The organism is Burkholderia sp. BCC1985, from assembly GCF_905339915.1.
In the GTDB taxonomy this organism is placed as follows: Bacteria; Pseudomonadota; Gammaproteobacteria; order Burkholderiales; family Burkholderiaceae; genus Burkholderia.
Map to the genome: position 1 here is coordinate 1 of NZ_CAJPGY010000008.1, position 57671 is coordinate 57671.

General features: G+C 60.9%; 49 protein-coding genes and 3 pseudogenes. 17 read left to right on the forward strand and 35 right to left on the reverse strand.

The features are described from left to right. The 4 genes and pseudogenes from U4Z31_RS09905 to U4Z31_RS09920 all read right to left on the reverse strand — a co-directional run. A pseudogene (locus U4Z31_RS09905) lies at positions 1-120 on the reverse strand (histidine ABC transporter permease); the annotation flags it as partial. Positions 121-189: 69 nt separating this feature from the next. Next, the gene (locus U4Z31_RS09910; RefSeq protein WP_321810145.1) at positions 190-963 is read right to left on the reverse strand and encodes an ABC transporter substrate-binding protein; all 774 of its coding nucleotides are present in this window, start codon (positions 961-963) and stop codon (positions 190-192) included. Between the two features lie 253 nt (positions 964-1216). Then, positions 1217-2164, reverse strand: coding sequence for an agmatinase (speB, locus tag U4Z31_RS09915; protein ID WP_321810146.1), 948 nt, complete (start codon positions 2162-2164; stop codon positions 1217-1219). Then, the gene (locus U4Z31_RS09920) at positions 2151-2318 is read right to left on the reverse strand and encodes a hypothetical protein (RefSeq protein ID WP_321810362.1); all 168 of its coding nucleotides are present in this window, start codon (positions 2316-2318) and stop codon (positions 2151-2153) included. The genes speB and U4Z31_RS09920 overlap by 14 nt, the downstream gene beginning before the upstream one ends. Here U4Z31_RS09920 and U4Z31_RS09925 point away from each other — a divergent pair. Beyond that, positions 2296-3213 carry a LysR family transcriptional regulator gene (locus tag U4Z31_RS09925; RefSeq protein ID WP_321810147.1) on the forward strand — a complete coding sequence of 306 codons (918 nt, stop codon included), beginning with the start codon at positions 2296-2298 and terminating at the stop codon, positions 3211-3213. The two genes, U4Z31_RS09920 and U4Z31_RS09925, sit on opposite strands and share 23 nt — an antisense overlap. Before the next feature lie 111 nt (positions 3214-3324). Here the strand turns inward: U4Z31_RS09925 and U4Z31_RS09930 are convergent, their stop codons facing one another. The 6 genes from U4Z31_RS09930 to U4Z31_RS09955 form a co-directional block, all read right to left on the reverse strand. Continuing rightward, entirely contained in the window at positions 3325-3726 is a 402-nt protein-coding gene (locus tag U4Z31_RS09930) for an MFS transporter (protein WP_321810148.1), read from the reverse strand. Positions 3727-3871: 145 nt separating this feature from the next. Continuing rightward, entirely contained in the window at positions 3872-5113 is a 1242-nt protein-coding gene (locus tag U4Z31_RS09935; protein WP_321810149.1) for an MFS transporter, read from the reverse strand. Positions 5114-5248: 135 nt separating this feature from the next. Then, a complete protein-coding gene (locus tag U4Z31_RS09940; protein WP_321810150.1) occupies positions 5249-5608 on the reverse strand; it encodes a Rieske (2Fe-2S) protein in 360 nt (119 codons plus the stop codon). 6 nt (positions 5609-5614) lie between these two features. Then, on the reverse strand, positions 5615-6565 hold the full coding sequence (locus U4Z31_RS09945) for a VOC family protein (RefSeq protein WP_321810151.1): 951 nt from the start codon (positions 6563-6565) through the stop codon (positions 5615-5617). 205 nt (positions 6566-6770) lie between these two features. Further along, positions 6771-7880, reverse strand: a complete 1110-nt coding sequence (locus U4Z31_RS09950; protein ID WP_321810152.1) for an FAD-dependent oxidoreductase — start codon at positions 7878-7880, stop codon at positions 6771-6773. 142 nt (positions 7881-8022) lie between these two features. After that, positions 8023-9021 carry a fumarylacetoacetate hydrolase family protein gene (locus tag U4Z31_RS09955; RefSeq protein WP_321810153.1) on the reverse strand — a complete coding sequence of 333 codons (999 nt, stop codon included), beginning with the start codon at positions 9019-9021 and terminating at the stop codon, positions 8023-8025. A 300-nt stretch (positions 9022-9321) separates the two neighbouring features. Here U4Z31_RS09955 and U4Z31_RS09960 point away from each other — a divergent pair, with 300 nt between their 5' ends. Continuing rightward, positions 9322-9525 carry a hypothetical protein gene (locus U4Z31_RS09960; protein ID WP_321810154.1) on the forward strand — a complete coding sequence of 68 codons (204 nt, stop codon included), beginning with the start codon at positions 9322-9324 and terminating at the stop codon, positions 9523-9525. 102 nt (positions 9526-9627) lie between these two features. Here U4Z31_RS09960 and U4Z31_RS09965 read toward each other — a convergent pair whose 3' ends face one another. From U4Z31_RS09965 to U4Z31_RS09975, 3 genes are read right to left on the reverse strand one after another with little or no spacing between them, the layout of a single operon-like run. Beyond that, the gene (locus U4Z31_RS09965; RefSeq protein WP_321810155.1) at positions 9628-10110 is read right to left on the reverse strand and encodes a PaaI family thioesterase; all 483 of its coding nucleotides are present in this window, start codon (positions 10108-10110) and stop codon (positions 9628-9630) included. Further along, entirely contained in the window at positions 10103-11098 is a 996-nt protein-coding gene (locus tag U4Z31_RS09970; RefSeq protein WP_321810156.1) for a fumarylacetoacetate hydrolase family protein, read from the reverse strand. Before U4Z31_RS09970 ends, U4Z31_RS09965 begins: the two co-directional genes overlap by 8 nt. Beyond that, positions 11095-11958 (reverse strand): ABC transporter substrate-binding protein, encoded by an 864-nt coding sequence (locus U4Z31_RS09975; RefSeq protein WP_321810157.1) that lies wholly within the window; start codon positions 11956-11958, stop codon positions 11095-11097. Before U4Z31_RS09975 ends, U4Z31_RS09970 begins: the two co-directional genes overlap by 4 nt. Positions 11959-12121: 163 nt before the next feature. Between U4Z31_RS09975 and U4Z31_RS09980 the strand changes: the two genes are divergently transcribed. Together U4Z31_RS09980 and U4Z31_RS09985 are read left to right on the forward strand one after the other, a co-directional pair. Further along, positions 12122-12688, forward strand: a complete 567-nt coding sequence (locus U4Z31_RS09980; RefSeq protein ID WP_321810158.1) for a cupin domain-containing protein — start codon at positions 12122-12124, stop codon at positions 12686-12688. Beyond that, positions 12685-13614 carry a 3-keto-5-aminohexanoate cleavage protein gene (locus U4Z31_RS09985; RefSeq protein WP_321810159.1) on the forward strand — a complete coding sequence of 310 codons (930 nt, stop codon included), beginning with the start codon at positions 12685-12687 and terminating at the stop codon, positions 13612-13614. Before U4Z31_RS09980 ends, U4Z31_RS09985 begins: the two co-directional genes overlap by 4 nt. Before the next feature lie 54 nt (positions 13615-13668). Here U4Z31_RS09985 and U4Z31_RS09990 read toward each other — a convergent pair whose 3' ends face one another. Beyond that, complete coding sequence (locus U4Z31_RS09990; RefSeq protein ID WP_321810160.1) at positions 13669-14352, reverse strand: TetR/AcrR family transcriptional regulator; 684 nt, start codon at positions 14350-14352, stop codon at positions 13669-13671. 332 nt (positions 14353-14684) lie between these two features. Here U4Z31_RS09990 and U4Z31_RS09995 point away from each other — a divergent pair, with 332 nt between their 5' ends. Together U4Z31_RS09995 and U4Z31_RS10000 are read left to right on the forward strand one after the other, a co-directional pair. After that, on the forward strand, positions 14685-15857 hold the full coding sequence (locus U4Z31_RS09995) for an MFS transporter (protein WP_321810161.1): 1173 nt from the start codon (positions 14685-14687) through the stop codon (positions 15855-15857). A 126-nt stretch (positions 15858-15983) separates the two neighbouring features. Then, the gene (locus U4Z31_RS10000) at positions 15984-17105 is read left to right on the forward strand and encodes an aromatic ring-hydroxylating dioxygenase subunit alpha (RefSeq protein WP_321810162.1); all 1122 of its coding nucleotides are present in this window, start codon (positions 15984-15986) and stop codon (positions 17103-17105) included. 144 nt (positions 17106-17249) lie between these two features. On the opposite strand, the gene U4Z31_RS10005 is transcribed toward U4Z31_RS10000, so the two are convergent. The 5 genes from U4Z31_RS10005 to U4Z31_RS10025 form a co-directional block, all read right to left on the reverse strand. After that, positions 17250-17945 carry a TetR/AcrR family transcriptional regulator gene (locus U4Z31_RS10005; protein ID WP_321810163.1) on the reverse strand — a complete coding sequence of 232 codons (696 nt, stop codon included), beginning with the start codon at positions 17943-17945 and terminating at the stop codon, positions 17250-17252. A gap of 202 nt (positions 17946-18147) precedes the next feature. After that, positions 18148-19617 carry an NAD-dependent succinate-semialdehyde dehydrogenase gene (locus U4Z31_RS10010; RefSeq protein WP_321810355.1) on the reverse strand — a complete coding sequence of 490 codons (1470 nt, stop codon included), beginning with the start codon at positions 19615-19617 and terminating at the stop codon, positions 18148-18150. 10 nt (positions 19618-19627) lie between these two features. Continuing rightward, positions 19628-20638, reverse strand: coding sequence for a dihydrodipicolinate synthase family protein (locus U4Z31_RS10015; RefSeq protein ID WP_321810164.1), 1011 nt, complete (start codon positions 20636-20638; stop codon positions 19628-19630). A gap of 54 nt (positions 20639-20692) precedes the next feature. Continuing rightward, complete coding sequence (locus tag U4Z31_RS10020; RefSeq protein ID WP_321810165.1) at positions 20693-21697, reverse strand: ornithine cyclodeaminase family protein; 1005 nt, start codon at positions 21695-21697, stop codon at positions 20693-20695. Between the two features lie 138 nt (positions 21698-21835). Next, positions 21836-22411 (reverse strand): YceI family protein, encoded by a 576-nt coding sequence (locus U4Z31_RS10025; RefSeq protein ID WP_321810166.1) that lies wholly within the window; start codon positions 22409-22411, stop codon positions 21836-21838. Between the two features lie 320 nt (positions 22412-22731). Between U4Z31_RS10025 and U4Z31_RS10030 the strand changes: the two genes are divergently transcribed. After that, on the forward strand, positions 22732-23412 hold the full coding sequence (locus U4Z31_RS10030; protein ID WP_321810167.1) for a FadR/GntR family transcriptional regulator: 681 nt from the start codon (positions 22732-22734) through the stop codon (positions 23410-23412). Positions 23413-23587: 175 nt separating this feature from the next. Here U4Z31_RS10030 and U4Z31_RS10035 read toward each other — a convergent pair whose 3' ends face one another. Next, on the reverse strand, positions 23588-24640 hold the full coding sequence (locus U4Z31_RS10035; protein WP_321810168.1) for an aromatic ring-hydroxylating dioxygenase subunit alpha: 1053 nt from the start codon (positions 24638-24640) through the stop codon (positions 23588-23590). Positions 24641-24740: 100 nt separating this feature from the next. On the opposite strand from U4Z31_RS10035, the gene U4Z31_RS10040 reads away from it, so the two are divergent. Continuing rightward, positions 24741-25679 carry a LysR family transcriptional regulator gene (locus U4Z31_RS10040; RefSeq protein WP_321810169.1) on the forward strand — a complete coding sequence of 313 codons (939 nt, stop codon included), beginning with the start codon at positions 24741-24743 and terminating at the stop codon, positions 25677-25679. A gap of 79 nt (positions 25680-25758) precedes the next feature. On the opposite strand, the gene U4Z31_RS10045 is transcribed toward U4Z31_RS10040, so the two are convergent. From U4Z31_RS10045 to U4Z31_RS10055, 3 genes are all read right to left on the reverse strand, one after another. Next, positions 25759-26808, reverse strand: a complete 1050-nt coding sequence (locus U4Z31_RS10045) for a porin (protein ID WP_321810170.1) — start codon at positions 26806-26808, stop codon at positions 25759-25761. 195 nt (positions 26809-27003) lie between these two features. Beyond that, positions 27004-27852: an S-formylglutathione hydrolase gene (gene fghA, locus U4Z31_RS10050; RefSeq protein ID WP_321810171.1), complete on the reverse strand. Its 849-nt coding sequence runs from the start codon at positions 27850-27852 to the stop codon at positions 27004-27006. A 48-nt stretch (positions 27853-27900) separates the two neighbouring features. Beyond that, entirely contained in the window at positions 27901-28968 is a 1068-nt protein-coding gene (locus U4Z31_RS10055; RefSeq protein ID WP_321810172.1) for an aromatic ring-hydroxylating dioxygenase subunit alpha, read from the reverse strand. 540 nt (positions 28969-29508) lie between these two features. Between U4Z31_RS10055 and U4Z31_RS10060 the strand changes: the two genes are divergently transcribed. Then, positions 29509-30471 (forward strand): PDR/VanB family oxidoreductase, encoded by a 963-nt coding sequence (locus tag U4Z31_RS10060; protein ID WP_321810173.1) that lies wholly within the window; start codon positions 29509-29511, stop codon positions 30469-30471. A gap of 181 nt (positions 30472-30652) precedes the next feature. On the opposite strand, the pseudogene U4Z31_RS10065 reads toward U4Z31_RS10060, so the two are convergent. The 4 genes and pseudogenes from U4Z31_RS10065 to U4Z31_RS10080 all read right to left on the reverse strand — a co-directional run. Next, positions 30653-32410 (reverse strand): annotated as a pseudogene (locus tag U4Z31_RS10065) (hydantoinase/oxoprolinase family protein); the annotation flags it as partial. A 433-nt stretch (positions 32411-32843) separates the two neighbouring features. Next, positions 32844-33014, reverse strand: a pseudogene (locus U4Z31_RS10070) (contractile injection system protein, VgrG/Pvc8 family); the annotation flags it as partial. Positions 33015-33105: 91 nt separating this feature from the next. Further along, positions 33106-34401 (reverse strand): MFS transporter, encoded by a 1296-nt coding sequence (locus U4Z31_RS10075; RefSeq protein WP_321810174.1) that lies wholly within the window; start codon positions 34399-34401, stop codon positions 33106-33108. An 866-nt stretch (positions 34402-35267) separates the two neighbouring features. Then, complete coding sequence (locus U4Z31_RS10080; RefSeq protein WP_321810175.1) at positions 35268-36242, reverse strand: sugar-binding transcriptional regulator; 975 nt, start codon at positions 36240-36242, stop codon at positions 35268-35270. A gap of 184 nt (positions 36243-36426) precedes the next feature. Between U4Z31_RS10080 and U4Z31_RS10085 the strand changes: the two genes are divergently transcribed. Genes U4Z31_RS10085 through U4Z31_RS10110 form a run of 6 tightly spaced genes read left to right on the forward strand, consistent with a single transcriptional unit; the run spans position 36427 to position 43753 of the window. After that, positions 36427-37761, forward strand: a complete 1335-nt coding sequence (locus tag U4Z31_RS10085) for an alkaline phosphatase family protein (protein ID WP_321810176.1) — start codon at positions 36427-36429, stop codon at positions 37759-37761. A gap of 15 nt (positions 37762-37776) precedes the next feature. Continuing rightward, positions 37777-38976: an ABC transporter substrate-binding protein gene (locus U4Z31_RS10090; protein WP_321810177.1), complete on the forward strand. Its 1200-nt coding sequence runs from the start codon at positions 37777-37779 to the stop codon at positions 38974-38976. A gap of 15 nt (positions 38977-38991) precedes the next feature. Further along, a complete protein-coding gene (locus tag U4Z31_RS10095; protein ID WP_321810178.1) occupies positions 38992-39786 on the forward strand; it encodes an ABC transporter ATP-binding protein in 795 nt (264 codons plus the stop codon). Next, the gene (locus U4Z31_RS10100) at positions 39783-40514 is read left to right on the forward strand and encodes an ABC transporter ATP-binding protein (RefSeq protein WP_321810179.1); all 732 of its coding nucleotides are present in this window, start codon (positions 39783-39785) and stop codon (positions 40512-40514) included. The genes U4Z31_RS10095 and U4Z31_RS10100 overlap by 4 nt, the downstream gene beginning before the upstream one ends. Before the next feature lie 9 nt (positions 40515-40523). Further along, complete coding sequence (locus U4Z31_RS10105) at positions 40524-42425, forward strand: ABC transporter permease (RefSeq protein ID WP_321810180.1); 1902 nt, start codon at positions 40524-40526, stop codon at positions 42423-42425. Positions 42426-42457: 32 nt separating this feature from the next. Next, positions 42458-43753, forward strand: a complete 1296-nt coding sequence (locus U4Z31_RS10110; RefSeq protein WP_321810181.1) for an amidase — start codon at positions 42458-42460, stop codon at positions 43751-43753. A gap of 679 nt (positions 43754-44432) precedes the next feature. Here U4Z31_RS10110 and U4Z31_RS10115 read toward each other — a convergent pair. Both U4Z31_RS10115 and U4Z31_RS10120 read right to left on the reverse strand, forming a co-directional pair. Continuing rightward, positions 44433-44717, reverse strand: coding sequence for an HU family DNA-binding protein (locus tag U4Z31_RS10115; protein ID WP_321810182.1), 285 nt, complete (start codon positions 44715-44717; stop codon positions 44433-44435). 745 nt (positions 44718-45462) lie between these two features. After that, a complete protein-coding gene (locus tag U4Z31_RS10120; protein ID WP_321810183.1) occupies positions 45463-46929 on the reverse strand; it encodes a PHB depolymerase family esterase in 1467 nt (488 codons plus the stop codon). A gap of 469 nt (positions 46930-47398) precedes the next feature. Between U4Z31_RS10120 and U4Z31_RS10125 the strand changes: the two genes are divergently transcribed. Continuing rightward, on the forward strand, positions 47399-48850 hold the full coding sequence (locus U4Z31_RS10125; RefSeq protein WP_321810184.1) for a sigma-54 interaction domain-containing protein: 1452 nt from the start codon (positions 47399-47401) through the stop codon (positions 48848-48850). A 297-nt stretch (positions 48851-49147) separates the two neighbouring features. Next, positions 49148-51274: a D-(-)-3-hydroxybutyrate oligomer hydrolase gene (locus U4Z31_RS10130; protein WP_321810185.1), complete on the forward strand. Its 2127-nt coding sequence runs from the start codon at positions 49148-49150 to the stop codon at positions 51272-51274. 569 nt (positions 51275-51843) lie between these two features. Here the strand turns inward: U4Z31_RS10130 and U4Z31_RS10135 are convergent. The 6 genes from U4Z31_RS10135 to U4Z31_RS10160 all read right to left on the reverse strand — a co-directional run bounded on the left by U4Z31_RS10135 (position 51844) and on the right by U4Z31_RS10160 (position 57644). Next, positions 51844-52047 (reverse strand): hypothetical protein, encoded by a 204-nt coding sequence (locus U4Z31_RS10135; RefSeq protein ID WP_321810186.1) that lies wholly within the window; start codon positions 52045-52047, stop codon positions 51844-51846. A 175-nt stretch (positions 52048-52222) separates the two neighbouring features. Next, on the reverse strand, positions 52223-53290 hold the full coding sequence (locus U4Z31_RS10140) for a porin (protein ID WP_321810187.1): 1068 nt from the start codon (positions 53288-53290) through the stop codon (positions 52223-52225). A gap of 417 nt (positions 53291-53707) precedes the next feature. Further along, on the reverse strand, positions 53708-54736 hold the full coding sequence (gene iolG / locus U4Z31_RS10145; protein ID WP_321810188.1) for an inositol 2-dehydrogenase: 1029 nt from the start codon (positions 54734-54736) through the stop codon (positions 53708-53710). Positions 54737-54748: 12 nt separating this feature from the next. Continuing rightward, positions 54749-55615 carry an SMP-30/gluconolactonase/LRE family protein gene (locus U4Z31_RS10150; RefSeq protein WP_321810189.1) on the reverse strand — a complete coding sequence of 289 codons (867 nt, stop codon included), beginning with the start codon at positions 55613-55615 and terminating at the stop codon, positions 54749-54751. Further along, positions 55612-56535: a TIM barrel protein gene (locus U4Z31_RS10155; RefSeq protein WP_321810190.1), complete on the reverse strand. Its 924-nt coding sequence runs from the start codon at positions 56533-56535 to the stop codon at positions 55612-55614. The genes U4Z31_RS10150 and U4Z31_RS10155 overlap by 4 nt, the downstream gene beginning before the upstream one ends. Beyond that, positions 56532-57644 (reverse strand): Gfo/Idh/MocA family oxidoreductase, encoded by a 1113-nt coding sequence (locus tag U4Z31_RS10160; RefSeq protein ID WP_321810191.1) that lies wholly within the window; start codon positions 57642-57644, stop codon positions 56532-56534. Before U4Z31_RS10160 ends, U4Z31_RS10155 begins: the two co-directional genes overlap by 4 nt. Positions 57645-57671 lie beyond the last annotated feature (27 nt).

A 57671-nucleotide genomic window follows, 5' to 3' on the forward strand; every position in this document is an offset into this window, starting at 1 on the left:
CAGTTTCGCTGCCGCGCCCGCGAGGCCCAGTATGAGCGACGCGGCGAGCGACAGCACCGCGAGCTTCACGGTCTCGAGCGTGCTGACCCACAACAGCGGGCCAAATCCTTGGAAGATCATGTGAGCGTTTCCGGAAACCAGAATGGCATGCCGCGCAGCGCGGGATGAACCGCGTGCGCCGCGAAAACCTCAGCCGCCGTAGATGTCGAATGCGAAGTACTTTTTCTCGATCTTCTTGTACGTGCCGTCTTTGATCATGTCGCCGATGGCCGCATCGATCTTCGCCTTCAGATCGGTGTCTTCCTTGCGCATACCGATGCCCACACCACTACCGAGGGTCTTCGGATCGCTGATGTCGCCACCGACGAAATGAAAGTTCGAACCGCGCGGCGTCTTCAGGAAACCGAGATCGGCCTGCACTGCGTCCTGCAGTGCCGCGTCGAGGCGACCGGCGATCAGGTCCTGGTACACGCCGTCCTGGTTCTGATACGGCACGACTTGAACGCCCTTCGGGGCCCAATAGGTCTTCGCGTAGGTCTCCTGGATCGTGCCCTGCTCGACGCCGACCATCTTGCCCTTCAGGGACTCCACCGTCGGCTGCAGGTTCAAGCCCTTCTTCGTCAGAAGACGTGTCGGTGCGTTGTAAATCTTGTCGGAAAACGCGATCCGCTCGGCTCTCTGTGCCGTGATCGACATCGACGACAGCACGCCGTCGAATTTCTTGGCCTTCAATGCAGGGATCATGCCGTCGAAATCGTTCTCGACCCACACACACTTCGTCTTCAGCCTCGCGCAAATCTCGTTACCGAGGTCGATATCAAAACCGGCAAGCTTGCCATCCGCGGTTTTCGACTCGAACGGAGCAAAGCCAGGCGCAACGCCAAAACGAACCGTTGTCCAGTCCTTCGCGTAGGATCCTGCTGCGATCGATGCAAGGGCAACGCAAACAAGCAGCTTCTTCAAAATCGTCTCCTTAATACTTATTGAATCGACAACAAAAAAATCTTCTCTTATATTTCGCATTACGAATTGATACTCATTCGATGATCCAGTATTGTTTCCGTAAACTGAGGTGACTTGTGTACGCTCCCCGGATCGAACGAGAGATTCGACACGCATTAGCGCGTCGCATCTCCCCAAAGCTACCGCCCGCCACCGTTCTTGGGCATCTTGCGCAGCGCCGATCGAACGATCAGCGCTACCCGCTCGCCATTCGTTATCGGTTTTGCTTCCGCCACGCGTAAAGGCAAATCATTTCCAGAGCGATCATCGCGCCTGCAAGAGACGTGATCTCAGCATGGTCATAGGGCGGTGACACTTCGACGACGTCCATTCCGACCAGATTGATGCCTCGCAAGTGATGGAGGATTTCGAATGCCTGGTAACTGGACAGCCCACCGGAGACCGGTGTACCGGTTCCCGGAGCAAAGGCCGGATCGAGACAGTCGATATCGAACGTCAGATATACGGGATGGTCGCCGACCCGTTCCCGAATGCGTGCCGCAATCGCCTCCGGCGTTGAACGGTGCACCTGCCGCGCGTCTGCAATTTCAAAACCCATCGGGTCGTCATTGGTCGTGCGGATGCCCACCTGGATCGACCGCTCCGGTACGACCAAACCCTCTTTCGCCGCGTGAAAGAACATCGTCCCGTGATCGATCCGCTTCGCGTCATGATCCGGCCATGTATCGGTGTGCGCGTCGAAGTGGACGAGAGAAAGGGGGCCGTGGACTTTCGCGTGAGCCTTCAAAAGAGGATACGTGATGAAGTGATCCCCGCCGAGCGTGAGCATTGCGCAATTTCGCTGCAGGATTTCATCCGCGTGCCGCTCGATCGCATTAGGGACCGATTCAGGTTGCCCCAGATCAAATGCGCAGTCGCCATAGTCGACCGCGGCAAGTACGTCGAACGGATCGAATTCCCACGGCCACGGGCGCTCCCACGCGATCCCTGTCGACGCAATACGCAGCCCCCGCGGCCCGAAGCGGGTGCCCGGCCGATGTGAGGCCGCAGCATCGTACGGCACGCCGGTGATGGCAAGATCGACGCCGTCGAGATCACGACTGAAGCGTCGACGCATGAAGCTCGTCGCACCTGCAAAACTGGGTTCCGCGACCGTGCCGTACAGGCTGTCACGCGTGAAGGCGAGATCATTCTTTTTCAACTTTCGTGTTCCTTTCTATGCGAAGTGGTGGTACGCCACCGACCGACATCACGACCAATGATGCCGCCCTCGCAATACGGAACAAATATGAAATATCATAAGCTAACTTCACGCCGACGCGATGTATCAGCATGCTCAAAACGATCAGGGACATGGACCTGCAACTGCTGCGCCTCTTCATTACGATCGTGGAGAGCGGCGGGTTCAGCGCCGCGCAAGGTAAGCTCGGAATGGCCCCCTCGACGATCAGCACGCAGATGGCCAAACTCGAGGCCCGGCTTGGCTTCCGACTCTGCGACCGGGGAAAAAGCGGCTTCCGGCTAACGCCGAAGGGAGAGCGAGTACTGCAGTCCACACGGCGGCTCTTGCAGGCACTTGACGTCTTCACGCGCGATACCCAACACGTGTCGGGTACGCTGCTTGGCGATCTAAGGATAGGACTGTCGGAACGCCTTGCGCCCGACGTGATTGAATCGATTGCGGCTGCAGTCGGTCGATTCCGCGAGCATGGGCCGGATGTGATGATCGAGATTCTCGCGTGCTCGCCTGACGAGCTCGAACGGAAGCTTCTGAAGGGCGAACTGCATCTCGCTGTCGGGTACTTTTCAGGACATCAGGTGGGATTGAATTACGTGCCCTTGTTCGTCGAAACCCAGTCGCTCTACTGCGGAACCGCGCATCCGTTGTACGCGAAGAGGACGCTCTCGATCGATGACGTGAAGCGGGTGAGCAATGTCGCCCGACTGTACAAATCGAACACCGTCGAATCTACGTTGCGCAATGAACGACCAACTGCGTTCTCCGAGAACACGGAAGCTGATGCGATCTTCATCTTGTCAGGCGCGCACATCGGCTTCCTGCCGGATCATATTGCGGCGCCGTGGGTTATGTCCGGGAAGATGCACAAGGTACTCGCGAACAAACTGAGCCACGCTGCTCAGTTCCAGCTCGCGACACCGAAGAACTGCGAATACAACGAAGTGCTGGATACTTTCCAGCAAGTACTCGTCGGCGAGTTCGAAGCACTCGCCGATCGCAATAAACAGTGATTCGACCGATCGCTCGTCACCCGCCAGCTTGCGGCCAGCGAAGGGAACGCGGCACTGCATCACGTTCGTCGCGAGGTTCATTTTCAGGCGTATAGCCTGCGGCCATTTCTGTCAGGCTCTTGATTTTCGTCTCCGGCGCACGCCATGCGACAACGCCGCGCCGAGACCGGCGATGCCAGCAGCAATCAGCATCGTCCCGGAGGCGCCGACGTGAGACATCGACCAGGGTAAAAGGAAGGTGCCGACGCCGGTCCCAATTCTGCTGACCGCGGCAGCGAAGCCCGTTCCGATTCCGCGCGCTTCAGTGGGGAAAACCTCCGCGAGGTAAATGGCAGTCAGCGTGTTATACCCTGCGTTGAAGACTGAGAAGATCAGAAACAGCACGAGAACGGCGATTGGCTGCGAGCTGACCCAGACGCCGATCGGTCCAAGGACTACAGTGCAAAGCCACTGCGGTGGCACTGTCAGCGTACGGCGGCCGAGCTTTTCGATGAGCCATACGGTGAATTGCAATTCCAGCCAGGGCGACTACTGAGAGGCCCACCCTCGAACGCAATGCGCGACCGCGCGAACGGACTGGAATACTCAGCGAGTGGCGTAAGTTTGTGCCTTTCTCATCACGAATCCCGCTTGTCAGCCACAAGACCAACGACTGGCGTCAACACCCCGTATGCCGGGCACTCTCTCCCCTGGTTTGTTCGACCGCCACCGCAGCCCTCCTGCGCAACAAAAGAAACGAGAAAATTGCAGCCGTCGCCAGCAGCCCTATCCCGCTCGTGAGCAAAAGTGCAGACGTTGAACGGTGTTGAACGATTGCAACACCTACCAGCACACCGATGGATTGTCCTAGAAAGAGAAAGCAAGAGAACAGCGCGACTGCCGTGCCCCGACACTCCGGATTCATTTGCGTGGCATTCAGTTGAAGCGTGTTATGCAACATATAGAAGCCGAAGCCGGCGCCGAAACATGCGATCAGGCTGAGACTTCGTTCATGCTGACCAGCGAGCAGACCAAGCGCGCCAAGCAATACCACACCGCCGATCGCGGCAAATCCGGCCTCCGCAGCATGTCGGCGCAGTATTTTTGCAGCACGGCTATAAAAGAGACCGCCTATCCCGTACAAGCCGACCACGAGCCCCGCTTCCGACATCGGGAAGCCGAGTTCGTCGTGAAAATGGGTGGGCAAAAAGGCGAGTGCACCATAAGCCAGCGCGCCTTCGAACATGGCGATCAGGAGCACCATGCGAGCCCAAGGTGTCCGCAATACGGAAACCACGTCGCGCCAGAATGGCGACTTCGCCGGCCCGCGGCATTCGGCATGAGGCAACGTCTGCATCAGCGTCAGCATTCCGCCTGCGCCAAACGCGACGGCAAGCGTGACGAATGCGGTCCGCCACCCTGCCAGCGATGAAATCAGACCTCCGGCCCATTGACCGTAAATCGTTCCCAGTACCGTCGCCCCGAGCAGCCCCGCGAGAATTTCCTGTCTGCGTTCGTAACGAACGTTGTCGCCGATCCACGCCATCGTCATCGGGACAATGCCCGCCGTCATGACGCCTGCCGCGACCCGAGCAAAAATGAGCTGATCAATGTTGCCGGATGCCGATGCGGCAAGATTGCCAAGGGCACTGACTGCGGCGGAGACACCCACCACCCTGATCTTTCCGATGCGATCGCCCAACGGACCGAAGAACAACTGGGATGCACCGTACGTCAGCGCGAAGAGGGAAATCGTCCGCGCGGCATGTTGAGGCGTAGTCGTGAAATGGGTTTCGAGCGACGGCAGCATCGCGTCACAGATCCTCATCGACGCCAGGCTGGTGAAACAGCAAAGGTAAAGCGCCCACAGCGCGCGCGTAATCGACGCATCGGCACCGAGCCGGCCATCTCCCGTTTTCACAAGCGATTCACTCCAGCGACGTCCGGGCCGATCTCACCGCAGAACAAACACCGTTGGACCGGCCCGTCGCATGTCATATTAACGTATCGAAACATCGGCATTCCGGACCCGACTGCAATCGATCGCGGAGTCGCTTCAGCACCACAAGATGCTGAGATGTTGGTCATGCTCGATTCGTAGCGGAACCGATTCGAGTTTTTGCCCGAGACATGGGCCCAGTATGCAGAGACCATCGTCCAGCGTGAATTTCGCGCCGTGTCCATGGCAGACGATGTGCTCCATCGAACGATCGAGATAAGCGTCCTTGCGCCACGGAAGCGTCGAGCCCGGCCAATGAGGGCACGAATTCCGGTAACCGCGAATCAGCCCGTCCCGGCAAACGATGAAGAGATCGTCGACGCCGCGCCGCTGCAAATCGAACCCGCGCGCTCCCGAGATCGGAAGCTCGCTCAATTCGCAAAGACGCATCCAGCGCAGTGAGCCGGCGGCCTTCATCCGGTGTCATGCCTGCTGCGGTTCGGACGACGGCGGCGGACCGCCCGGTGCCCACTTTTCACGCCACTGGAGCAGGAACTCCTGAGCGCGGTCCGCATGCGCGGGGGCGATACGTGGCACCCAGGAATCGTCGTGCAGATCCATGTCAGCGTCGTACTCGATATGACAGCCAAACGGCGAGTTGAAATACCAGAACCAGTTCGAGCCGAATTGGTGACGGCCCGGGCCCCAATACGATTCATAGCCTTTTGCCGCGAACGCGCTGCCGGCACGCATCACCTCCGTCGGGCCGCCGAGGTGAAACGTGAAATGCTCGCAGCCCTGCATGAACGGCGGTGTCTGGATCAGGAACAGCGTATGGTGATCGAGCGTCCCGGCAGGGCGCAGGAACGGCCCCATGCCGATGAACTTGTCGCTCAGCCGGAATTTGAGTCGGTTGACGTAGAACGCCTCCGCCTTGTCCGTGTCCGGCACGAAATACACGACGTGCGACAGCGTCCTCGGGCGCGGCGGCGGCTCGTTCTCGCCGGTCAACGCACCCGTCACGTTGACCCCGCGGCGGCCATCGCCCGGCGCGTTCACCGGCTCGGCCGGAAGCTGCAATTCGCGGCGCACGGTGATCTGAAACCCCAGCACGAACCCCGCATCGTCAACCGCCTCAATCGAGCCGTCGGGGAGCGACGTCACCTCGCGGTCCTTTTCGAGTTCGCTGGCGATCTCCTCGAGCGTCGCCTGGTCTGTCACGCCGTAGATAGTCTTGCGCAGCTGATTGGCCGTCGCAAACGGCCATGCCGGCAGCGACGGATCGTCCTTGGGGCGAATGACGACCCCGGTTCCGTCCAGGGCTTCGAATCTGTCTTCGCCCTGTCGAGTGAGACCGTAGTCGAGAAGAAATTGCATGCAGCTTTCGACGTCTTCGACACCGAAGACGAGTGTGTCAGGTCCGAGGATTTTCATTGTCATCGTCCAGTTGATGAAACCGTCTCACGACGTGAGACGTATTGGTTACCGTCGCATCGCAGGAACATCCACGCTGCGAACATCATGCCTTGCAAGCGCGCTGGTCCGGTTCGCACCACGCAGCCTGCGCGCCGCCATCCATCTGCATCGATCTCCGGCCCATGACGATTGCTTGGACCGGAAAGGTAATGTCGCATCGTTCCTAGATGGGCTGACCGAGATACCGGTACGTCTCAAGCAACAATGCAGCCGACCGGTCCTTGTTAGCGACCGAATCCTCCTGTTCATTCAGGCAGAGCTGCAGCGAGGCATCGTAGATCCGCTTCACGCGCTCGAAGCGGCGCCGGTCATAACCGGTCAGCGCGTCCTCGACCGACGCGCCGCCCGCGAGGCATTCCGCCAGCACCACGGCATCCTCCACTGCCATGCCCGCGCCGGAGGTCATCTGCGGCGTCGGCGCATGCGCGGCATCGCCCAGCAGCACCACGCGCCCGCGATGCCAGGGTATGGGCACCAGCGTGATGTCCAACGGACGGAAAATCACCTGGGATGCTTCAGTGATCAGGTCGAGCGCGTCACGAATGGCCGGCGCGTCGAACTCGGCCAGCCGCTCGCGGATGAGAAGGTGCGACTGGTCTGGCGCGATGCGCAGCGGTTCGCGGCTGCTTTCGAGATAAAACATGTAGCAGCTCTCTCGCGAGGTCGGGAAAATCCCCAGGACCTTGCCGGTCGGCGTTCGATACAGACAGAAGCCGTCGGCCTGTTCAGGACGCGGAGCGTTGAACCGCCAGACGCTCTGGCCGGCGAACCGCGGCTCGTAGTCGGCACCGAAGACGCGCTTGCGCAGCCCCGAATACACGCCGTCCGCCGCGACGACCAGGTCGTACGATGCCAGTCGGCCATCCGAGAACTGCACGTCGACGCGATCGCCGTGGTCCGTCAGGTCCTGGACCGTCACGCCCTTTTCCAGCACCGCGCCGCTGTCCTCCGCTGCCGTCTCGAGGATACGTGCGAGTTCCGGCCTGCGAATCCCGCAGCTCGGCGGTGCGGGATGGACGTGCTGCAGTTGGCCCGACGCGTCGAACTCTCGAAAGACTCCGAATGCCATCCCGCTTTCGCGACAGGCATCGGCGAGGCCAAGCGTCTCGAGCGCGCGCATCGTGTTGTGGAGCAGACAGATGCCCGCCCCTGCCGTTGGTCTCTCCGGCTTGATGTCGACGCAGTGAACGTCGAATCCTTGCCTGGCCAGGGTAACGGCAGCAGTGGCGCCGCCAATTCCGGTGCCGACGATCAGCACGCGTTTGACCTTCATTGTCTGTCTCCTTTCTCCACTCTGATGGCGGATAGGTTTTCTGGGCCACCAGTGAAACCGATGGACACCCCGGTTGATCCGGCGTGTCCCCCGACGATTGTAGGCTCGTACCGTAGCGAAGCCTGCTTAAGCGAAGCCCTCTTTACATGAAAGGCGTGCGCCGCTGCGGCCACCAGGTTTCCTGCGGTTGCCGAGCGATGCGATTGCGCAGCACACCCACTCCCTTCACGTCGAGCTCGATCACGTCGCCGGGTTTCACGCTGCGCTCGAGCTCGAGCGCCGAACCGTTGCCCATCGTGCCTGAACCGATCACGTCGCCCGGTTGCGCGTAGTCGCCGAGGGACACGTAAGCAATGAGTTCTTCCGGTGTCCAGAGCATTTCCGATGTATCGCCCTCGCCCCATGTCTCACCATTAACGCGCACCGACATCCGGATGTTGTCAAGCCGCTCGAACTCGTCGATCGTGGTGATCCACGGACCGATGCCATACGCAAAATCCTTGCTCTTCGTCGGCCCCATGCCGATTGCGAACTCGTTACCCTGCAGATCGCGTGCACTGAAGTCGTTGAAAATCGTCACGCCGAAGAGATGCGAACGCGCGACGTCAGGCGTGATGTTGTGCGCCTGCCGGCCCACGACCCAGCCGAGCTCCAGTTCATAGTCCAGACGCTCGGAGCGTGCAGGCCAGGGCACCTCGGCTTCGTGCCCGATCACCGTCCATGGCGAGCCCTTGAAGTAGCCCGGCACTTCGAGCAGGGCCGGCGTCGGACTGATGTTCATCCGCTCATGGAACTGACGGATATGCTTCGTGAAAGTGAGCCCATCGCGCACCACGGACGGGTCACACGCCGCGCCCCACTGCAGCCCGTCGAGCGCGAGCGACGCGTCATCGCCGTGTTTCGCGGCTGCTTCGGTCGCAGTGTCGAGAAAGCGTTGCCCGAGCGCGATGGCGGCCGACATGCTTTCCGGGAACACGACTGATGCGTAACGCAGCGCAGCGTCGCGCGTTGCCCCTTGCGCCTGCAGCCGCAGTGCTTCTGCAGCACGCAGATCGATGACGCGCCCTTGTTCCGGCTGCACCAGACAAATGCGGTGAACCGGCCCGTCCAGACCTTCGACTACAAATCGCCCCAGCTTCATCTGCCGTCTCCATGTGAAGGAATTGAGATGGCCAATAATGAAACTGAACGTCTCGTTTTGTCAATGACATAAAAGCTAGGGTAAATCCGGGCAAATTCTTGTTCGAGCGACGTGAATTTTGATATACGATTCGTATCGTTTTTAAAAAACAACTCCGGCTCCGCGACAGTACGGCAGCCGTTTCACTGAATAGGCGCGACATGCCTAGCACGGGCCCATGGTACGCCTGGGGAAAACGCCAGGTTCGCGATCGGTGCATTCGACGCTCACCCTGAGGGCCGCGTTGGTCGATCCGCATCGATGCCGATCGTAAAAGCAGCGCGGACGCGCTACGACAACATCAACGTTTCGGCCGACTTCTTCCGCTCGAAGCGCACCGACATGTTCATCTCGCCCGTCAACGAGCACACGCCAGACTGGGGTCCCGCGCAGTTGTTTCAGCTCGGTTCCACATCGGACGGCGACCAGTTCGCCGTCGATATCGGGATTCGTCACTACTTCTAGTCCGGCCGGCTTCCGTCATGGCTGAACAGGCTTGCCGCTTGTGCGGCGTTGCTGCCATCGCCGCACCGCGAGTCGGTCGACGTGGCAGCCCCTTCTTTGCCATCAGCTGCGCACGTCGAATACAGCGAACGACGCGGTCGCGTTGGCCACGCAGCGCACGCGCGCGCCGTCATACAGGTCTGCCTCGAGGAATGCAATGCGGTTGCCGAGCCGCTTCACGCGCGCTTCGACCGCAAACTTCCCGACATGCCCCGGCTCGAGCATGTTGACCGTGAGACTGACGGTTGCGCACGTGCGGCCGTACGGGAGTTGCGAGAGCAGAGCAAGCGCCATCGCCAGATCCAGCATCGATGCCAGCGCGCCGCCGGAGACGACGCCGTTGCCCTGGACAGAGTCGGCGGGCGCGGTAAACCCGATCGATAGCGCGCCCCGGCTTCCTCCCAGCAATGTCGCGCCAAGCCACTGCAATGCTGGGTTCATCGCGAGTGCGACGTTGCCGACGCCGGTCTGAAGGGTTTGCTGGATGAACGCGCGGTCGAGGTTGTCGGGCCGCACGTTGGCTTCCGCTTCGAGCGCCTCAGCCATCGCGCCGCTCCGTGCAGACCTGGCGCTGACGCCCGAGCCCTTCGATTTCCGCTTCCATGATGTCGCCGTCACGCAGGAAGCGGTTGTAGTGCGTCCCATTTCCGGCGGGCGAACCCGTACAGATGATGTCGCCCGGCAAGAGCCGCGCGTACCGCGAAATGTATTCGATCTGCCGTTCGATACCGAACAGCATGTCGGCCGTCGTTTCATCCTGCATGACCTGACCGGACACGGTCAGGCGCATCCTCAGCCGATGCGGATCCGGCACGAACGCGCTGGGAACGAAGTACGGGCCGAGCGGAAGAAATCCCGGTTGCCCTTTCGAACGCAGCCAGTCGGTACCCAGCATCTTGTAATCCGTCCGCGGAATGAGATCGCGGGCGGAGATGTCGTTGACGATGGTATAACCCGCCACGTGCTCGAACGCATCCTCCCGTTTGATTCGATACCCCCCGCGGCCGATCACGACCGCCAACTCGAGTTCCCAGTCGGGCTGCGTCGTCGTGTCGGGCAACACCAACGGATCGAAGGCGCCGGAGATCGCAGACACCGGTTTGGTGAATGCGTAAGGCTCTCCATGCGCCACACGTTCGTCGAGCATGTTTTCTGCCCACTCCCGAAGTTCCATGTCGTTCAGGCCGTCGGGCCCCACCTTTGCGTCGACGGTCAGGTCGACTACATGCTGGCGGTAGTTGGCGCCGGTACAAAACACCTGTCGGGGCAGGTCGATCGCCGGGTGGGTATGCAGGTCGAACAGACGGTACCAATCCGCTTCCAGGGCGATGACTTTGTTCGCGAGGCGCTCCAGCGCCGGGCGGCTCAGATCCCAGTTTTCGAGTAGCCCGAGAACCGTAGACGACCCTGCCAGCATCGCGTCGCCATGTCGAGCCGCGAGCTCGGCAAGCGGCATCACGCGTTCGTCCACGACGAAGCCAACGAATCGCGCACCATCGCCTGCAGAAAATGTTCCAAGTGAATACGGCGTCATGCCATGTCTCCGATATGTTTTCGAACCAGCGAATCGTCGACGATTGCCGAATAGTCGCTGTCAGCACCCGCCAGGCCCAGCGCCCGACGATGCGCAACGAGAAGCGCGACCCCGTCCGACGCCGGCAGCAGCGACCGGGGGGACAGCGCGATCATTCCGTCGGCCGCAGCCGGCGGCAGCGATGCCGCGACCACCGCGTCCCGGGCCAGCGCCGGCTGATCGCGAACCGTCTGCCGCGCTCTTTCGAGATCCTCCAGCCACGCACCCACGCGCGCTTGCGCGCCGCCGGTGCGCATGACGATTCCCTGCCCCGGAAAATGCGGCCAGATATCCTGGACGCTCGCCACCCTGACGAATCCGGCCTTGATCGCCATCGCATCGAACGGAGGTCCGAGCAGCGTGGCGACGCCCTGCCGCGCCAGCAGCGCTTCCAGACGCTCCTGCACACCGCCCGCGGTCACGAGGCGATAGGCATCGCCGTCGAGCCCCGCCTCGTCGAGCATCGCCCGCAACGCCGTGACAAAGCCGTTGTCGGGTGCGTCGATGAGAATGTCCGCGCCGCGAAGCGAGCCTACGCTCGACCGGCCGGCCCGCGCCACCAGCGTCAGCGGCGTGGTCCGCTCGATCTGGGCGACGACGCGGAAATCGGCCGGCCCGGCACGCCGGTTCCATCCGATGACATTGTCCATTGCGGTGACGACGGCATCGACCTCGCCCGCCACCAGTGCGTCGTACTGCTCGTCCGACGAGCGATTGCGCACCGCCTGCGTCGTCACCGCGGCGTGCGGATCCCCGCCCGCGACCATGGCCAGCAGCGGCGGCACGAACCACATCACCCGGATCGCTTGTGTCTCTATCACGTCGTTTCCTCATGGTTGGCTACCATCAATTACAGAACGCGTCGTTCCGTTTTGTCAAGAAATGTTTTCCAGATCTAAATTCATTGACCTGTCATTTCCCTATTGACACTAAAACTCCAACAGTTAACGATACGAAACGCACCGACTCGTTAATGGAGAAAAAATGGACACGACGGTAGACAGGGACAGCGCACAGCCCGTCGAAGGAAACGGCTATCGGCCCGTGCGTCGACTTATCACGGACACCAATGCCGACGGGAAGTCGTACTTTGTATCGGATGGGCCGGCCCCGAACAGGACGGCGCGCGCTGGCCTGCCGGTCGCGCATGTTCTGTGGGCGACCGGGGAAGCCCGCGCGTCCGGTGCGGAGCCCGCGCCGGCAGGCCACCCATTCGAGTTCCATTCGCGCGGAGGCTCGCTGCTGCGGATCGTCGACTTCCCGCCCGACGAAACCTACGACGAGGCGACGCTGAAACAGTTTCTCGACGCCAACGGCGTGCGGGATACAAGCAATCCCCGGCATTTCTGGTTCCACAAAACCGAATCACTCGACTACGCGTTCGTCCTCGAGGGAGAAATCTGGGCCCTGCTCGACGAAGGCGAGAAGCTCATGCGCGCTGGCGACGTGCTGATCCAGCGGGCGACCAACCATAGCTGGGCAAACCGGTCGGGAAAACCGTGCCGCATGGCGTTCGTGCTGCTCGACCTCGTTGACGGAGAGCCGCTGTGAGCAAGGCAATCATTACGTGCGCCGTGACTGGCGGCGCCCACACCCCGTCGATGTCCGAGTTTCTGCCCGTTACGCCGGAGCAGATCGCGGCCGAATCGATCGCGGCAGTCGAGGCCGGCGCCGCCATCGTTCATCTTCACGCGCGCAATCCCGAGGACGGCCGCCCCACCGGCGACCCGGAGATCTTCAGGCGTTTCGTGAGCCCGATCAAATCGGCGACCGATGCGATCATCAATATTTCGACGGGCGGCGGCGGTCCACACATGTCGATCGAGGATCGCGCGGCGGCAGGCCGGGCCCTGAAGCCCGAAATGTGCTCGCTCAACATGGGATCCATCAATCTGGTGCTGGCCGAGATGGCCGAGCGGAAACGGGACTGGAAGCATGACTGGGAAGTGCCGTTCCTGAAGGGCACGCGCGGGCTGATCTTCCGCAATACCTACGACGACATCGAATGGATCCTGGAAAACGTCGGCCGGCTCGGCGGCACGCGCTTCGAATTCGAATGCTACGACGTCAGCCACCTGTACACGCTTCAGTATTTCCTGGAAAAGGGGCTCGTGAAGCCGCCACTGTTCGTGCAGACCGTATTCGGGCTGCGCGGCGCGATGGGCGCGCACGTCGAAGATCTGCTCCACCAGAAGCGAACGGCCGATCGGCTGTTCGGCAGCGACTATCACTGGTCGGTGCTCGCGGCCGGCAAACACCAGATGCCGCTTGCGACGATGTCGAGCCTGATGGGCGGCAACGTGCGCGTCGGCCTGGAGGACAGCCTTTACATCGGCCGCGGAGAGCTCGCGCAGAGCAATGCGGACCAGGTCCGCAAGATCCGCCGGATTCTCGAGGAGTTGGGCATCCAGATCGCGTCTCCCGATGAAGCGCGCCGGATTCTCGACCTGAAAGGCGCCGATCAGGTGAACTTCTAGACAGGCTCCGCCGCGCACGCCCGGCACCCGCCGGTGCGAAACGGCTGCCGCACGTCAGCGCGCGGCAGCCGTCCTGACCTGCGACGCACCACGTCTGGCGACTTCCAGTTCCGCGACGTTCGGGATGTCCGCGCCGAGAAGCGCATAGGTGTAGTCGATGTGTTCCTGCGCGAACCGGTCATCCAGCGCGCCGACGCCCGTCATCAATCGCATGTAGACCGGCGCGTACAGCAGTTCGGCCAGCATTTCCACATTCTCCGGCGCACGGATGCGCTCGGCAACGCGCCACTCTTCCAGCATTTCGCGGACAAGCGCGCGTCGGCCGTAATGGAATCGTTCACGAAAAACCCGGAGCACGGCGGGATCGGCCTGCCCTTCGGCGATGATCTGCGCGACGATGCGCCCCGACCACCCCGCATATTCGTGGATCAGCGACACCAGGTGCGTGGCGATCGCCTTGCCGGGAGGCAGGTTGCGCGGCATCGGCGTCTTGACAAGGTGGTGCTCCATGAAGGCATCGATCACCACGAGTGCCTTGGCGTCCCACCAACGGTAGATCGTCGCCTTGCCGACGCCCGCCTCTCTCGCGATGGCCTCGATCGAAATGGATTGGACCGTGCGGGTCTCGAGCAGGCGAGCCGTTGCCGCGAGAATCTGCATGCGCGTGCCTTCACTGCGGGGTCGGCCGACCCCTCGCGGAAGCACCACCGCGGCGGCGCCCTGGATATCTGTTTTCATCGGCTAGGCAATTGAATGGTGAACGGCGCCCGTCACGCCACGTCGCGAGGCTACTCGGCAATGGTTCGCATAGCCGGCGACGCAAATTGTAATACACGTCGTATCCAAATTATCTCGATCGTTTTCGGCACGGCTCCCGATCCGATCTATCGAGCCGGGAATCTGCAGCATGAGGCGTTTCCAGCGTCCCCGGTTCAGGTTTCAGCGGTCGGCCTCGTCGAGTCGCGCCGCGGGTTTGACCCAATATCGTCGAACGGCATCACGGCTACCATATCATAAACGAGACACTCCGTTTCGTATATAAACTAAGGGCGCCGCCCACCGGAGACATGATGAGCAGATCCATTGACGGATTGAAAAGCCGGATATCGCTTGTGCTGGGCCACTGTGCCGGCATGATCGATGTCGTTGCATTGCCGGTGTGGGTGGGGATCGTCCTGATCCGACATGACGGGCTCGATCCGCAACGGGCCGGCGCACTCGCTACCGCCTTCCTCGGCGCCGTGGTCGCAAGCAGCCTGTCGATCGCTCCGCGAATCGATCGCATCCGCGGCACGATTGCAGTGCCCGTCGGCTTCGCCGTCGCCGCCACCGCATTCTTCGCGATGGCACTGACGCGGGACTATGCGGCCCTTCTGGCGATGCATATTGTCGGCGGTCTTGCGGTTGGATGCGGTCTGTCGTTCACCCATTCCGCGATTGGCGCAAGCCCCAATCCGCACCGTCTGATCGCGACGGGCTTCACCGTGCTCAGCCTGCTGTCGCTGGGGTTCCTCGGCGCAGTGCCGCACGCGATCGCGGCGTTCGGGGGGCAGGTGGCGTTCGTCGTTCTCGGCGCCATCATGCTCATTGCCGCGCTTGCCGCCCTGGCGGGCTTTCCGGAGCGCCGGGCAGCGACATCGCCCGACGGCGCACCGCGCGAGCTTCCGAAACTGTCGCGACGCGTATGGTTTGCAATGGTGGGGACCAGCCTGCTTACCGTCAGTCATTCGATGATGCTCAGCTTCCTCGAGCCGATCGGTCTCGCACACGGCTTCGGCACCGGTCAGGTCATGAACGTGCTGCTCGGCATCGGCCTCGTGAACATGTTGCCCGGGCTACTCGCCGCGCTGCTCGAACGCAAGGTGTCCAGCCGGGCGGTGATGATTGCCGGTCCGGTGCTGCAGGCTGCCCTGGGCTTCACGCTCGCCCGGTCGACCTTCTTCGGTGCTTACGCGTTCGCGGGGGTGATCTTCCCAACCGTGATGATATTCACGCATACGTTCATCTTCGCGTTCCTTGCACGCAACGACCCGTCGACGAGAGCCGTCGCCGCTACGCCCGTCATGGCCATGACGGGATCCGCCATTGGCCCGATTCTTGGCGGCACCGTGGCAGACCATTTCGGATACGGCAGCATCGGGTGGACCATCGTCGTGGCTGCCGGCATCAGCACCTTCTGCTTCTGGCACGCGAGCCGCCGAGCCGAAACTGCGCTCGCCCCCGCTTCCGCGGCACCTCGGTAACCGGATCCAATCCGTTCGGCACGAGGGCGCTTACCGCCCCATGGTTCTCGCAAGTGCTGGTCTGCCAACGGATACGAATCGTGCCGCTCTTGTTGATTTCACGTTTTGCACGATAAGGAAAAGACGATGACAAGACCCACCGAAGCAGTGATTTCCGCCGCTCAGGCAAGTGCCGGCAACATGGCGGACCGCGATACGCCATTCGTATTCGATGAGTGGTACGTGGCAGCAAGATCTTCCGAAATCGGCAGGACGCTGCTGCCCCGTACTCTGTTGGGCAAGCAGGTCGTCCTCTACCGGACGCTGGAGGGACAGGTCGTCGCACTCGACGACCGTTGCGTTCATCGCTCGTATCCGCTGTCCGCAGGCACACTCGATGACGATACGGTCATCTGCGGATACCACGGCTTTCGCTACGACGCGAATGGTGACCTCGTCGAAGTCCCGTCACAAGAACGCTGCCCCCGCGGGCTTGGCGTACATCGCTATCCGGTACGGGAAATCGGACCATTGGTCTGGATCTACATGGACCCGACATCCGAGCCGCGAACCGAGCCACCTTGCGAGGCATCGCTCGATCTTTCCCGATGGGCACTGTCAGACGGCTATCTGCATCTGAGCGGAAACTATGTGAGCCTGCACGAGAATCTTCTCGATCTAACGCATCTCACCTACGTCCATGCGAAGAGCTTCGGAACGCCAGACTACGCCAAGGCGCCATTCGAGGCGTCTGTCGACGAAGGGCGCTACGCAGTCAGGCGCCATATCGTTCCGACGACGTTGCCGCCGGTCTGGGCAGAATCGACCGGAATCTCCAGTTCCACGGCAGCACGAATCGCGACTTCGACATTCGTATCGCCGGGTCTGCACGAGGTCCAGGTCACGTTCTACGAAAGTACCCTGCCCGCCGCAGAGCGGACGCTTTTCACGATCAAGACGCTGCACTTGCCCACGCCGGAAAGCCACGAATCGACACACTACTTCATCGTCCACTGTCGGGATTTCGGGCTCGACGACGAACCAATGACGCAACTCATGCACGAGCGACTCTTTACCGCATTCAGGGAAGACGTGCAGGCGCTCGAACTGCTCGAGAACATGCTTCGCAAAGCCAACGACCCGTTCTTCGAAATTTCGGTTGCAAGCGACCGCGCCTCGGTTGAAATGCGCAAGCACCTGAAGCGCAGGGGACAAGCGGCGGGCGCGGGTTCAAACAGCCGCCCGCATCTACTTCACCAGCCCGGATAAGCCGTCAGGAAAACATCGTCCGGGGCGCATGCATGAACTCGCGAGACGCGGAGCCACCGGCCTTGCGCCTTCGCTGCCCTTCCAGCGAATCGATGGTTCCGTCTGTCGCAATCACGCGCAACTCGTCGACGCTTTTTCTTACCCTCAACGCGTGCCGGTCGGCACTCTTTTTGTCACGGGCTTTTGCTTCTTCTGACGCGTGCCGGCCTTGAGCAATTCCGGCACTTCGACGCCTAGCAACGTGTACACATAGCTAATGTGCTCGCGCGCGAAATGCTCATCGAGCGGGCCGTTGCCGACCAGCAGGCGCATGTAGACCGGCGCATACAACAGCTCGGCGAGCGTCTCGATATTGGGCGGTGCCGGAATACGCGACGAACTGCGCCATGCCTCGAGCATTTCCCTCACGAGCGCCCGCCGCCCGTAATGGAAGCGCTCACGGAATTCGCGCAGGACGGCGGGATCGGCCTGTCCTTCGGCGATGATCTGCGCGACGATCCGGCCGGACCATCCCGAATACTCGCGAATCAGCGACATCAAATGGGCGGCAATCGCTTCACCGGGCGGCAGATCATGCGGCATCGGCGTCTTGACGATGTGATGCTCCATGAACGCATCGATCACGACCAGCGCCTTGGAGTCCCACCAGCGGTAGATGGTCGCCTTTCCAACGCCCGCCTCCCTGGCGATCGCTTCAATGGAAATCGACTGAATGGTGTTGTTCTGGAGCAGACGGACCGTCGCCGCGAGAATCTGCGTGCGGGTTTCCTCGCTGCGTGGCCTGCCCACACCGCGCTCGACAGCGGGTGCGGGAACGGAAAGCTGGGTATTGGTCTTCATTGGCGTCCCGTGTTGACGTATGCCGCGAACGGTATCGCCCAATTATAAGACAGCTCGTACCTTAATTCGCATCTGCGATGTCAACAGGTCGTAGTGAAACCGGGCGGCCGCCGCTCGGCGACGGTCGCCCCGTTTTGTCCCCGGATGGTCAATTTCGAACGCGCAATCGACACCGGTGCCGTATCGGCACCGGACACGTCACTCAAAGGCCACCCAGCGCCACGTACTTGATCTCGAGGTAGTCGTCGACCCCATACTTCGACCCCTCGCGCCCCAGTCCGGACGCCTTCACGCCACCGAACGGCGCCACTTCGGTCGAGATCAGCCCTTCATTGACACCCACCATGCCGAATTCGAGTTGATCGACCACGCGGAAGATCCGGCCGACATCGCGCGCGAATACATACGATGCGAGGCCGAACGGCGTGTCGTTGGCGAGCGCGATTGCTTCTTCTTCCGTTTCGAACCGGAACAGCGGCGCGATCGGGCCGAAGGTCTCGTCACGGAAGATCAACGCGTTCGTCGGAACGTCGGCCAGCACGGTAGGCTCGAAGAAGAATCCGCCCAGTGCGTGACGCTTGCCCCCCGCCAGCACGCGGGCTCCCTTCGACAGCGCATCGCCGATATGCTCTTCGACCTTCCGGACGGCGTCCTCATTGATGAGCGGCCCTTGGACCACGCCCGCCTCCATCCCGTTGCCCACCTTCAGTTCCGCGGACGCGGCGGCGAGCTTCGCGGCGAAAGCATCGTACACGCCGGCTTGCACCAGGATCCGGTTCGCCGCGACACATGCCTGACCGGCATTGCGATACTTCGCGGCAAGAGCCCCCTTCACCGCGGCATCGAGATCGGCATCGTCGAAGACGATCAGCGGTGCATTGCCGCCGAGCTCCATGCTCGTCTTCTTGATGGTCGGGGCGCATTGCGCCAGCAGTTGCGCACCGACCTCGGTCGAGCCCGTGAACGAGACCTTGCGGACCACCGGGTTCGACGTCAGTTCGCCGCCGATCGCGCGAGCCGAGCCGGTGACGACGTTGCACACGCCCGGCGGCAAGCCGGCACGCTCCGCCAGCACGGCCAGCGCCAGCGCGGAAAGCGGCGTCTGGCTGGCCGGCTTGATCACGCCGGCACAGCCGACGGCCCAGCCGGGGCCCGCCTTGCGCGTAATCATGGCCGACGGGAAATTCCACGGCGTGATCGCAGCAAAAACGCCGATCGGCGCCTTCTGGGCGAGGATCCGCCGGCCATCGACGTTCTGCGGAATGATATCGCCGTAGACGCGCTTCGCCTCTTCCGAGAACCACTCGATGAAGCCCGCGGCATACAGGATCTCGCCGCGCGATTCGACCAGCGGCTTGCCCTGTTCGGCCGTCATGATGAGCGCAAGGTCGTCGACGTTGGCCAGCATCAGGTCATACAGGGTACGCAACACCTTCGCGCGCTCCTTCGCGAGCGTCTTGCGCCAGCCGTGCATCGCCCGTTCGGCAGCCGCAATGGCCCGCCGTGTCTCGGCCGCGCCGCCATTCGGCACACGCGCGACCAGTTCGCCGGTCGCAGGATTGCGCACCTCCAGGGTCGCGCCGCTATCAGCGTGCACCCATTCGCCATCGATCAGCATCGCCTGGCGTAGCAGGCCAGCGTCTTTTAGCGGGAGCTTGACGGGTTCGTTCATGAGAGCTCCTTCACGCTGGGTTGCGGCCGACGAAGAAAGCCTCGTCCGCATCGGTTGTCGGATTCAGGCCGGCGACCTCTTGGCCCTTGCGCAGCGATGCCATATCGCGCTGGTAGATGCGCTGGGTCGGATGCGGCAGCGGCCCGCCGTTGTACCCTTGCAGCCACCCTTGATACTTCCAGGCCATCCGGTTGAGAAGGCCACTCGGCGCCATCGGAAGGCCGGCGAATGCCTTGCGCGCCGGATCGATCTTGTACCAAAGCTGAGTGGCCTCGTCGAACTCCCCCGCCTGAATGAGCTTGAAGATCTGCGGCATGACGGGACCGTAATAGGCCGTGTAGTTCGTGCCGCAGAACGGGATGTCCATCACTTGCGCGAGCGGCACGAACTCGTGCTCGAGCGGCGACGAAATCACCACTTCCTTGTGAAATTCCCGATGTACCTCGATGGCAGACATGAAGTTCGGATAACCGCCTTCGGCCTTGATCGCAACGACGTTGGGAATTTCGTCGACCATACGACGCAGCACGGGCACCGGAATGTCGGCCGGATGCAGACGCGAGAAGCCCCACGCGGGCAGCGGGAAAATGATTACGCCGAGATTGGTTGCCTCGCAGATCTTGCGGGTGTACTCGAATATTTCGTCGTACGACTTCGGATAGAAGTACGGAGGGTAACCGAGCAGCACCAGGTCGGCGCCCGCTGCCTCGACACGGCGGATTGCCTCGATGTTGTCCTCGAGCGTGTTGAAAACCGCGTGATGGACGACCACGAGCCGGCCGGATGCCTGGTCGGCCATGATGTCGCAGAACTCGCCGTACTGTTCCAGCGTGATCGCGACCTCCGAACACGACAGCGAGCCGACAAAGCCATGCTGGATGGCCAGCTCGACATCGTGGCGTACGGCCTTTTCGTTGATGCGCTTGAAGTCCGACGTCATCGTCGGAAGGGTCACGTTGGCAACGCCAACGAGATGCTCACGCGCCCATTCGCGCGCTTCCTTTTTGGTGTAGCGGGCCATGCAGTCCTCCTTGTCAGGGTGCTGGAATATTCGGTGTAGCGTTGAGACGCGTGTCTAGCGCTTGGTTTCGAATTCGATCGGCAACGTCGTGGCAAATCCGGCCTCGATCGCCTTGTCCAGGATCAACCCGGCGACCACGATGTCCTGCAGGCCGCCCCCGACCGACTTGTACATCCGTGTTTTCGCATCTTTCAAACGCTCGTCGATAGAGCCTGCGAGTAATTCGGTGAGGCTGAACGACTTCTGATGGAAGGCAATACCCGCCTTCTGAGCGGCGAGCATGTCGCCAGTCTCTTCCAGCACCTCTTCCAGCATGTCGCACACGATGATGTCACTGCGGGCGACGACCGAGACGTCGATCTCGCGCTGTTCGGGAATCGTCGAGCCAATGGAGACGACAGTCGCGCCCGGCTGCAACCAGTCGCCGAACAGAATGGGCTGCTCGTCACGCGAACGGGCAGCGGCCAGCACGAGATCTGCAGCTTCGACCGCTTCCTGGGCGGATGCCACACCACGTGCGGGCACGCCGAGATCCCGTGTGACGGCTTCCGCGAATGCTGCCCTCCGTTCGGGCGTCGGACTGAACACCACGACCTCGGTCAAATCGCGCACGGCGGCGATCGCGCGCGTGTGCATCGACGCTTCGAGTCCGCTGCCGAGCACCGCCAGACGTGCGGCTTTCGCAGGCGCAAGCCGGTCCAGCGCCGCGGCAGAAGTGGCTGCAGTGCGGAAACCCGTCACGAGGTTTCCGTCGACAAACGCGGCGATTCGGCTGGTTTCCTGGTCGAACAGCACGATCACATATTCGACGCCGGGCGAAGCGGAGCCCATCGCCATACCCATGACCTTCGCGCCGTAGTAGCGGCTCCCAATGGGAACGGCCGGCAGCGTGCGCAGCCACGTCTTGCCGGCAACGGCGACTGTCCGCGGCGGTGTGCTCTTGGGCGGAATGGATTGGGCGTATGCCGACTGAAGGGCACGAATCGCGTCCTTCCAGACGAAAACGGAGCGCGCGGCCTCGCTGGACACGAACACGGGCGCAAACGAAGAGATGGTCATATGCAGAACCGATAGTTGGCTTGAAGGGCTCAGCCGGCCGCGCAGCAGACGATCGATGCACGACAGGCTCGAGAGCGATGGATGGGTACCGGGCCGCGGAGTCGCTGCATCTCATGCGAGCGCCCGGCAGCATCTGGATCACGGCTCCCGTGTGATTTCGGTCGCGATCTTCAGTCGTACGTTGTCCGACAGCGCGTGCGGGATCGCATCCATGCCGTAAGCGCTGCGACTGATGTTCGCCGTTGCTTCGAATCCGACCACGGGATGTCGCGTCCACGGATTCACCGCGCGATCGATCAGCGTCGCGTCGAACAAGGCCGGCAACGTGATGCCGCGGATCGTGAGGTCCCCGTCGATCACGTACTGGCGGCCTTCGAACAGTCGCACCGAACGGGAGACGAAGACGATCTTCGGATGTACGTCAACGTGCAGCCAGTCGGTACCGCGCAAGTGTTCGTCGCGCAGGTCGAAAGCCGTGTCGACCGATGCCGCATCGATTTCGAACGACACCCGCGATGCCTCGATGCACCCGTCGTCGAACGCCAGTTGCGCGTCGAAGCGCCTGAATATTCCCGGGGTACGCGTGAGCGCGAGATGGCGGATCGAGAAGCTGATGTGGGTATGCGCGGCCTCGAATGACCACGGCGAGCGCGCTACCGAGTCCGGCTCGACGACGGCGGCGGTGCGCGGCAACGGCAGCAGGAAGTTCAACATGTGGAGTCTCCAACCCGGTTACACCGAGCTCATTCATCTTGAGCATCATGCTAACAACGAGAACGACTCAATGCAACAATTGAAATGCCTCATTTTTATAATTGATTCACATCATGTGCGTATACCCTAAGTATCAATAGCCAAATAAAGGCCCTTCAGGGATAATAAGTCCGCAATTGATGCGTTCAATCGCGCACCAATCCGCTGACACAGATGCATCGCCACCCCGTCGCCGCGAACCGGAACGATCCAGCACGCGGCCAAGCGCGGGGCATAGCCACAACCGACCAAAGAGCCTTCCGGCGCGGGAGGCCGAGAATATGTCTGTACAAACGAATCTGATCGATGACGATGTACTGCGACTGCGCGAGTACATTGAGGGCCACGTCGCTACGAGCGGTGCGTTGCGACTGCCCCCGGAACCGAAACTCAGCGAAGCATTGGGGGTTTCGCGTGGAAGGTTGCGCACGGTGCTGAAAAGGCTCGAAGACGAGGGTGTCATCTGGCGTCATGTCGGCAAGGGTACCTTCGTCGGCCCGAAGCAGGTCAAGCCCGACGACGAGACGTGGTCCTCGTCCATCAGCGTCGACGACATCATGGACGCCCGGCTCGTGCTGGAGCCTCAGCTCGCCGCTCAGGCGGCAGTACATGCGACGGCCACCGACGTCGCGGCGATGACGCAATGCCTCGCCGACATGGCGGAGACTGCGCCGTTCATGCCATGGAAACGGCTGGACGAGCACCTGCACCGGCTCATCGCACAATCGACGCATAACGCGCTGCTGCTGATGCTGTACGACACGATGCGGGTGCAGGTGCATCTCAACTTGGATGCGCGCATGGAAGAGGTGTTCTCTTCGCAAACCGGCCCTCGACACGATACCGACGACGAACACCGGCAGCTCGTCGATGCGATCCGGACGCACAATCCGACCCGTGCGGAACAATTGATGCGCGAACATCTTCGCTCGGTGCGAACCAGGTTGTTCGGCTTGCGCTAGCACGCGCTTCGCGAGCGGCGTAATTTGCCCGTCGCGACGGAAATCGTTCCACCGGGATGACGCACTTCCCGAAGCCGATCCGTCTCCCACGTGCATCGCAAGAACCCTTTGCCGGCCCGCAGTTTCCGGTGGCTCCCGCACGATCGCTCGCGAAAGCCACCGTGCGCGCGGCCCGTTACGCCGTCGTCGCGCTCATTTGCGCAGCGGCCGCGCGCTCTTCTTCGAGCCGCTGGTTGACGGCCCAGCGGAACTGCGAGAGCGCGGCATCGATACCGAACGGGATCATCTTGAAGTCGGGATCGAGCGCAAGATTGTGGTGCTGCGCACTGACCATTTCGCGATCTTCGTCGAATGCATCCACCACCGACTGATGGATCGAGCGCGTCACCTCCGGCCTATCGAGCGAAAAATTGTGGGGGTGCGCGAAGAAGTAGTGAGTCGAGCCCTCCGTCTCCGGCGTCAGCGCCTGGCAACCGTGGAATTCTGCCGCGTCCACGCGGATCCCCTCCGGCGCACCGGTCCCTACGGGCGCCATGCCCGAATCCATGCGCAGGATCGCGGGAATCGTGAAGTCATAGATGTTCCAACGATCAACCTTGCCGGGCCAGTCACGCACCACTTTCACGAACGGCGGCGGCTCGGTGTTCAGCGTCCAGCGCGTAATGCGCACGCCATCCTTGATACGCTCCACCTTCGGCCGCACCATCGCGTAATCCTCTCCGCCGCCCAGCGTCGTCGGATGAACATAGGGCAGATGCGAAAAGTCCAGCAGGTTATCGCAGATCAACAGGTAGTTGACGTCGTAGTGGATGTAACCGGGAAGCGAGCGCCACTGTGGATCGTCGACCCAGTGGGTGTCGGGAATCGTCGACGGATCGGCCAGTTCCGGCTCGCCCATCCAGATCCAGATCCAGCGATGCTGCTCCATCACCGGGAACTGCCTCACCTTCGCGTGCGGCGGGATTCTCTCCTGAGCCGGCGCTTCGATGCACGTGCCCTGACTGTCGAATTTCAGTCCGTGGTACATGCACCGCACGCAGTCGCCTTCGCGTCGGCCGAGCGACAGCGGCGCACCTCGATGGCAACAGCGATCCGCGAGCGCTATCACCTCGCCGGACTCCTTGCGGTACAGCATCACCGGCGTGTTGATGATGGTGCGGGAAAACAGCTTGTCGCCTTCCACCTCGTGTGACCACGCGGCCACGTACCATGTATTGCGGATGAACATCGCTTGTCTCCTGTTTATCGTAGGACGTGCTTTTGCACATCGCGCCATAACGATAGAATCGGATCCGCGATGCAGCAATCTAATGGGATTAATTAAACCTATGCATGCCGCACATATACGTGATCTCGATCTGAATCTGCTGGTGCTCTTCGATGCGATGCTTCGCGAGCGGAGTGTCACGCGCGCGGCGGCGGAAGTCGGTCTGTCCCAGGGCGCCATGAGCCACGCGCTCAATCGGCTGAGGACGTTCTTCGAGGATCCGCTGTTCGTCAAGACACCTGCGGGCATGGAGCCCACGCAGAAGGCCGTGCAACTTGGCGCGACGATCTCGGAAGTGATGACGGCATTGAGGGAGCGTGTCATCTCACAGGCGAGTTTCGATCCCGCCACGGCGCGACGCATGTTCGTGATCTGCATGACGGACATGGGGGAGCTCGTCTTCCTGCCACCACTCGTGCGACGTCTGCGGGAGGTCGCGCCGTTTTGCTCGATACGGTCCGTGCAAGTGCCGCTGGAAGACATCGAAACCACGCTCGCCACGGGCGACGCCGATCTCGCGCTCGGTTCCGTGCGCGCCGCACCTGACGGCTTGTACCAGCAGCAACTCTTTCTACACACGTTCGTGACGATGGTCAGCGTGCACAACAAGGCCATTGGAAAAACGATAAGCCGCGCGCAGTTCGAACGTGCGCCGCAGATCGTCGTTTCGCTAACGGGCCGTGCCAGCGCCGCCTACGACAGCGTGTTCGAGGAATACGGCATCAAACGGAATGTCTTTCTGACAACGCCGCACTTTCTGGTCGTGCCGCACCTGATCGACGCGCAGCCGGACCTGATCGCAACAGTACCGCTGGAGCTTGCAAACGTCTTCGCAAAACTCGGCACGGTGCGAATCGTTCCTCCGCCCGTACCGTTGCCGCCATTCGCACTGCGCCAACACTGGCATCCGCGTTTCCACGACGATTCCGCCAACATATGGCTACGGCGCCTCGTCAAGCAAACGTTCGACCGCTATCCGGATATCGACGGCGGCTCGTAAGCAGGCGGCCTCTCGCATGCACGCCGCGCATCAATGGCCGTCCACGGCATAACGCCGGACCGGCCATTCACACACACAATCAGAACATGTGCATGATGCCGACGGTAGCCCCCGTGGTTGTCCCTGATGGCGCAAAGAGCGACGTCGCGCCCGCCCCGGGCGTCAGTCCCAGATTTGCCTTCCCGTGATTGTTGACGAGACCGACCTGCGCATACACACCGGTGCGCTTCGACAGGAAATATGTCGCGCCGACGACGCCCATCAACGAATGATTCGATGAATCGTTGCGGTCACTGACATACCAGGCCCCGGCATTGAGATCCAGTTGCGGCAATGCGAAGTAGTCAGCGCCGCCGCCGTACACGTTGTTGGTTGCCCCGCCTTGGACCTTGAAACTTTCAAACGAGACCTTCGCAGTGACGGGACCGAACTTGTAGGCTGCGCCGATCAGTCGCCCGACATATGGCACATTGCCAGCAGGAACCGTGACGACCGAGCCTCCGGCGTTGCTGTCGAAAAAGGCGGCGTCGAGTGTCAACCCGCCCCACTCATACTTCAAACGTGCCGAGTACTGGCGGCCCGACTGGAAATTTCCGGCCACGCCACCGAACGAGTACATCGCACTGCCCTGAAAGCCGGACAGTACCGGGCTCGTATAGGAGATAGCATTCGAACTGAAGGAGCCCGTAACACTGACGTTGTTGGAATAGATGGCCAGGATACTGCCAAATTCGGAAAAGGCGCGCGGATCCATCGCCCAAGCAGCCAAAAAGAACGGAGAAAACTGTAGACCCGCCTTCACCTCGCCGAAACCACCCTTCAGGCCGACATACGCCTCACGGCCGAACAAATTTCCGTTTCCGTTGTTGAAGCCGCCATCGGAGAACCCGATGCCGCTCTCGAGCTTAAATATCGCCTGGAGTCCTCCGCCAAGGTCCTCCACGCCCGTGAGACCGAAAATCGCGGGCGCGATCCCCCCGTTCTGAAACCCTACGAACTTACCGCCGTTGCCTCCCGTCGCGAAATTGAACGTCTTGCTGAGATACAGGACACCAGTATCAGCAATGCCATACAGCGTGACGCTGCTTTGCGCGTAGGCCGATACCGAGAAAAGAACGCTCGACGCCATCGCAGCCGTGGTCCTTCCAACACACTTCCGATACATAGCCGTCTCCTTGATTTTTTACTAAATTTTTCATATTTAATTCGCAATGCGAATCATAATTCGCAAACAAAATACAGCCTTCATGCGATCGGTTACAACGATGGAATGCTTCGTTTGGGTGCGCCACCACGTCAACGTCCCGCCAACTGCTTGAGCGGTTCACTTTGCCAGCAGAATGCCGGCATGGTGACGGATGTGGTCCTCGATGAAACTCTGAACAAAGAAGAATCCGTGATCGTATCCTTCGTGCCATCGCAGCGTTAGCGGCTGATTCGCAGTCTTGCACGCCGCCTTGAAGACTTCGGGGTTCAACTGCTGCGCGAGAAACTGATCCGCCAGCCCCTGATCGATCAGGATGCCTTCCTCGAACCTGCGCGCCGCCCGGCGAACCAGTTCGCTCGCGTCATACTGTTTCCAGGAGTCGCGATCGGGACCCAGATATGCGTTGAACGCCTTTTCGCCCCAAGGACACCGCATTGGTGCGGCGATTGGTGCAAAAGCCGACACGGATCGGTAGATATCGGGGTTGCGCAGCGCCAGAGTCAGCGCACCGTGCCCGCCCATCGAGTGGCCAAAGATGCCAAGTCTTTCGCCGTCGACGGGAAGCTTGCAAATGACTAACTCGCGCAATTCGTCACGCACGTACGAATACATCCGATAACGCTCCGACCAAGGTTTCTGACTTGCATCGACATAGAAACCGGCGCCGACACCAAAGTCCCATGTATCACTCTCACCCGGCACGCCTGCCCCTCGAGGGCTCGTATCGGGCGCAACCAGGGCGATACCGTGCTCTGCGGCGAAGCGTTGCGCGCCTGCCTTGATGGGAAATGTCTCCTCGGTACAGGTCAGTCCGGCCAGAAAAAACAGCGCCGGCACCTTCCAGTGCTGTGCCTCGCTCGGCATGAACACCGAGAAGCGCATCGGCAAGCCGATCACCTGGGACTGATGCCTGTAGACGCGTTGTGTGCCACTGAAAGAACCGTGAGACTCAATCAATTCAAGCATTACAATTTCCCTCGATGGATCACGAGCAAGCCGAATGCTGCCCGCCTTTCATTTCGCAGGCTGCAGTTGGCGTTGAGCCAGTTCGGCCTGGATCAGGTTGTCCAACAGGCGCCGGACACGGACCGACGCGGCGTCGCCAGCCAGAAGTACCGGCTTGAGCGACCAGAAATCTTGTTCCCCGATCGATTCCTGTTGCTTCTCGAGCATCGGCGTGTCTTCCCGATCGAAAGTACTCTTGAATGATTCGACCACGCTGACCGCGATTTTCTCGGCTTGTGCGCCACCACTCTTCGGCATACACATGGAAAACCAATAGTGCGACGTGCTCTGCGTCTCTGGCGTGAACAGATGAGGATTGTTGAAAATGAGCCCGACGGCCTCGCTGCGTGGGCGCCCTGTCGGCGTTGCGCCACCCAGTAGCAGCAGGCTCGACGGCGCGCTCCACCGGACATCGAGCCAACGGTCGACACGCAGCCCTCGCGGAACGCCAAACTGGTCGCACGCTGCGTCCGGCAGCAGTTCGTTTTCGATGAAGCGGAGTGACCACACGTCGCCGCCTTCCTGACGCACCTCCGTTCGTGCGCTTCTGACCGATTCGCTTCCCAGCGAATCGGGATGGAGAAATTCGATATGCGACAGATCGAGAATGTTGTCGACCTCCAGCCGATAGTTCGCTCGCGGCCGAAGATAGGCTTTTCCGACGTACCAGTTCTCCGGATCCATACAGGAAAAGTCCGGGATACGGGATGGATCGGCATGCTCGGGCTCACCCATCCAGATCCACATCACGCTTTGACGTTCGACCAGCGGATACGAACGCACCCGCGCGGCAGCCGGGATCCTTCCGTCTCCGTGCGGGTTGCGAACACACCGCCCTGAGCCATCGAACTCCAGGCCGTGATAGCCACATTGCACCGAGCCTTTATCCGCCACGAAACGACCGCAGGACAGAGGAGCGAATCGATGTGGGCAGCGATCGTACAGCGCATGGGCTACGTTCATTCCATCCCGAAACATCACGATTGGCTGATCAAGCAGTTTTCTCGCAAGGAGCGTGTCGTTCTCGAGTTCACTGCTCCAGCCCGCCATGTACCACGTGTTGAACAGATATTCCATGCTGTCGTCTCCTCAGGGTAGCTTATATACCGATGCTGATAGGGCGGACTGACTTCTTCGCCGGATTACCCGTCACCCGCGCTGCACGATCGGTCGGTATGTCGGCGATATTCGCGTTGGTCCAATGTCTCGCTCCTTGGTCAGGTCGGTCGTATTTTTCTCTGAGATGCACACTGCAAACCGCCCCAGCCAGGGCTGGATAGCACCATCGCCAGCCAGGCCAGCGTGGCATCATTACGGAACGATTCGTTTCGTTTCACTTTAATGGAAGGATCTTTCGTGTGCAACCGGGATTCCCCCGACATTGCACCGGGTTTCCGTCGGCGATTTGTAACCCATCTAGCTATAGCGCAGCCACTTTCCATACCCGTCTGAACGACGGGGAGACGAGGGTAAATCCCCTTGACCCGGGTGTGCATTATGGTATTTTTAAATACGAACCGTATCGCATCTAAAAATGTGAATGCTCGAGGTTGGCGACGAGAACCCTGCAGGGGAACCCGCCCCGGGCATTTCGCCCCCTGGATCAGGAGTTTTGATATGAATGCAGCAACTCGATCTGTTCGCGTGTCAGCCAAATTGATGGAAACCGGCGATATCTGCAGCTTCGAATTGGTCGCTCTCGACGATGGCGCGCTCACTCCGTTTTCCGCCGGGGCGCATGTCGACGTCCACTTGCCAGGCGGGCTGGTGCGCCAGTACTCGCTGTGTAACAACCCGGCCGAAGCCCATCGCTATGAAATTGCCGTGCTCCGCGACACGAATTCGCGCGGCGGCTCAGCCGCGATGCATGCGCTTGAAGTTGGACAGATCGTCGAAATCAGCGGGCCCAAAAACCATTTCCCGTTGGCACACGACGCGTCTCACAGCGTACTGTTCGCCGGGGGAATCGGCATCACGCCCTTGCTTTGCATGGCAGAACGTCTGGCACGCCTCGCCAAGCCGTTCGAATTGCACTACTGCACGCGGTCGGCCAATCGCACCGCTTTCTCAGCGCGCATCCAGGCCGCCCCATTTGCTGGGAACGTGCGGTTCCACTACGACGACGGTCCTGAGTCGCAGAAACTCGATCTCGCGACGCTGCTCAAGTACGCCCCCTCTACCACGCACCTCTATGTCTGCGGACCGTCGGGTTTCATGAACTGGGTGCTCGAGAGCGCGAGGACGGAAGGCTGGCCCGAGGAGCGGCTGCATCGTGAGTATTTCGCGGCGGCTCCCACAGATAAGAGCAGTGATGGCGCCTTCGACGTGCAAATCGCGTCGACGGGAAAGATCATCCAGGTGGCGGCAGGTCAGACAGTGGTGTCGGCACTGACCGCCAATGGAATCAGCGTTCCTACTTCCTGTGAGCAAGGTGTCTGTGGCGCCTGTCTCACGCGCGTACTGGACGGCACGCCGGAGCACCGCGACATGTTCCTCACCGCAGAAGAGCAGGCGCGTGCTGACCAGTTCACGCCGTGCTGTTCGCGGTCGAAAAGCCCAATGCTTGTGCTGGATCTCTAAAGCGCTGTGTCGTCAGCCTCTGGAGTCGCCTTTGATCGGTGAACGCACTCGGCCAACGGAGATCAGCGAGACAACGATGGGGCGCTCGGTGGAGCACCCGTCCGACACGTGACCAAGCATTTGCCGACCGCCATGTAGGTTGAGTTGCCTTGCGAATCCTCGAGGAATACCCTCGTATAAGTGACACTGCTGCGACCGGCGACTCGATCTCGAGATCGTTGAGCTGGCCCATGTACTGCATCCGGAAACCCGGTCGCAGGATCACGTCGCGCTCGCTGAAGCCGTTGATGCGGAACTCGTCGATGACCTTCGCGGTGAGTTCGGCCCAGGCCTTCTGGATGATCTGCGCGGCCTGAACCTTATCGGCATCGGGCGCAAGCAGGGGCAACGCGAGATCGACGCTCTTGTCGTAGCGATACTCGAAGTCCGCGCAGGCACAGCCGAACGCGGAAAATCCCGCGGCCCAGGCCGGCACCACGACGTCCTTGAAGCCGAGCCCTTCCGTGTAGCCATACGTGTGAACCGGCCCGGCCCCGCCGTACGAGAAGCAAACGAACTCGGTCGGGTTGTAGCCTTTCGCGCTCACGTTCGAGCGCAGGTACTCGCGCAACTGAAGATCGAGCAGTTCGATCACGCCGGCCGCCGCATCTTCGACCGTGAGCTTGAGCGGATCGGCAATTTGCGCCTTGATGTGCTGGCGCGCCCGGTCGACGTCGAGCTTGATTTGGCCGCCGAGGAAGTTGGTCGGATTCAGGTACCCGAGCACGACGTGGCAATCGGACACCGATACGGTCGTCAGGACGCTTTCCGGCCAGCACGTGCCGACCCGGTAGCCGGCGCTGTCCGGACCGAGCTTGATCGAGCCACTATATGGATCGAGCCGCACGAAACTGCCCGCGCCCGCCCCCACCGAATCCATCGTGACGAGCGGCAGCGACAACACGAGTCGCGCCATGTCCGGGTCCGACGCTATCGCGAACTTGCCTTTCGTGATCAGCGCCATGTCGAATGATGTGCCGCCGATGTCGGAGCACGCGATATTGTCGTAGCCGAGCGCCTCACCGAGCAGCTTCGAGCCGATCACGCCGCCGATCGGCCCGGACACGATCGTGCGCGCGAGCTCCTTCGCCTTCCAGCTGATCGTGCCGCCGTGCGTTGCCATCACCCGCCAGTCGAACTTCGCGCCGTGTTTGTGGAACCGATCGCTCACCTTCCTGAGCGTCTGCCGCGACGGCTCGGCCGCATAGGCTTCGAGCACGGTCGTGTTCATCCGGTGGCTTTCCTTGCGCTGCGGATATTAGTCGACCGACGCGAACACGGGCACGTCCACGCCGATCGCCTTCAGTTCGTCCTGCACGATGTCACGCGCCTGACGTTCGCTGGTCGCGTTCTTGTGCGACTGCAGGAAACAGATCACGATCGCCATTGCGCCTGCAGCGGCAAGTTCGCGCGTCGCCTGCCGAACTTCGCCTTCGCGCAGCGGAATCACGATATCGCCCTGCACGTCCGTGCGCTCGGTCACGCCGCGCGTGCGGGCGAGCGGCACGAGCGGCTCGTCATAGCGGTGCGTGTTCAGATGGATCCGCTCCTCGAGCGCATACCCGAGATAGCTCTGGATCGCGCGCCCCATCGAGTGCACGTGCTCGAAACCCTTGTTCACGAGCGGGCCGACGTCCAGCCCCTTGCGTTGCACGACACGATTGAGCATGGCGGTACCGGAATACACGCAGGTCACGAGTTCCGGGTACACCTGATCGATGTCGCGCTGCCAGTGCGCCAGCGCGTCCTGCGACGAATTGAGGATCGCGAGCGACTCGTCCTCCGGATTGCTCTGCGCCTTGCCGACGACGAACCGCCCGTCGGCACGCACGAAAAATGTATCGATCATCGTGCCGCCGGCATCGATGCCCAACACCTGGACTTGCGAAAGCCCTTCCATGTTTTCGTCTCCAAAGATTGATGTCGTGACGGTGCGGGGCGACCGTGGCGTGAACATGCCGCCGAGGCACGACGTCGCCTCGCTTGTTGCAACACGCATGCTATCCAGCAGCAGACGTCCGGCAAACCCACGTGCGGCAAGGCACCGTGGTCTCGCGCAAGGCGATGGACGAAGAGGGGGAAAGGGTTGGTTCGAACTGACAGCGAACGGAATCCGGACACTCCGGCCGTCCGGATATCGGTCGCTCGACCGACCGGCTCGTGCCGTGTCAGATTGGGCCTCGGGACGAAACGCGAACTCATGTCCCGTGGCGTCGCCCGACAAACCTGTCTGATCGTTTCCGTCTTGCGCTTCGCGACCGCCTCGCGATGCGTACCCAATGGTCGGTCGCATTGCGATTGGCAGAAATCGTCACGAATTTCGTTTGTCCGACGGTCAGCGTGTTCTCGACTGGAAAGTCATGCGGCGCCAGCACCTCCAGCACGATGTCGGGCACGGTGCGGTTCTGGAATATCCCGCAGTCGGAGCGGCGCGTCACGAGCCTCAGCCACGACCACGGCCGCACGACGACCGCGTTGCCGTAGTGCCTTTCGGTACACCGGCCGGTATCTCAACGAATTATCCTTGCCAGGGTGAACCCGGTTCCATCTGTCCGCGTGCCTGTCCCAGATGTGCCATCTTGGCGTAGTCAATGGTCAGCGTTCCGCATCGATTGCCGTGGCTTCTCCACCCAGGTCCAGTCGTGCTGCCTCATTCGCCACCTGTCGCGTTGACGGATACTGATAGCGCCCCAGCGACAACACCAGCACCGCAGCCACACCCAGGACGATCGGCAAAACCGACAGCGGAACGGCATAGTCACCGTGGCGGTCGAACCAGGCACCCAGCCCGATCGGTCCGATGACGGCGCCAAAGCCGTATCCCGACAGAGCGATGCCGAACAGCGTGCCGAACGCGCGCAGGCCAAAATAAGAGCGGATCAGATAGGTCATCAAGTCCCCCTCGGCGCCGATGGCCAGTCCAATCAGTGCCGCCGCCGACAGCATCGCGCCATAGTTGCCTGTACCGCGCAACAGCAAGATTCCTGCGGCTCCTCCGATAAAGAAGCCCGCTGCGACGAACGGCGCATGGATGTGGTCGATCAGGATGCCAGTGACGATGCGGCCGATCAAAAGGCCCAGGCCGACCATTGAGGCGCTGCGTGCAGCCTCCTGTGCCGTAAAACCACGATCCGCGAACATCGAAGGTAGGTGCGACCAAAGTGAGAGCGTGGCAGAGGAAGCCAGAACGAAGGCCAACCAGATCGCCCAGAGGCGGTAGCTGCGCAGCGCAGCAGCCAACGCCACGCCGGTGCGTGGTGACGCCGTGCCGGCTTTCGCCGGTGCAAGCCGCTCTCGCAGCAGCGCACAAGCCAGCAACGAAAGCACGATGGTTCCAAACCCTAGCGTAGCGTACGCGGCGCGCCACCCGTATGTCGTGATCAGGAATTGTGCAATCATCGGCATCACCACCGTGCCCAAACCCACCCCGCACATTGCCAGCCCGAGCGCCAGCCCCAGGCGCCGATCAAACCATTGCGGTAGCGCCGCAAGGTAGCCCAACGATGAAGTGGCCGCCCCCGCGACGCCAACCAGCGCCGACAGCAGGACCCACAAAGTTTTGCTGCCTTTCTGCAACGCCATAGCCGCCATCGCTGCGCCGAACACCACGGCGGAGCACGCGATCACGCGGCGGATACCAAAGCGGTCCATCATGGTGCCCACCATGGGACTTACCAAGGCCAGCCCGAACATTGACGCGGAATAGGACAGAGCGCCTTCCGAGCGCCCCCACCCAAACTCAGCGGATAGCGGACGCACGAAGACTCCAACCGTCCCATTAAAGAGCGGTGCATAGCCGACAAGCATGCCAAGCCCGGCGCCGATAACGACAGCCACATACGTCCATCTGCCGTAAAGCGGCTGACCTTCATGCGAGAGCTGAAACTGCATCCTGTTGCCTCCTCGGCGATCGCTCGCAGAAAATTTTTCTTTCCCGGAACATCGGCTCCGAGTCACCTTTCAAGTATTTCCCTGCCTGATTCATCCAGGCACCGTTCCAGCCCTACAAATAGAGCGCTGACGGGTCATGGTTCAAACAACAGCGCCACTGATTCTCGGCAGTGATTCAATCACCCACGTCGCGTAACCCGTAGATGAGGACCCCGCTTGGCGAAGAATCGTGACTCTGCGACGCGCCAGCGTGGCGCAAAGACACCCGATTCGCCATTTCCTGTCCCTTCTCGTTACGCGTGGTCGCCAATGTAGTTATGCAAAACTGATCAATCAATCTTGATCGTTCAATCAATGCTCCGCGATCCGGCGATTGCGGCCGATACGACAGGACGACACCGGTGTCGCACTGGGGAAAGTCCCAATCCCTGGATGGTCTGGCAAGATCGGCATCTTCAGGCGGCTGTAAAACGCCTCCAGTCAAGCATTCGAACCGTTCGCCTTGGACGCGACCGAGTTGCGAGATCGAGATTGAGGCCGGCAATTGGCGGATTCGCATTCGCGGTGTGTCGCATGAATTCGCAGAAGGGATTCTGCGGGACTGGCTGAAGTGACCACTCCAGACATGCGAATCTGGATCGCCGCTGATGTGACTGACATGCGATCCGGCTTCAATTCGCTGGCTGCATGCGTGCAAACAGTGCTGGAAAAGCGCCCGTATTTATGTGGCAGCGCTTCAATCGACGCGAGACTCACTGGCGGATTGGTCACAGAAGTCCGCCACAGGTCGATGCGAGGCTATCCCGGTGCCGGTCTGCACGGTCGCGTAATGCGGCCGCGCGATCGCCTGGGACGCTTTCGAATATCTACGACTGAAGCAGAGCCGCAGCTGCTTTTTCGTCGGTGATAAGGACGTGACAAAGGCCCGCACGTATTGCCCCCTGAATAATCGGGACCTTGTGCACGCCGCCGGCTGCGAGTACCAACTCTGGAATTGCCCGCAACTGGTCGAGTTGCGGGTGCACGATACAGCGCACCAGCGGATGAGCGACTGTGGCCCCGGACGCATCGAGGTAGTGTCCGCACACATCTCCGACTGCTCCAGCGGCGCGCAGTGAGGTGCAAGCTTCCTGCGATATGACATCGTACTCGAGCGCTTTCGACTGCTCGGATAGGTCGATTGCGCTGAGCAGCGCCAAGTCGATCTCTTGAACCATGTTCAGAACGGACCGAATTGGCTCACTTTCGACGAGCGCCTCGCGCAGGCTTTCGCTCGCAGCAATTAGCGGAGCCGTCATGTAATAACAGGTTGCATCCAACGCACGAGAGAACAGCGACGCATTATCGAAGGGATTGATTTGGGTGCTTTTCGATAGCCCGCCGCACATCAGAACTACCTTGTTCTCGGCAGCCTGCCGTCGCACGATATTCTGCGCAGCCGAGTTGATGGTCCCGCCCCACGAAATACCCAGCGTCGCGCCCGGACGCAGATTGTCACTGATGTACTTTCCTGCTGCCGCGCCCACCAATGTGCGTACGTCCGTCTCCTCTGACGCGACCGGCACAACTATCGCGTGGCGCAACTCGTACTTTTGCCGCAGTCCCGCCTCGAGTTCCATGCAAGCCCCATATGGGCTATTGATCGCGATCTGCACGAAGCCATTCGTGCGCGCGTCGTTCAGGATCCGATTGACCCGCTTGCGAGTGAACCCCAGTTGCTGAGCGATTGTTTCCTGCGTCAATCCTTCCTTGAAGTAGTTCCAGCAAACGCGGGCCATCAACTGTGCGTCCGCCGCCCCCTCATCACGCTCTATCTCACTTCTTATCGCCATATCTCGCATTCTTACTCGATGGAGGTCGTTCGCGCCCTGTCAGGGGCTGCAATGGCGCCAGTGTATGCGAAAGACTCGGTCGTCGCAAATGTCCCCATGGCGTCACAAAAGAGTCACGTCACAAATGTACTGTTCAGGTCGCAAATGGGACGAGCCGCATAGGTCCCGCTTAACGACATCACCGGAACAAGCAATGACGCTGAAGCGGAAGGTTGTGTTTATGTGTTGCGACGGCCTCAGCCGTCACTGGATTTCCGATGAGCTGACGCCGAGCCTCGCTGAACTGGCGCGTGATCATGTCTGGTGTGACAACCATCAGGCCGTTTTTCCGTCAGTCACGCGAGTGTCCGCCGCGACGATCGCAACGGGATGCATGCCGCGTCGCCATGGACTCCACGGAAATCGCATGGGCTTGCTGGAGGAAGGACGAGTGGTGGTACGCGACGTAGGTGCGCCGGACTTTCGGGATCACATGCGTCGCGCGACAGGCGGTACGTTGAAAGTTCCGACGCTTGCGGAGCGGGTGGCGCATCTTGATGGATTCGTCGGCTTTTCCAACGTATCACCTGGTGCTGCCTACTTCCTGGACCCGGAGCACCATGGCTTTATCTATCACCGGGCGGGCTCGTTCGGCCCGGGAGGTAAGCGGCTTGCCGATCCGCAACATCTTCGCGTGAGCCATGACATCGCGGGGGATTTTGAAATGGTCGCCCGATTCTGCAAGGAGATCCTGGCGGAGCAAAAGCCAACTGTCTCCGTTCTCTGGATCGCGAACCCCGACCTGACGCTGCACGGCGCGTCGCTCGGTGGCCCGCAACATCGGGAGGCGCTGCGTTGCGCGGATCAGCAGGTCCGGACGGTGGTCGAGTGCATCCGGACCCTGCGCGGACAGGGAGAAGACATCCTGCTTCTCATCGGATCCGATCATGGCCAGGAAACCATCGGTGGCTCGGTCAATGTGGATGAGTTCCTGGCCGCGCGCGGCTTTGGTCCCGAACTCTCGACGGGCAGTATCGCTGTAGCGAGCCAGGGAACATCCGCGCTGATATACGCAACAGACGACGCACGAGCGAAGGCGCGTGAGGTCATCAGGACTCTGGCCGATCTTCCTTGGGTCGATTCGATTCGTCATGGCGAATCGCTGACCAGCCTCGGGATGCCAGCGGACGAACATCTGGTCGCCGCAATCAATATGGGTTTTATCAGCGATACGAATGCGTATGGCGTTAGCGGTCAGCGCTGGATTGCCGCCGAGCCGGGCAAGTCTCCAAAAATGGGAGATGGCCAGCACGGTGGCTGGGGGGCAGAAGAAACGTCCCCCTTTCTTGTTCTGAACCACCCGGATTTAGGCGCGGATGCATTGTCGGTCGACACTCACCTGGTCGATATCGCACCAACCGCCCTTGCCTTTCTTGGCCTGCCGACCGAAGGCGTCGACGGGCGCCCGCTGCTCGAAAACGAACCGGGCTGCGCACTACGGCTCGCATCGCATCCAATCCCCGGAACTGCAACTCCCAGCGCTCTCTAATCGAAGGGCCCTCTCATGCTCAAAAAGCTGCTGTGCTGCGCTGTCGCGTCGACGCTCTCGATCCCTGCATTCGCCAGGTTTTCGGATAACAAGATCGTTATCGGTGTACTTGGTGATCAAAGTGGCGTGGTCGCCGACGTCGGTGGACCTGGTTCGATCCTCGCTGCAAAAATGGCCGTCGAGGACTTCGGCGGCAAGGTTAACGGTGTGCCGGTAGAAGTGCTGAGCGCAGACCACCAGGAAAAAGCCGAGATCGCGTCCACTATCGCTCGCGAATGGTTCGATCGGAAGGGAGTCGACGTGATAGTCGACCTCCCTAACACGGGTGTGGTGTATGCGCTAGCTTCGATCGCCAGAGAAAAAAAGCGCCTGCTGATGGTATCGGGGGCTGCGGCGGTGGACATCACGGGCTCGCAATGTTCTTCCTATGTTTCACACTGGACCGACGACACCTATTCGCTGTCACAAGGGACAGCGAAGGTTCTGATGAAGCAGGGTTACAAGAACTGGTTCTTCCTGACCGACGACTATTCGTTCGGCCACGCGCTTGAAAAAGACGCGTCCACTGTCGTGACATCGGAAGGCGGGAAAGTGGTCGGCAGCGCGAAGAGCCCGCTGGGTACGACGGACTACTCGACGCTGCTTCTGCGTGCTCGCGCATCCCGGGCGCAGGTGATCGCGCTGGCGAGCGCCGGCACTGACACGATCAACGCGATCAAGCAAGCGGCGCAGTACGGCATCAAGCCGGACACACAACGAATTGCCGCGCTTCACGCATTCATCACTGACGTGAATAGCATCGGGCTGCAAGCGGCACAAGGGTTGACCATCACGTCGGGCTTTTACTGGAATGAGAGCAATGGCACACGCGCCTTCGCCAAACGTTTCTTTGCCAAACAGGGGCGTATGCCGACCCGTGAGCAGGCCGGTGTCTATGTTTCCGTGATGCATTACCTCAAGGCAGCGAAGGTTGCCGACACCGACAACGCAGACACCGTAACGGCGGAGATGCGGAAGATTCCTGTCGACAAATTCGGGCAGGTTGCGCACCTCGAGGCGAACGGCCGTGTTACTTACGATCTCGGCGTGTATCAGGTCCGCAAGCCCGGCGATGTCAAGACGCCTTGGGATTACTACGAGCGCATCGGGACCGTTCCTGCGGCCGCTGCTTTTCGGCCGGCCGCCCAATCTGGCTGCCAGCTTCCCTCGAAATAAGCAGGGCGATTGACGATGTTGCGCCCCCTTTCGAACAACTCGCCCTCAAAGCCCGCCCGCGGCCACGTGACTCCGTTGCTGGATGCAAGCAATCTCGCTGTCAGGTACGGCAGTTTCAAGGCGCTCACCGATGTCTCGCTGCGAGTTGGCCGGCGCGGTGTTCATGCGGTCATCGGACCAAACGGTGCGGGGAAAACCACCCTTTTCAACGTGCTGAGCGGTCATGTCAAACCGTCGGCGGGCGTTCTCTCTTTCGAGGGCAACGTCGTAAATGGCTTTGCCGCGGACAGGCTTGCCAGGCTGGGCGTCGGCCGCTCATTCCAGATCTGCTCCGTCTTCCCGAATCTGTCCGTCGCAGAAAACATCAAGATGGCCACCATGCGTGGGTGCGGGATCTTGAGGATGCTCCAGCGATCGGGAGCCGCGGCCTATTCGAACATCGACACCAATCGTCTTCTGGAACAGACCGGGCTGTGGAGCAATCGCCATCGGCCCGCATCGGAACTGTCGTATGGACGACGTCGCCTCCTTGAGATCGTGACCGCCTTGGCGCCGCGCCCAAAACTTCTGCTACTTGACGAGCCAATGGCGGGTCTTGCTCGGGAAGACATTCCCCCCGTTGTCGAATTGATTTCGGAAACGGCGAAGACGTGCAGTGTCGTACTCATCGAACACAATCTGAAGGTCGTTGAAGCACTGGCGGACCAGGTGACTGTAATGGCAGAAGGTTCCGTACTTTGTCATGGAAGCTATGTCGAGGTATCCAGCGACGCACGCGTGATCAAAGCGTATATCGGGACAGCCGAATGAAGCGCATCGACGGAACCACCCAGAGGGGCCACCCGGCCATCGAAGTCTCGGACCTGAAGGCCTGGTACGGAGATTCGCAGGCACTGTTCGGCGTTAACCTGCGCGTCATGTCGGGTGAAGTGCTCGGAATCAGTGGGCGCAACGGAGCCGGCAAGACCACGACACTCCGCGCCATCATGGGGATGATGCCCAATCAGAGCGGTGACGTAAATATTTTTGGCGCTCCGGTTACTGGCAGGAGTCCCTCTTATCTGGCAAGGCTCGGAATTGGATATTGCCCTGAGGAACGGGGCATTTTCGCGTCGCTGACCGTGGACGAAAATCTTCTTCTGCCACCGACCGTATGTCAGGGCGGACTCTCCATTGACGAGATAAAGGAATTGTTCCCCAACTTGCAGAGGCGCGGTAGACACTACGGAGGCCAGCTCAGTGGCGGCGAGCAGCAGATGCTCGCGATCGGTCGCATCTTGAGGACCGGTGCGCGCATCCTGATCCTCGATGAACCCAGCGAAGGACTGTCTCCAGTCTTCGTCGGCATCATCAAGGCCGCCATGAAGCGCTTGAAGGAGCGCGGTTACACGATTGTGCTCGTCGAGCAGAATCTCTCATTCGTTATGAGCCTCGCGGACCGCATGCTCTTCCTCGAGGACGGCTACGTCGTAGCCGATGAACCGACCGAGACGGTCCGGAAGGACCTGGCCCGTTTCACCCATCTCCTGGCACTGTGAGGGCAGACCATGCTCGACATATTTCTCGGTTCCCTGACGATCGGGCTCGTCAACGGATCATTCTATGCCCTCATGAGTCTGGGCCTTTCGCTGGTCTTTGGCCTGCTGAACACGTTAAACATGGCCCATGGCGTCTTCTTCATGATGGGAGCATTCGCGGCGTGGGCTGCCAACTACTATCTCGGCATTGGATACCTTCCTGCACTACTGGTCTCCGCCGCTCTGGTCGGGGTGCTTGGCTGGCTGATTGAACGGATGCTTGTCAGACGCACGTACGGCCTCGATCCGCTGTATGGATTCATGCTGACTTTCGGACTGGCCACGGCAATTCAGGGAGCGTTCCAGGCGCGATTCGGATCGTCAGGATTACCGCTCTCTACTCCCGACTGGCTCTCCGGCATAGTCGATCTTCACTACATCGTCTTCCCGGCGTATCGTCTCTGGGTAGTAGCAATCGGAGTGTGTGCCTGCGCGGCCCTCTGGTGGCTCATAGACAAGACCCGCATCGGATCCGTCTTGCGCGCGTCGTCGGAAAGCGGCGCAATTGCGGAAGCGCTGGGCGTCAGGGTTGGGCGCGTTTTCAGCGTGACATTCGCTATCAGCGCGGTACTCGCCGGGATGGCGGGCGCGCTTGCTGCGCCCATATATCAGGTTAGTCCCCTCATGGGCGACAATATCCTTCTTGTCGCCTTCGCAATCATCGTGATCGGCGGGTTGGGATCGATCGCTGGAACCGTCATCTCCAGTTTCGCACTCGCTGTTCTGGAAAGTTTGACTCAGGTGGTGTATCCGCAGGCATCCGAACTGATTATTTTCGGATTCATGTGCGTGGTGCTCCTGCTACGGCCTCAGGGCATGTTTGGCATTTCGGTCGTCAAATCCCACGAATTCTCTGCCAGCAAAAATTCGGGACGTTCATCAACCGAATCGCCTGACAGCACGCTCAGACGTGTTTCCCGATTCACGCCTGTCGCCTGTCTCGCCGCTATCGCCGTTCTTCCACACGTCGTCTATCCAATCATCCTGATCAAGATCGCGCTGTTTGCCATCTTCGCAGCGTCCTTTAACTTCCTGCTCGGCTTTGCCGGAATTGTCTCGTTCGGACAGGCCGCTCTGTTCGGTACCGCGGCGTACGTTACTGCGCAGGCTGCTTCCCGGTGGAACCTGTCCGCGGAGATCTCCATCGCACTCGGCGTCGTCCTCGCGACGGCTCTGGGGCTGGTCATGGGCGCCATCGCCATAAGGCGGCGCGGAATCTATCAGGCAATGATTACGCTTGGCATCGCACAGATCGTGTACTTCTACTATCTGCAGACGGATTTCACTCACGGGGAGGACGGCATCCACTCCGTTCCTCGAGGAAATCTATTCGGCCTGATTGATCTCAGAAGCGATCTCACCTTGTACTACATCACCGCGATGGCGCTGTTTGCCGTGTTCTGGGGCCTTCATCGTCTGTTACGGACCGACTTCGGAATGGCCATCTGCGCCATACGCGACAACGAGAAACGTGCCGTATCGCTGGGGTATCGCGTCGACAGGTTCAAGGTAATCGCGTTCGGGATTGCCGCCGCCTGTGCGGGACTCGCCGGGTCGCTCGATGCAGTTGTCTTCCAGCTTGCCACGCTGGCCGGCGTTCACTGGAAGCTCTCCGGCGAAGCTGTACTGATGACACTCATCGGGGGAACTGGAACATTGATCGGACCGCTTATCGGCGCAGCGGTACTCGTCGGTATGCAGCAGTACCTTGCCCCGCTAGGCAGCTGGGTGACTCTAATCCAGGGAACCGTATTCGTTCTATGTGTGCTCTTTTTCCGCGAAGGCATCTGGTCCCGGCGGCGTCTGCCAAAGCAACTTTCGGCATTAGTCCTTGCGCGAACGAAACCACGACGGAACGAGCACCAGGCCTGAGCGTCCCACTCCTTACTTGATACGAACAAGAGATGGAAAACCCCAAACTCACAAGCCTGTCGGCAACCGAAGCAATGGTGCTGATTACCACAGGCGATATCTCGGCCCGGGAGTTGCTCGAGGCCAGCATCGAGCGTATTGACGAACGCGAACCGGAAATTCGCGCCTGGAGCCACCTCGACTTCGAGGGGGCGCGAGAACGCGCAGATCTTGCCGACCGCCGGCGGCGCAACGGCGAGGTCCTTGGAGCCCTGCATGGCCTGCCGGTCGGCGTAAAAGACGTATTCGACACGCATGACATGCCCTCGGAATACGGCAGCAGGCTCTATCGTGGCAGAGTCCCGTCGACAGACGCAGCTGCCGTAACGGTTCTGCGCAATGCCGGTGCAGTCATCGTCGGGAAAACGACGACTTCCGAGTTCGGGATGTACCACCCGCCTGAAACAAGAAACCCGAGGGACATCAGCCGCTCCCCGGGGGTGTCGTCTTCCGGCGCAGCCGCGTCCGTAGTCGATTTCATGGTGCCGCTTGGCCTTGGCACGCAGCACACCGCGTCGACAACGCTTCCCGCCTCGTTTTGCGGTGCCTTCGCTTTCAAGCCGAGTTTCGGATTCACGGACATGTCGGGTTCGAACATTCTGATTCCTCGTCTCTCGCATCTCGGATTGCTTGCGCGTTCGGTCGACGATCTTTCGCTGTTTGCAAGCGCCTATCAACCGTCATTGCGAAAGCCGCTGGATGCCTCACTGCCCCCTCGAATTGCCGTGGTACACGGACCAGGATGGTCAAGATGCTCCGAAGACGCGCGTCAGGCACTGCACCGATTTGCCGATGATCTGAAGATCAATGTCAGCGTCATCGAAATGGACGACTCGATGAGCAGCGCACCCGAGGTGACGATGAGTCTCCTGGACGCTCATATGTCTTATCGTTTCGGAACGCTCCCGCCAAGCGATCTTGCGCAACTTTGCGGGCCGTTGCGCCAATGTGTCGAAGACGGCAGCAAGATCAGCGCGTCGCAGTACATCCGGTTAAATGCAACCATTGACGGTTACGCGGAAGCGGCGCAAAAATTGCTCGACGAGTTTGACGCGGTCATTACGCTGTCTGCCTGCGGTGAAGCGACTACTCTCGAAGAGGGCCCCGGATCCGGAGTGATGTCGATGTTCTGGAGTCTGTGCGGGCTTCCTACGGTATCACTGCCCTTCCTGACAGGAGCAAGCGGGCTTCCCATAGGAATTCAAGTCATTGCCGGAAGGAATTCCGACGGCAAGCTGCTTCAGGTTGCGAAGTGGATCGAGCTCAAGGCCCGTGGTATGACGCGTTGAGCCTCAACAGCGACCTGCACAAGACTGTACGGCAAAAAGGCTGGCCTTTCCGTATAACGAACTTTTGAAACCTTGCTCGGTGAAGACCCGCATGAAATGGACGAGAGGCAATTTCAGCGCTGCGTCGCCAAGGCCACGAGTCAGACAGCGCTAGAGAAAATCGCTGACAACCGTATTCCCGGCAGAGATGTACCTGATATCGGGCGTCCGCTTGAATTGGGTCATACACGCGGCACTGTCACCAATCGGTTAGACCGAATCATCCTGCATGCGCCCATTCCACACGATCTGGATTCTCCTTGGTGGGTCACCATCCGTGCGGCTGGGCGATTGCGGGATCGGGAAAACATGAGCCGGATGTAGCGATCACGAATGACCAGCTTGCCCGCATGTATGGGCGCCGTCGCAATATTTTCGAATCCATTGGAACGAATGTCCGACCGGTCCTCTGATTTGTCCGAATCCGATCAGCGTCATCGGATCAAACTGCGGCATGCCGGTGCGAAACGAGCCGTCGTTTCGACCTCGCCAGCCTGTTGGGTAACAACATCAACCCACACAACGAGTAAGCCCGTACATCCCGGCACCCACTCGGTTACCTACGGGCAAAGGGTTCAGCACGCATTCGCCGCCGATCTTCTCGCCCTTTTCAGACAGTTGACTACATGCCGGAGGAAGCCTACCACTGACCACCGTTGAGCGCGTCCTTGAATGCTTTGCCTGCCGTGAATTTCACGGTCTTCGCGGCGGCGATCTGGATCTCCTCGCCTGTCGCCGGGTTGCGCCCCGTGCGCGCGGCACGCTTGCCCTGGCTAACGGAACCAAATCCGACGAGTTGTACGGTATCGCCCTTGATCACGGCCTTCGTGATCGCGCCGATGACGGCATCAATGGCCTCGCCCGTGATCGTTTTGCTCGATCCCGTGGCAGACGCCACTGCGTCAATCAGGTCCTGCTTGTTCATCTATCTTCCCTTCTTCAGTAAATGACAGCCCCAATGGTCTCAAACAAACGGTTCGTCAAACGTTCGCGAAAAGCCCCCGCACACCGTATCGCGAACGTGCCATGTGCGCAAGTCGGCGCATGAGACAAGGAGAAGTTCGCGCGCTACGGCGATGACAGCCGAGCTGCGAGCGTCGTCTGACTTCCATCTTGCCGGCTCAGGCCACTTCCGGGGATCCGTGTACGCCACCGACGAGATCTGCAGTGCGTCGAAGCACGCCTACTGGCCGTGTGCGACTTCTGCTGCGACGTTGCCTTCATGCACGCGCTTGCGCGCGGGCATCGGCCATCGGAACCGCAGGTCCGACGGATGACGTCCGTGGCGTCGACGAAGAACCGTTCACGACGCCGACCGACATCGTGCTGGCACCCGTAACCAACAGTTCGCGCGATTGATGTGCCCTGCTTGTGGCGGGTAGACCAAGATGAAAGCCGATCCTTGCCATGTATCACTTTCATCCGCTATACGACCCGAAAGTCACCTTCTTTGGCCGTCGCCCATCCCGCATCAAGGTCGCCACGGAGTCGCGGCATGCATGCGTGAAGAGGCAATACGCGCATCCGTGCATTGCGGTATGCGGACAAGTTGATTTGAATGTCTTGTCGAAGCACATGCTCACGACGGACATCAGTATTTCACATGATGGCAACACGTTCGCTTGAACGGGCAAATGCCCGCCCAAGCGTAATCACACACGCGCTCCGTATTACGGACAGTTGCCGATGACGTAGTACCCGGCCGACGTCTGCGCCAAAGTATTCGAATAGAAGACGTTATCCAGTCCCATGCTCTGGTTCGACCCGTTCGCATAGGCCGTGCCGCCGGAATCATGCGCACGGCCGGCCTGCACGTGCGCGTAATTCGTGGCCGTCGTCTCGGTGCACGCGAAGCTCGATTGTGTCGTCGCCGACACCGACGAAGACTGGGCGCTCTCCCCTGCGTTCGGATCGATTTCCGAGACCGTATACGAATAGGTCGTCCCTGCGATCAGCCCCGAATCGGTGTAGCTTGCCGACACGGACGAGCCGACCTTACTGCCATTGCGATAGACGTTGTAGCTGCTTGCGCCCGCAACCGCGTTCCACGAAAGCGAGACCGACGTCTGGGTCGTACCTGCCACTACCAGCCCGGTCGGCGCGGAGCCGGATTGCGTCGGCCCCGACACCGAACGCAAGTTATTCTTGACCCAGTAGTCCATCAAAAATACCGGATAGTTGATGTGGGTCGCATCCACATAGTTCGAGTTCTTGCCGCCCGACCCGGCGGGCCACGCATGCGACATGCCGGTCACCGAGATCTCGTGCGTCCGTACCTTTCCGCTGCTGTCGGAGTACGGCGTGTTCGTTCCCCCACCCGGAATCGTCACCTTTGTTCCCTGGGAAAACGTGCCGCCGTAGAGAATACGGAAAGCCGCCGTGTCGAGCAGGCCGTAGGCTTGCGCGACCGTGTAGTCCGACGTCCCCCAGACCGCGCCGGCGATCTGGGTCGCGAATTTGCCCGCGTTGGAGCCGGCCCAGGCCTTGCACTGGTTCGCCGCCGTCGTCGCCGTGTAGCCGCTCGGGACATAACTGATTTGCGAGGTCGTCGTGCCCGGCGGCGGCCCGGCGTTGATGCCGATCCCGGCGAAAACATCCGGTGCGATACAGCCCAGTACCATCGTCATGCCACCGCCGGACGACAGGCCCGTGACGTACACCTGATTCGGATCAATCGCGTATTGCGAGTTTGAGACAAAACGATTCACCAGATCCAGCAATACACCAACATGCCCGACACTGCGACTCGGGGAAGTGTTCGCATAATCCCAGCAGTGGTTGCTGTACACGTTGCCGGTCGCGTTGGGCGCGAGGATGATTGCGCCGTACTTATCCGCAATCGCCTTCCAGTTGAAGCCGGCAGCGTTGCTGCTGTCGATCACGTCGCCCGACGCGGTCTGAAGGCAACCATGCAACACCAGTATCAGCGCTCGCTGGCCATTCGGTGTCGTAGGCTGGCTCGCGGGCCAGTAGAAATAGCCAGTCAAGTTGCCGCCGTTCACCGAATCCGCGGCCCAGGTCTGCTGTGCGCTCCATGTCCCTGGTCCTGGCGTAACCGCGGCCAATACGGAAGTCGTTGCGAACGCAGCGAAGAAACCGACAAGCCATCGCCATTGGCGTCGTGAAAGCAATTGCATGACGTCTCCTTTACTTGTTTGGATACTACGCACGGGGCAAGCGCAACGGAGAAGGTGGACCGTCTCGTCCTGACTGCGCTGCCGGTTCGGATGAAACGGACCAGGCACATCGCCAACTGCGTCAAGGATTGAACGGGAAAGCGACCCGACCGGTCTTGACGCAGAGCAGATAAAAGCAGCATCCATGCCTGCCGCCTACTTTCCGTATCCGCCGACGCGGCACGTGCCTCGAAACACGCGGCCTGCCGATCATCGCTCCCGCTTCATATGGGCCCGAGAAGGAAGCTAAGGAATCCGCACTTCATTCGAAAAATTGGTGCGTCGTTCGAGGGTCCGTCATTTGTAAGGGGAATTCCCACTCGCCCGGCTGTCCACAAGTTGAGAAACTGCTCGCCTTCGTCTCCAACCCGAGACGGTTCGCGGCAAGCAGGACCGGACGGCACTGTCACACAACAAGGAGAAAATCCGAATGGCAACCGAGGTCGGTACCAACCTGAGCGACTACAACTATGTATGGGGACGCGCGATGCGCTCCCTCTTCGAAACCTTCAATAATTCCAGCGAGGGCACGCTGATTGTCGACCGACAGGCAAGAGTCGTCTGGATCAACGAAAAGTACGCCGCCCACTTCGGCTTTGTCGATCCCAAAGTCGCGATCGGCCTCGATTGCGAAGCGGTCATACCCAACAGCCTCATGCGAGAGGTTGTCGAAACCGGCAAACCGATCCTGCTGGACATCCTGGAAACCGAACACGAACCGTTCGTCGTGACGAGGCTGCCGCTAAAGGACGACAACGGCGCCATCATCGGCGCCATCGGCTTTGCCCTGTTCGGCGAACTGAAGGCACTCACACCGCTCTTCAGCCAGTACTCGCGCCTCCAAGCGGAGCTCATCGCTGCGCGCCATGCACTCGCGCAGACGCGACGCGCCCGATACGGGCTGGCGAATTTCGTCGGCACGAGCCCCGCGACCATGGAAGTGAAGCGACTTGCGCGGCGCGCCGCGCAAGTGGACTCCCCCGTGCTTCTGCTCGGTGAAACCGGTACCGGCAAGGAGCTGATTGCGCATGCGATACACGGCGCATCTGCGCGCGCAGACAAGCCATTTGTCGCCGTCAACGTGGCAGCGATTCCCGATTCGCTGCTCGAAGTCGAACTGTTCGGCGCGGCAGCGGGCGCCTATACCGGTGCCGACCGAAAAGGCAGGGTCGGCAAGTTCGAACTGGCTCACGGCGGCACGCTTTTCCTGGACGAAATCGGCGACATGCCGCTCTCGCTGCAAAGCAAGCTTCTACGAGTGCTACAGGAAAAGGAGTTCGAACCGCTGGGCTCGAATCGCGTCGTCGTGAGCGATGCGAGAATCATCGCGGCGACCTCGGTCGCCCTTGCCGAACTCGTTGCCGCTCGCCGCTTCCGCGCCGACCTCTACTACCGGCTCAACGTGCTCACCATTCAAACGCCGCCGTTGAGAAAGCGTGCGCATGACATCGCGGCGCTATCGGACATGATTCTCGACGACCTGGCGACACATCACCATATCGATCGCCCGGCGCTCAGCGAAGACGCGCTGCAGTTGCTACGCGAGCACGCGTGGCCGGGAAATGTGCGCGAATTGCGCAACACGCTCGAGCGGGCGGTGATGTTTTCCGATCGCCTGTGCATCACCGCGAACGTGCTGGCTCCGTTCGTCGGTGGCGACATGAACGCCACGCTCTCCAGTCCCGAATTTGTCCGCGAACCGGCCGCGACGCATGACATGGATGTCGACGGAGCAAGCTACGACGACGCAATGCGAACGTTCGAGAAGCACTTTCTCAGCGCCGCGCTGCGATCGGAAGACGGATGCGTATCGAAGGCGGCGGCACGGATCGGCATCGGACGCGCGACGCTCTACAAGAAAATGGCCGCGCTCGGGATCTGACATCGATCGACGTCAGCCATTTGTCGCGCCTGCTTCGCGCGCCGACCGCACCACCCGAAGCGACGTTACCGACACATGTCGGGGTGCCGCGCGACGGCATTTACATGCGCCATTCGTCTCCATTCGTGGACTGGACGTCTCCCGCCAGAGACACTGCTTTGCCCTGTTTCATCAAGTCGCCGCTCGCAAGCAGCTCATCCGCCGCAAGTGCCGAATGGCATTGCATCATGGTCCGGATATTGCTCCTCCGCTCGTCGACGAAGTCCGACACAAACAATGCGACGAACGGAGACCTGCATGACACACGATACGGCGAACGCCCCGCAACGCCATCCCGCATCGGCACTCACGGCGGCCTGCGCCGCAGTGCTGGCAACGACGGTGCTTGCCGGATGCAACGGCGATGATAGCGTCAAGCCGCAGGCCAATCAGTTGCCTGCGTTTGTCGCCGGAGACGTCCGAACCACGACCTACGACGGCAGTACGGACGACTTGTTGACCGGCGGTCTCGGCAAAACGGGACTCGCCTCGGCAACGCCGCCCGCTTTCGCGAATGCCACCAGCCCCGTTGCGGCCGAATTGCGCCGGCTGGCCATCTGGTCCAACTATCGTGCACTGGTCGACATGTCGACCAATGGTGGCTATGGCCGCTTCTGGGGGCCCAATGTCGATCTCGCCGGCAACGACACGCTCGGGGAGGGCAAGATCGCCGGCACCGAATATCTCGCGTTCGCCGACGACGGCAGCGGCACGCAAAACGTCAGCCTGCTCGTCCAGGTGCCCGCCGGGTTCGATCCCGCCCATCCCTGTATCGTCACTGCGACCTCGTCGGGCTCGCGCGGCGTGTACGGCGCGATCTCGGCGGCCGGTGAATGGGGACTCAAACGTGCGTGCGCCGTCGCCTATACCGACAAAGGCACCGGAAACGGCGCGCACGAACTCGCGACCGATACCGTCACGCTGATCGACGGGACGCTCGCGAGCGCCGGCTCGGCCGGGCATCGCAGCATCTTCACCGCCAACGTGGGTGCAGCAACGCTCGCGGCCTACAACCGCGACTTCCCGAACCGCTATGCGTTCAAGCATGCGCACTCGCAGCAAAACCCGGAGCAAGACTGGGGGAAGGACACGCTGGAGGCCGTGCAGTTCGCCTACTGGGCGCTCAACCAGCAGTTCGGGCCACTGCTGGACGGTTCACGTCGCGGCGTCCGCTATCTTCCCGGCAGCATCTCGACGATCGCCGCGTCGGTCAGCAACGGTGGCGGCGCATCGCTTGCCGCCGCCGAACAGGATACGCAAGGCTGGATCACGGCCGTGGTCGTCGGCGAACCGCAAGTCAACGTGAACCTGGGAGCAGGCGCACAGATTCGCGAAGGCGGCTCGGCGATCAGTGCCGCGGGCAAGCCGCTGGCGGATTACATGACGCTCGCGAACATGCTGCAGCCATGCGCCGCAGCGGCCAGCGAGCTCACCACGGCGCCGTATCTGAGCGCGTTGCCGCATTCCACCACGAATTCGATTCGAGCGGCACGCTGCTCGTCCCTTGCCGCCGCAGGCGTGATTTCCGGCAACGACCTGCAAAGCCAGGCTTCGAGTGCGCTCGCGCAATTGCATGCAGCGGGTTACGAAACCGATTCGGACTTCCTGCAGGCGCCGATGTGGGATTCACAGGCCGTGCCAGCTGTCGCGGCCACCTATGCGAACGCGTATACACGCTCGAGCGCGACGGACAACCTGTGCGGTTTCAGCTTCGGCACGACAAACGCCTCCGGCGCAGCAGCGGCACCGGCCGGGAATTCGCCGATGCTCAACGTCTTCGGTACCGGCAACGGCGTTCCACCAACGAATGGCATCAATCTCGTGTATAACGCCGGCGCCACTGGCGCGGCGGACCACCGGCTCGCCACCAGCGACGCAAGCTACGCGGGTGCTGCGTGTTTGCACGCACTGTGGACGCAAGGCAATCCGGCCATGGCGGCCAGCGTCTCGGCCGTGCGCGTTACGGGGAAATTGCAGAACAAGCCGACCATCATCGTGCAAGGCCGCAGCGATGCACTCGTTCCGGTCAACCACGCGTCGCGGGCCTATCTCGCGCAGAACAGCATCGCCGACGGCGCGCACAGTCAGCTATCGTTCTACGAAATCACGAACGGTCAGCACTTCGATGCGTTCCTGTCCGTCGCCGGCTTCGATACGCGCTTCATCCCGGTTCATTACTACTATCTGCAGGCGCTCAACCTGATGTGGGATCACCTGACGCGAGGAACGCCGTTGCCTCCGTCGCAAATCGTTCGGACGACACCGCGTGGCGGCGTTCCTGGACAGGCGCCGCAGCTCGCCGCAGCGAATCTGCCGCCGATCGCGAGCGTGCCGGCCGCGAATGCGATCCAGGTGGCGAACGGCATCGTCGATATCCCGCACTGACGTGCGACTTCACGGCTGGCCGCCTACAACGCGTCCGTTTCGGCGCCGCGGATAGACGGCCAGCGTATATGTCGGCAGAACACAGCTTGCCCGCGGTCAGGTCAAGCGGCAACGGACCGCAATGGAGATACTGCAGGCGTCAGCTTGCTACCAAGCAGAGTTGAACGGCAGCAGGAGCGATAGTCAATGCGGCAGCCTGTATCCGGACCATAGCGAGGACGGCTGGTAACGACGGCGCAATCCCGCATTCAGCCGGGAACCGAAACGATCCGTTTGCATCGATCGCGGTCGCATCGCCGCCCGCCTGCACAGCACCGCGTCCGTTCAATCAACATGCGCGAACCGTCCGTCGCATGGAAATCGGTTCGCTTGCCGGGACGCAGGTTCGCTCCAGCCGCATCGGAGAGGGCCCGTCGAATCCTTGCAGCCCCCGCTGGAAAAGCAGCGGGCCAGGCGCTGGAATACGGCGCCGGTTCGATACGTTCGTCGATATTCACCCGCCACCTTCATTTTTCTCCGGGCACCCTATGCCCGTAGGCAAGCAGCCTGGATCGCCTGCTCGCAAGGCATCAGTTATAACCCAATATCGCAACAGAGGTGGCATCGGAGCGCTCGGGCACGTTACCGGCGATCTTGGAAACGGGGCCCTCGAGAAGCTTCGCATATGCGGAACGGTGCGTTGTATCGCTACCGTTCGCCGCGACAGGAAGCTGCGGCCAGCCGGTTGTGACGTGCCCGGCGAGTTTGCTCTCGAAGAGGATTCGCTTGCTCATGATTTGTATCGCTCCATGGATGACCGCCGCGAGGCCGTGCCCCGTCGAGGTCGAAGAAAGGGCGCGCTCGCGGACGTCCCGATTCCGGCATAGCCGAAGCGCCCCGCGAGAACGGGGCGCCCGGCCGATGAAGGACCGACGCCGACACGCCTTTCCCCCTGGTCTCCGTCATATTTCAGAAGTAGTGCATCATGCCGAAGTACCCGCCCTGCTGGTTGTGCCCCGGCAACGGCAAGGAATCCGCCGTTTCGACCGGGAAGTTCGCCGTCCTGCCATTGAACATGGCACCGAACGTCGCATACACGAATGTGCGCTTCGACAGGCTATACGTCGCGCCGACAACCCCGAGGTTTCCGCTGCCGCCGCCGTGATTCGCGTTGCCGTGGTACCACCCTGCCTGGAGCGCCAACGCGGCGTTCGCTTGATAGGTTGCCCCCAGCCATTCCTGTTCGTTCCGCGTGGCACCGGCCGGATTGTCCAAATTGGGTACCGTATCGCGTCCGGATGACACCAGGGCCTGATACCCCGTGTACACCTTCAGCGCGCCGAATTGATAGGTGCCGCCAATCATGTACTCGCGCGACGCGGTGTAGGGATCCGAGAATTTCCCGTTGGCGTCACGGATCTCCTCGTAGACCCCGTATGCATTGAAGTCACCGAGAGAATAGGCCGCGCTTCCGCTGAACTGCCTGCTCCCGCGGAAATTTCCGACCTGGTTGCCGAAGCCGTTCTGAAGACGGAAAGAGAAGCCTGCCCATTTCGGTGAGTTATAGGTCAACGTATTGGAACGCGAACCCCACGCACGCCCCTTGGCAAAGTTCGCGATACCCGTTGCCTGCTGCCCGAACGGGTCGAGATAAAATCCGGTCTCGTCGGTCAGACTCATGACCTGGCCCGCCCACACGCTTCCCCAGCCGTCCTTGCCGAGGCCCACATATGCGTATCGGTTGAACAGGCTTTGCCCCGGCAACTGCCCCGTTCCGGCGGTAAACATGCTTTCGAGCTTGAATTCCGCTTTCAACCCGCCGCCGAGATCTTCCTTGCCGGTCAATCCCCACCAGCTGATACCGTACTGATTGCTTCCGAAACGATAGTTGGTCTTCGATTGACCACTTGGCGTCGCCACGTTCGTAACGAAATCAAGTCCGGAAGCAACCCGCCCGTAAAGCGTCACGCTACTTTGCGCATGAGCGACGCATAATCCGGCGGACAAAATGAGGCCACACACCGATTTCCTGTACATTTCGTTTTCCTTAACGAAAAGATCTCCATTAACATCATCCTGGCCTCTAACGGGCCGTTACAGTCACTTCAAAGCCACCAACATGCCCACGCTTTGAGAACATTCGCCATCCAGCCGGCGAACCCCCATCGCTTTTCTCAGTTTCTTTTATCAGTTATCCTATTTAATTAGACAAAATATGAACATGTCACATGCAATGTGAGCCAACGAGTGAACGAGTGAACGCCGGATGGCTATTCACGCGGCCATGGAATCGGATGACGAAGGCACTTCCATGGCCGGTGTGCGGATCGGTCGATCCTCCGGGACCGCTCGAGCGGCGACTGGCACCCAGGACACCGGCCGGTCGGTCGACATCGCGCTGACTCAGCGAACAACACGACGCGCTCCGGAGGAGAAAACCATCGCATCGGCACCTCAGAATCCCTCGCCAAGGCCGATATCGACCACAACGACCCGCCCAGCCTTGCTGGACTCGCGCGCCGCCTCGGCAAGCAGCAGCGCGCGCCGACCGCTTTCGAAGCCGGGGGCAGCACGTGTAGCGCCACATGCAACATCCAGGAATGTATCGAGTTCCGCCGCGTACGTCGGCCAATAGCGTTCCATGAAACCCGGATTGAGCACGTCGCGGGCGGAGGTTGCGTGCGCCGAATATCGCTCGATCGCGGTGCGGCTGGGATTGGCGGAACATACCATTCCCTTCGACCCGAACACCTCCACCCGTTGATCGTATCCATATGCAGCGCGCCGACTGCAATCGATACGACAAAATGCGCCGTTCTCGAATCTCAGCGTGACTTGGGCCGTATCGGAATCACCCAGCTCGCCGATTGCCGGATCGACCAGATTGCTGGCCATCGCGAAGACTTCGACGCGTCCCATCGCCCCCGACAGCCATAACGCCAGGTCGAAGTCGTGAATCATCTGGTCGTGAAACTGACCGCCCGAGACGGCGATGTATTCAGCCGGCGGCGGGCCCGGATCGCGGCTGACGATCGAGATGACTTCGACCTCGCCGACCTCGCCGCGCCTTACCGCGTCGCTCACGGCGCGGTGCGTCGCATCGAATCTGCGCTGGAAGCCGATCATGATGGGGGCGTTGCAGCCCTCGATCGCCTTCGCACACATATCGACCCTCGACATGTCGAGATCGATCGGCTTTTCACACAGAATCGCCTTCCCCGCCTTGGCCGAGGCAACGATCAGGTCGACATGCGTGTTCGTTGCGGACGAAATAATGACCGCGTCGACGTTCGGATTTGACAAGGCCACCGACGGTCGGTCGACCGCCAGGGAACCATATTTTCGTGCCAGCACGGTCGCACGGGACAAGTCCGTATCGACGACATACGCGAGTTCCGCGCGCTCGTTCGCCGCGATGTTCGCAATATGCCGCTCGCCCATGCGGCCTGCGCCGAAGACGCAAATCCGAACTCTTTTCGACATGTGATTTTCTCTCTAAATCAACGCGAGCCGTGGCGACGGCGCAGGCACGGCAACATCGGCGACAAACAGTCCGCCAGCATGCGGGGCACTTTCCAGCTCTTCTTGCGTGTGCCTCACACGCAGCGTCGTAATGAAAAGACGATTGCCGGCCGGGCCGCCCAATGCCACGCACGTAGGACCTTTCGCTGGCAGGTCGATCCGGTCCGTCACCGCTCCATCGACGGATATGCGCACGACACATCCGCCCCACACGCGCGCGCTCCAGTAGCCGCCCTCGCGATCCACGATGGCGCCGTCCGGTGACCCGGGCGCTATCCGGGCGCCAGCCAGCGGCTCGATCTCGTCGAAGCTTGAAAACGCCGCGCCGATCTTGAACCGCCGGATGACGCCAACGGGCGTGTCCGCGAAAAACATGATCTCCCCATCCGGCGAAAACGCGATCCCGTTGCTGATCGTGATATCGCGAAGCAGTTGTCGGAGTTCGCCTTCAGGGGACAGCCGGTACAGGCTCGCCACGGGCTGTCTGTCACGCTCGTCGAAGGTACCGAACACGATGCCCCCGAACGGGTCGACCGCCGCATCGTTCACGCAGGTCTGCGCAAGCCCCGGCTCCACTTCCGTCACGGTGTCGAAGCGCGTGAACCCGGTGTCGACCCGGGCGATCCGACTCGCAAGACCCACGATGAATCCCGCGTCCTTGCGCGGCAGGATGAAGCCGGCTCGTTCCGGTAGCGCGTACGACGTGATCTCCTGCGCCGAGGAAAGCCGGTAGATTCGGCTTTCCTCGATGTCCGTCCAGTACAGGCTATCGTCGCGAGGATCCCAGACACACCCTTCTCCCAGTGTGTTGCGGGCGTCGACCAGACAGGTTGCTTTCATGCGATGGACCTGCGCGCCGGCGCGATGCCGACCGACTCCAGATAGTCGTAGCTCTCGCGCGCATTGTCGAAAGGCGACGCGGCGCCCGACGGATCGACGTCCTGTTCGACGACCGCCAGGCCCTTGTAGCCGATCCGGTCCAATGCGTCACGCACGGCCACGAAATCGACGACGCCTTTGCCCAGCGGACAAAAAATACCCCGCGCGATCGCACTGAAGAAGTCGACACCCTCGGCAACGCACTGCGCGTGCACTTCGCGGTCGATATTCTTGAAGTGCATGTGACCGATTCGCGACCCGTACCGCTCGATCAGTTTCACCGGGTCGATTCCGGCATAGGCGGAGTGACCGGTATCGACGCACAGGCCCACCAGATCTTCCGGCAGATCCGCCATCGCGCGATCGACTTCGTCCTCGAACTCGATGTAGCACCCCGCATGCGGGTGCACATACGACTTCACACCGAATTCGTCCCGCGCAATCAGCGCAATCTGGATGATTCGCCGCATCATCGCGCTCCATTCCGCATCGGAAAGCCGCGGTGCGGCAGCCGACTGGCCGGCCGTCCTGCCGCGCTCGGTCGACACGCAATCGATGATCACCAACCGCGGCGAACCGAGTGCCTTCAGGATCTCGCAGGTCCGGCGCGTCTTGTCGAGCACCTTCGGCAACGCTGCGTCATCCGTGAGCGGATCGAACAGTCCGCCCGCGGAGAGACTCAGATTGCGCCCGGCGAGTTCGCGCTCGAGACGCGCCGGATCGGTCGGCAAGTACCCGACCGGCCCCAGGTCGATGGCAGCAAACCCGGCGGCCGCAGCTTCGTCGAGAACCCGGGTCCAGGCAGGGTTCTCCGGTCGGTCGGCAAAATCGACACCCCACGAGCAGGGTGCGTTGGCAAGACGGTAGTTCGACGACATCATGCAATCTCCTCGATGCTGGCCCAGCGGTTTTGTTCAACTGAAGTGAGTACGGCATCGACCACGCGGTCAACGCGATAGCCGAACGAGAAATCGGCGATCCAGCGTTTTCCGAGCGCGACGGATTCGATCAGACGCCGTGCTTCGATCACCTTGAGGTCGTTGTAGCCGAGCGGATTGCCCTGCAGGCCGAAGAAAGCCGCATAGTCGGGATGCTCGGGTGCCGCGAGAATGCGCTTGTAGCCGCGCTCGGCCGGATCGTCTGTCTGGCGGTAGAACTGCAGCTCGTTCATCCGCTCCTGATCGAACAGCAGCGAACCCTTCGTGCCCTGTATCTCGTATGCGAGATACAGCTTGCGGCCGGTGCCGATGCGGCTGGCTTCGATGTAACCGGAAGCGCCATTCCCGAAGCGGCAGACGAACTGCGCGAGATCGTCGTTTTCGACCTTGCGTTGCACGCCCGCCGCGGTCTTGCGTTCGGCATGAAGAATCTGACGCGTGCCGCACACCTCCGTGACATCGCCGACCAGATAGTGCGCGAGACTCAGGACGTGACTGGCCATGTCTCCCAGCGCGCCGCCGCGGCCCGCGATGGCGGCATCGGTACGCCAGGTAAAGGGAAATTCAGGTCCGACCATGTAGTCGTTGTCGAACATCCCGCGAAAATGAAAGATCTCGCCGAGCGCGCCGGACTCCACGAGCTGACGCGCGTAAGCCTGGATCGGGCTGCACAGGTAGTTGAAACCGACCATGGTGACGACGCCTGCTGCCTCCGCCGCATCTCGCATCGCCTTCGCTTCCGCAGCCGAATTGGCCATCGGCTTTTCGCAATACACGTGCTTGCCCGCCGCGATCGCGGCCAGTGCAATTTCGGGGTGCACGTCGTTGGGCGTCGTGATGTCGATGACATCGATGTCCGGATCGCTCACGACGGAGCGCCAGTCGGTGGTCGAGCGGACGACGTCGAATCGTTGCGCAAAATCGCGGGCTGCCGCTTCACTGACATCCGCCACCGCAACGATCTTCAGCGTTGCAGGATCGGTACCGAAAATACGTGTGGCGCTCTCGAATGCCGCCGCATGCGCACGACCCATCCAGCCGGCGCCAATCATTCCAACCCGAATCGTTGACACTTCAAA

Bases quoted from the DNA above. Each gene is read 5' to 3' on its own strand.
- U4Z31_RS10045 (WP_321810170.1), bottom strand. From the start codon at position 26,808: ATGGCGTCGAGCGTTCTTTTCTCGGTATCGGCCTACGCGCAAAGCAGC.
- U4Z31_RS09970 (WP_321810156.1), bottom strand. From the start codon at position 11,098: ATGACGCCGTATTCACTTGGAACATTTTCTGCAGGCGATGGTGCGCGA.
- U4Z31_RS10025 (WP_321810166.1), bottom strand. From the start codon at position 22,411: ATGTTGAACTTCCTGCTGCCGTTGCCGCGCACCGCCGCCGTCGTCGAG.
- U4Z31_RS09920 (WP_321810362.1), bottom strand. From the start codon at position 2,318: ATGTCCCTGATCGTTTTGAGCATGCTGATACATCGCGTCGGCGTGAAG.
- U4Z31_RS09980 (WP_321810158.1), top strand. From the start codon at position 12,122: ATGGACACGACGGTAGACAGGGACAGCGCACAGCCCGTCGAAGGAAAC.
- U4Z31_RS10110 (WP_321810181.1), top strand. From the start codon at position 42,458: ATGGAAAACCCCAAACTCACAAGCCTGTCGGCAACCGAAGCAATGGTG.
- U4Z31_RS09995 (WP_321810161.1), top strand. From the start codon at position 14,685: ATGAGCAGATCCATTGACGGATTGAAAAGCCGGATATCGCTTGTGCTG.
- U4Z31_RS09990 (WP_321810160.1), bottom strand. From the start codon at position 14,352: ATGAAAACAGATATCCAGGGCGCCGCCGCGGTGGTGCTTCCGCGAGGG.
- U4Z31_RS09960 (WP_321810154.1), top strand. From the start codon at position 9,322: ATGCCGATCGTAAAAGCAGCGCGGACGCGCTACGACAACATCAACGTT.
- U4Z31_RS10160 (WP_321810191.1), bottom strand. From the start codon at position 57,644: ATGATTGGCGCCGGCTGGATGGGTCGTGCGCATGCGGCGGCATTCGAG.
- iolG (WP_321810188.1), bottom strand. From the start codon at position 54,736: ATGTCGAAAAGAGTTCGGATTTGCGTCTTCGGCGCAGGCCGCATGGGC.
- U4Z31_RS09945 (WP_321810151.1), bottom strand. From the start codon at position 6,565: ATGAAAATCCTCGGACCTGACACACTCGTCTTCGGTGTCGAAGACGTC.
- U4Z31_RS09925 (WP_321810147.1), top strand. From the start codon at position 2,296: ATGCTCAAAACGATCAGGGACATGGACCTGCAACTGCTGCGCCTCTTC.
- U4Z31_RS10095 (WP_321810178.1), top strand. From the start codon at position 38,992: ATGTTGCGCCCCCTTTCGAACAACTCGCCCTCAAAGCCCGCCCGCGGC.
- U4Z31_RS10035 (WP_321810168.1), bottom strand. From the start codon at position 24,640: ATGTTCATCCGCAATACATGGTACGTGGCCGCGTGGTCACACGAGGTG.
- U4Z31_RS10030 (WP_321810167.1), top strand. From the start codon at position 22,732: ATGTCTGTACAAACGAATCTGATCGATGACGATGTACTGCGACTGCGC.
- U4Z31_RS10155 (WP_321810190.1), bottom strand. From the start codon at position 56,535: ATGATGTCGTCGAACTACCGTCTTGCCAACGCACCCTGCTCGTGGGGT.
- U4Z31_RS10000 (WP_321810162.1), top strand. From the start codon at position 15,984: ATGACAAGACCCACCGAAGCAGTGATTTCCGCCGCTCAGGCAAGTGCC.
- U4Z31_RS10130 (WP_321810185.1), top strand. From the start codon at position 49,148: ATGACACACGATACGGCGAACGCCCCGCAACGCCATCCCGCATCGGCA.
- U4Z31_RS10135 (WP_321810186.1), bottom strand. From the start codon at position 52,047: ATGAGCAAGCGAATCCTCTTCGAGAGCAAACTCGCCGGGCACGTCACA.
- U4Z31_RS10080 (WP_321810175.1), bottom strand. From the start codon at position 36,242: ATGCGAGATATGGCGATAAGAAGTGAGATAGAGCGTGATGAGGGGGCG.
- U4Z31_RS10085 (WP_321810176.1), top strand. From the start codon at position 36,427: ATGACGCTGAAGCGGAAGGTTGTGTTTATGTGTTGCGACGGCCTCAGC.
- U4Z31_RS10060 (WP_321810173.1), top strand. From the start codon at position 29,509: ATGAATGCAGCAACTCGATCTGTTCGCGTGTCAGCCAAATTGATGGAA.
- U4Z31_RS10075 (WP_321810174.1), bottom strand. From the start codon at position 34,401: ATGCAGTTTCAGCTCTCGCATGAAGGTCAGCCGCTTTACGGCAGATGG.
- U4Z31_RS10120 (WP_321810183.1), bottom strand. From the start codon at position 46,929: ATGCAATTGCTTTCACGACGCCAATGGCGATGGCTTGTCGGTTTCTTC.
- U4Z31_RS10040 (WP_321810169.1), top strand. From the start codon at position 24,741: ATGCATGCCGCACATATACGTGATCTCGATCTGAATCTGCTGGTGCTC.
- U4Z31_RS10020 (WP_321810165.1), bottom strand. From the start codon at position 21,697: ATGACCATCTCTTCGTTTGCGCCCGTGTTCGTGTCCAGCGAGGCCGCG.
- U4Z31_RS10125 (WP_321810184.1), top strand. From the start codon at position 47,399: ATGGCAACCGAGGTCGGTACCAACCTGAGCGACTACAACTATGTATGG.
- U4Z31_RS10115 (WP_321810182.1), bottom strand. From the start codon at position 44,717: ATGAACAAGCAGGACCTGATTGACGCAGTGGCGTCTGCCACGGGATCG.
- U4Z31_RS10150 (WP_321810189.1), bottom strand. From the start codon at position 55,615: ATGAAAGCAACCTGTCTGGTCGACGCCCGCAACACACTGGGAGAAGGG.
- U4Z31_RS10100 (WP_321810179.1), top strand. From the start codon at position 39,783: ATGAAGCGCATCGACGGAACCACCCAGAGGGGCCACCCGGCCATCGAA.
- U4Z31_RS10090 (WP_321810177.1), top strand. From the start codon at position 37,777: ATGCTCAAAAAGCTGCTGTGCTGCGCTGTCGCGTCGACGCTCTCGATC.
- U4Z31_RS10010 (WP_321810355.1), bottom strand. From the start codon at position 19,617: ATGAACGAACCCGTCAAGCTCCCGCTAAAAGACGCTGGCCTGCTACGC.
- U4Z31_RS10105 (WP_321810180.1), top strand. From the start codon at position 40,524: ATGCTCGACATATTTCTCGGTTCCCTGACGATCGGGCTCGTCAACGGA.
- U4Z31_RS10140 (WP_321810187.1), bottom strand. From the start codon at position 53,290: ATGTACAGGAAATCGGTGTGTGGCCTCATTTTGTCCGCCGGATTATGC.
- fghA (WP_321810171.1), bottom strand. From the start codon at position 27,852: ATGCTTGAATTGATTGAGTCTCACGGTTCTTTCAGTGGCACACAACGC.
- U4Z31_RS09940 (WP_321810150.1), bottom strand. From the start codon at position 5,608: ATGAAGGCCGCCGGCTCACTGCGCTGGATGCGTCTTTGCGAATTGAGC.
- U4Z31_RS09955 (WP_321810153.1), bottom strand. From the start codon at position 9,021: ATGAAGCTGGGGCGATTTGTAGTCGAAGGTCTGGACGGGCCGGTTCAC.
- U4Z31_RS09965 (WP_321810155.1), bottom strand. From the start codon at position 10,110: ATGGCTGAGGCGCTCGAAGCGGAAGCCAACGTGCGGCCCGACAACCTC.
- U4Z31_RS10015 (WP_321810164.1), bottom strand. From the start codon at position 20,638: ATGGCCCGCTACACCAAAAAGGAAGCGCGCGAATGGGCGCGTGAGCAT.
- U4Z31_RS10005 (WP_321810163.1), bottom strand. From the start codon at position 17,945: ATGAAGACCAATACCCAGCTTTCCGTTCCCGCACCCGCTGTCGAGCGC.
- U4Z31_RS09950 (WP_321810152.1), bottom strand. From the start codon at position 7,880: ATGAAGGTCAAACGCGTGCTGATCGTCGGCACCGGAATTGGCGGCGCC.
- U4Z31_RS10055 (WP_321810172.1), bottom strand. From the start codon at position 28,968: ATGGAATATCTGTTCAACACGTGGTACATGGCGGGCTGGAGCAGTGAA.